Origin of the sequence: Methanobrevibacter sp. (assembly GCF_045646205.1) — an archaeon.
Lineage (GTDB): Archaea > Methanobacteriota > Methanobacteria > Methanobacteriales > Methanobacteriaceae > Methanocatella.
Map to the genome: position 1 here is coordinate 1 of NZ_JAZRKF010000019.1, position 57,671 is coordinate 57,671.

The 57,671-nt window shown below is 36.0% G+C and carries 62 protein-coding genes and 1 pseudogene (1 of these 63 running past the window's edge); 49 read left to right on the forward strand and 14 right to left on the reverse strand.

The genetic code is table 11. From position 1 onward, the window contains the following. Together ACKI44_RS03590 and ACKI44_RS03595 are read right to left on the reverse strand one after the other, a co-directional pair. The coding region (locus tag ACKI44_RS03590) for a hypothetical protein (protein WP_407421611.1) at positions 1-533 on the reverse strand (533 nt) is incomplete at its 3' end. 176 nt (positions 534-709) lie between these two features. Beyond that, positions 710-1,360 (reverse strand): MmcQ/YjbR family DNA-binding protein, encoded by a 651-nt coding sequence (locus tag ACKI44_RS03595; protein ID WP_407421613.1) that lies wholly within the window; start codon positions 1,358-1,360, stop codon positions 710-712. A gap of 53 nt (positions 1,361-1,413) precedes the next feature. On the opposite strand from ACKI44_RS03595, the gene ACKI44_RS03600 reads away from it, so the two are divergent. Genes ACKI44_RS03600 through ACKI44_RS03610 form a run of 3 tightly spaced genes read left to right on the forward strand, consistent with a single transcriptional unit; the run spans position 1,414 to position 3,753 of the window. Continuing rightward, a complete protein-coding gene (locus tag ACKI44_RS03600) occupies positions 1,414-1,929 on the forward strand; it encodes a hypothetical protein (protein ID WP_407421615.1) in 516 nt (171 codons plus the stop codon). Then, positions 1,874-3,070, forward strand: a complete 1,197-nt coding sequence (locus ACKI44_RS03605) for an ABC transporter permease (protein ID WP_407421617.1) — start codon at positions 1,874-1,876, stop codon at positions 3,068-3,070. The genes ACKI44_RS03600 and ACKI44_RS03605 overlap by 56 nt, the downstream gene beginning before the upstream one ends. A gap of 8 nt (positions 3,071-3,078) precedes the next feature. Further along, a complete protein-coding gene (locus ACKI44_RS03610; protein ID WP_407421619.1) occupies positions 3,079-3,753 on the forward strand; it encodes an ABC transporter ATP-binding protein in 675 nt (224 codons plus the stop codon). On the opposite strand, the gene priL is transcribed toward ACKI44_RS03610, so the two are convergent. Continuing rightward, positions 3,754-5,088, reverse strand: coding sequence for a DNA primase large subunit PriL (priL, locus tag ACKI44_RS03615; protein WP_407421621.1), 1,335 nt, complete (start codon positions 5,086-5,088; stop codon positions 3,754-3,756). Positions 5,089-5,289: 201 nt separating this feature from the next. Here priL and ACKI44_RS03620 point away from each other — a divergent pair, with 201 nt between their 5' ends. The 6 genes from ACKI44_RS03620 to ACKI44_RS03645 all read left to right on the forward strand — a co-directional run bounded on the left by ACKI44_RS03620 (position 5,290) and on the right by ACKI44_RS03645 (position 13,427). Then, positions 5,290-6,522, forward strand: a complete 1,233-nt coding sequence (locus ACKI44_RS03620) for an MFS transporter (protein ID WP_407421623.1) — start codon at positions 5,290-5,292, stop codon at positions 6,520-6,522. Between the two features lie 219 nt (positions 6,523-6,741). Next, positions 6,742-8,724, forward strand: a complete 1,983-nt coding sequence (gene metG / locus ACKI44_RS03625; protein ID WP_407421625.1) for a methionine--tRNA ligase — start codon at positions 6,742-6,744, stop codon at positions 8,722-8,724. A gap of 11 nt (positions 8,725-8,735) precedes the next feature. Further along, on the forward strand, positions 8,736-10,313 hold the full coding sequence (locus ACKI44_RS03630) for a DUF530 domain-containing protein (protein WP_407421627.1): 1,578 nt from the start codon (positions 8,736-8,738) through the stop codon (positions 10,311-10,313). An 8-nt stretch (positions 10,314-10,321) separates the two neighbouring features. Beyond that, positions 10,322-10,786: a hypothetical protein gene (locus ACKI44_RS03635; protein ID WP_407421629.1), complete on the forward strand. Its 465-nt coding sequence runs from the start codon at positions 10,322-10,324 to the stop codon at positions 10,784-10,786. Positions 10,787-11,735: 949 nt separating this feature from the next. Further along, positions 11,736-12,749 carry an MraY family glycosyltransferase gene (locus ACKI44_RS03640; RefSeq protein WP_407421631.1) on the forward strand — a complete coding sequence of 338 codons (1,014 nt, stop codon included), beginning with the start codon at positions 11,736-11,738 and terminating at the stop codon, positions 12,747-12,749. A 9-nt stretch (positions 12,750-12,758) separates the two neighbouring features. Continuing rightward, positions 12,759-13,427, forward strand: coding sequence for a 2,5-diamino-6-(ribosylamino)-4(3H)-pyrimidinone 5'-phosphate reductase (locus ACKI44_RS03645; protein WP_407421633.1), 669 nt, complete (start codon positions 12,759-12,761; stop codon positions 13,425-13,427). A 3-nt stretch (positions 13,428-13,430) separates the two neighbouring features. On the opposite strand, the gene ACKI44_RS03650 is transcribed toward ACKI44_RS03645, so the two are convergent. Both ACKI44_RS03650 and ACKI44_RS03655 read right to left on the reverse strand, forming a co-directional pair. Then, positions 13,431-13,895 (reverse strand): DUF2115 family protein, encoded by a 465-nt coding sequence (locus ACKI44_RS03650; RefSeq protein ID WP_407421635.1) that lies wholly within the window; start codon positions 13,893-13,895, stop codon positions 13,431-13,433. Then, positions 13,892-14,557 (reverse strand): histidinol phosphate phosphatase domain-containing protein, encoded by a 666-nt coding sequence (locus ACKI44_RS03655; protein WP_407421637.1) that lies wholly within the window; start codon positions 14,555-14,557, stop codon positions 13,892-13,894. Before ACKI44_RS03655 ends, ACKI44_RS03650 begins: the two co-directional genes overlap by 4 nt. A gap of 104 nt (positions 14,558-14,661) precedes the next feature. On the opposite strand from ACKI44_RS03655, the gene ACKI44_RS03660 reads away from it, so the two are divergent. The 12 genes from ACKI44_RS03660 to ACKI44_RS03715 all read left to right on the forward strand — a co-directional run bounded on the left by ACKI44_RS03660 (position 14,662) and on the right by ACKI44_RS03715 (position 29,546). After that, on the forward strand, positions 14,662-15,153 hold the full coding sequence (locus ACKI44_RS03660) for a hypothetical protein (RefSeq protein ID WP_407421639.1): 492 nt from the start codon (positions 14,662-14,664) through the stop codon (positions 15,151-15,153). A gap of 99 nt (positions 15,154-15,252) precedes the next feature. Further along, on the forward strand, positions 15,253-16,476 hold the full coding sequence (locus ACKI44_RS03665; protein WP_407421641.1) for an FprA family A-type flavoprotein: 1,224 nt from the start codon (positions 15,253-15,255) through the stop codon (positions 16,474-16,476). 106 nt (positions 16,477-16,582) lie between these two features. Then, complete coding sequence (locus ACKI44_RS03670) at positions 16,583-17,092, forward strand: flavodoxin (protein WP_407421643.1); 510 nt, start codon at positions 16,583-16,585, stop codon at positions 17,090-17,092. 1 nt (position 17,093) lies between these two features. Beyond that, positions 17,094-17,498: a cupin domain-containing protein gene (locus tag ACKI44_RS03675; RefSeq protein WP_407421645.1), complete on the forward strand. Its 405-nt coding sequence runs from the start codon at positions 17,094-17,096 to the stop codon at positions 17,496-17,498. Positions 17,499-17,534: 36 nt separating this feature from the next. Further along, positions 17,535-18,374 (forward strand): pantoate kinase, encoded by an 840-nt coding sequence (locus ACKI44_RS03680; protein WP_407421647.1) that lies wholly within the window; start codon positions 17,535-17,537, stop codon positions 18,372-18,374. Then, the gene (locus tag ACKI44_RS03685) at positions 18,371-18,886 is read left to right on the forward strand and encodes an SAM-dependent methyltransferase (RefSeq protein WP_407421649.1); all 516 of its coding nucleotides are present in this window, start codon (positions 18,371-18,373) and stop codon (positions 18,884-18,886) included. The genes ACKI44_RS03680 and ACKI44_RS03685 overlap by 4 nt, the downstream gene beginning before the upstream one ends. A 74-nt stretch (positions 18,887-18,960) precedes the next feature. Further along, on the forward strand, positions 18,961-19,755 hold the full coding sequence (locus ACKI44_RS03690; RefSeq protein ID WP_407421904.1) for a 2-amino-3,7-dideoxy-D-threo-hept-6-ulosonate synthase: 795 nt from the start codon (positions 18,961-18,963) through the stop codon (positions 19,753-19,755). A gap of 9 nt (positions 19,756-19,764) precedes the next feature. Next, positions 19,765-20,895 (forward strand): 3-dehydroquinate synthase II, encoded by a 1,131-nt coding sequence (locus tag ACKI44_RS03695; protein WP_407421651.1) that lies wholly within the window; start codon positions 19,765-19,767, stop codon positions 20,893-20,895. Between the two features lie 8 nt (positions 20,896-20,903). Further along, positions 20,904-21,461 (forward strand): RNA 2',3'-cyclic phosphodiesterase, encoded by a 558-nt coding sequence (thpR, locus tag ACKI44_RS03700; protein WP_407421653.1) that lies wholly within the window; start codon positions 20,904-20,906, stop codon positions 21,459-21,461. A gap of 3 nt (positions 21,462-21,464) precedes the next feature. Then, a complete protein-coding gene (gene cca, locus ACKI44_RS03705) occupies positions 21,465-22,832 on the forward strand; it encodes a CCA tRNA nucleotidyltransferase (RefSeq protein WP_407421655.1) in 1,368 nt (455 codons plus the stop codon). 21 nt (positions 22,833-22,853) lie between these two features. Continuing rightward, entirely contained in the window at positions 22,854-24,260 is a 1,407-nt protein-coding gene (locus ACKI44_RS03710) for a nicotinate phosphoribosyltransferase (RefSeq protein WP_407421657.1), read from the forward strand. Positions 24,261-24,503: 243 nt separating this feature from the next. Beyond that, positions 24,504-29,546, forward strand: coding sequence for an Ig-like domain repeat protein (locus tag ACKI44_RS03715; RefSeq protein WP_407421659.1), 5,043 nt, complete (start codon positions 24,504-24,506; stop codon positions 29,544-29,546). Positions 29,547-29,578: 32 nt separating this feature from the next. Here ACKI44_RS03715 and ACKI44_RS03720 read toward each other — a convergent pair whose 3' ends face one another. The 3 genes from ACKI44_RS03720 to ACKI44_RS03730 form a co-directional block, all read right to left on the reverse strand. Further along, positions 29,579-30,289 carry a thymidylate synthase gene (locus ACKI44_RS03720; RefSeq protein WP_407421661.1) on the reverse strand — a complete coding sequence of 237 codons (711 nt, stop codon included), beginning with the start codon at positions 30,287-30,289 and terminating at the stop codon, positions 29,579-29,581. 97 nt (positions 30,290-30,386) lie between these two features. Further along, the gene (locus ACKI44_RS03725; protein WP_407421663.1) at positions 30,387-30,950 is read right to left on the reverse strand and encodes a hypothetical protein; all 564 of its coding nucleotides are present in this window, start codon (positions 30,948-30,950) and stop codon (positions 30,387-30,389) included. A 173-nt stretch (positions 30,951-31,123) separates the two neighbouring features. Further along, the gene (locus ACKI44_RS03730; protein WP_407421665.1) at positions 31,124-32,044 is read right to left on the reverse strand and encodes a manganese-dependent inorganic pyrophosphatase; all 921 of its coding nucleotides are present in this window, start codon (positions 32,042-32,044) and stop codon (positions 31,124-31,126) included. A gap of 57 nt (positions 32,045-32,101) precedes the next feature. On the opposite strand from ACKI44_RS03730, the gene ACKI44_RS03735 reads away from it, so the two are divergent. The 4 genes from ACKI44_RS03735 to ACKI44_RS03750 all read left to right on the forward strand — a co-directional run bounded on the left by ACKI44_RS03735 (position 32,102) and on the right by ACKI44_RS03750 (position 36,303). Then, complete coding sequence (locus ACKI44_RS03735; RefSeq protein WP_407421667.1) at positions 32,102-32,746, forward strand: stage II sporulation protein M; 645 nt, start codon at positions 32,102-32,104, stop codon at positions 32,744-32,746. Between the two features lie 132 nt (positions 32,747-32,878). Then, a complete protein-coding gene (locus tag ACKI44_RS03740; protein ID WP_407421669.1) occupies positions 32,879-33,829 on the forward strand; it encodes a malate dehydrogenase in 951 nt (316 codons plus the stop codon). 185 nt (positions 33,830-34,014) lie between these two features. Next, entirely contained in the window at positions 34,015-35,514 is a 1,500-nt protein-coding gene (locus ACKI44_RS03745) for a DUF2193 domain-containing protein (RefSeq protein ID WP_407421671.1), read from the forward strand. Positions 35,515-35,526: 12 nt separating this feature from the next. Beyond that, positions 35,527-36,303, forward strand: coding sequence for an MIP/aquaporin family protein (locus ACKI44_RS03750; protein ID WP_407421673.1), 777 nt, complete (start codon positions 35,527-35,529; stop codon positions 36,301-36,303). Between the two features lie 44 nt (positions 36,304-36,347). On the opposite strand, the gene ACKI44_RS03755 is transcribed toward ACKI44_RS03750, so the two are convergent. Next, positions 36,348-36,923: a stage II sporulation protein M gene (locus ACKI44_RS03755; protein ID WP_407421675.1), complete on the reverse strand. Its 576-nt coding sequence runs from the start codon at positions 36,921-36,923 to the stop codon at positions 36,348-36,350. 123 nt (positions 36,924-37,046) lie between these two features. Here ACKI44_RS03755 and ACKI44_RS03760 point away from each other — a divergent pair, with 123 nt between their 5' ends. Together ACKI44_RS03760 and ACKI44_RS03765 are read left to right on the forward strand one after the other, a co-directional pair. Then, entirely contained in the window at positions 37,047-37,544 is a 498-nt protein-coding gene (locus tag ACKI44_RS03760) for a hypothetical protein (protein WP_407421677.1), read from the forward strand. Then, on the forward strand, positions 37,544-38,152 hold the full coding sequence (locus ACKI44_RS03765) for a Pr6Pr family membrane protein (protein ID WP_407421679.1): 609 nt from the start codon (positions 37,544-37,546) through the stop codon (positions 38,150-38,152). Before ACKI44_RS03760 ends, ACKI44_RS03765 begins: the two co-directional genes overlap by 1 nt. 18 nt (positions 38,153-38,170) lie before the next feature. Here ACKI44_RS03765 and ACKI44_RS03770 read toward each other — a convergent pair whose 3' ends face one another. Both ACKI44_RS03770 and ACKI44_RS03775 read right to left on the reverse strand, forming a co-directional pair. Continuing rightward, positions 38,171-38,329 (reverse strand): hypothetical protein, encoded by a 159-nt coding sequence (locus ACKI44_RS03770; protein ID WP_407421681.1) that lies wholly within the window; start codon positions 38,327-38,329, stop codon positions 38,171-38,173. Between the two features lie 58 nt (positions 38,330-38,387). Beyond that, positions 38,388-39,254: a hypothetical protein gene (locus ACKI44_RS03775; RefSeq protein ID WP_407421683.1), complete on the reverse strand. Its 867-nt coding sequence runs from the start codon at positions 39,252-39,254 to the stop codon at positions 38,388-38,390. A 250-nt stretch (positions 39,255-39,504) separates the two neighbouring features. Between ACKI44_RS03775 and ACKI44_RS03780 the strand changes: the two genes are divergently transcribed. Together ACKI44_RS03780 and ACKI44_RS03785 are read left to right on the forward strand one after the other, a co-directional pair. Continuing rightward, positions 39,505-40,377 (forward strand): low temperature requirement protein A, encoded by an 873-nt coding sequence (locus ACKI44_RS03780; protein ID WP_407421685.1) that lies wholly within the window; start codon positions 39,505-39,507, stop codon positions 40,375-40,377. Between the two features lie 35 nt (positions 40,378-40,412). Next, positions 40,413-40,616 (forward strand): hypothetical protein, encoded by a 204-nt coding sequence (locus ACKI44_RS03785; RefSeq protein WP_407421687.1) that lies wholly within the window; start codon positions 40,413-40,415, stop codon positions 40,614-40,616. Here ACKI44_RS03785 and ACKI44_RS03790 read toward each other — a convergent pair. Then, positions 40,605-41,306 (reverse strand): alpha/beta hydrolase, encoded by a 702-nt coding sequence (locus ACKI44_RS03790; protein WP_407421689.1) that lies wholly within the window; start codon positions 41,304-41,306, stop codon positions 40,605-40,607. The genes ACKI44_RS03785 and ACKI44_RS03790 overlap by 12 nt on opposite strands. Positions 41,307-41,308: 2 nt before the next feature. Continuing rightward, a complete protein-coding gene (locus ACKI44_RS03795; RefSeq protein ID WP_407421691.1) occupies positions 41,309-41,989 on the reverse strand; it encodes an archaetidylserine synthase in 681 nt (226 codons plus the stop codon). 64 nt (positions 41,990-42,053) lie between these two features. On the opposite strand from ACKI44_RS03795, the gene ACKI44_RS03800 reads away from it, so the two are divergent. From ACKI44_RS03800 to ACKI44_RS03845, 10 genes and pseudogenes are all read left to right on the forward strand, one after another. Beyond that, positions 42,054-42,587 carry a TIGR00730 family Rossman fold protein gene (locus ACKI44_RS03800; RefSeq protein WP_407421693.1) on the forward strand — a complete coding sequence of 178 codons (534 nt, stop codon included), beginning with the start codon at positions 42,054-42,056 and terminating at the stop codon, positions 42,585-42,587. 36 nt (positions 42,588-42,623) lie between these two features. After that, positions 42,624-42,863 (forward strand): 4Fe-4S dicluster domain-containing protein, encoded by a 240-nt coding sequence (locus tag ACKI44_RS03805; protein ID WP_407421695.1) that lies wholly within the window; start codon positions 42,624-42,626, stop codon positions 42,861-42,863. A gap of 155 nt (positions 42,864-43,018) precedes the next feature. Continuing rightward, the gene (locus ACKI44_RS03810; protein ID WP_407421697.1) at positions 43,019-43,951 is read left to right on the forward strand and encodes a transcription initiation factor IIB; all 933 of its coding nucleotides are present in this window, start codon (positions 43,019-43,021) and stop codon (positions 43,949-43,951) included. 19 nt (positions 43,952-43,970) lie between these two features. Beyond that, positions 43,971-44,276, forward strand: a complete 306-nt coding sequence (locus ACKI44_RS03815) for a hypothetical protein (protein ID WP_407421699.1) — start codon at positions 43,971-43,973, stop codon at positions 44,274-44,276. Between the two features lie 12 nt (positions 44,277-44,288). Then, a complete protein-coding gene (locus tag ACKI44_RS03820; RefSeq protein ID WP_407421701.1) occupies positions 44,289-44,726 on the forward strand; it encodes an NUDIX hydrolase in 438 nt (145 codons plus the stop codon). Next, positions 44,723-44,821: pseudogene (locus tag ACKI44_RS03825) on the forward strand (zinc ribbon domain-containing protein); the annotation flags it as partial. The gene ACKI44_RS03820 and the pseudogene ACKI44_RS03825, both read left to right, overlap by 4 nt. 1,035 nt (positions 44,822-45,856) lie before the next feature. Then, entirely contained in the window at positions 45,857-46,549 is a 693-nt protein-coding gene (locus ACKI44_RS03830) for an iron-sulfur cluster assembly scaffold protein (RefSeq protein WP_407421703.1), read from the forward strand. 14 nt (positions 46,550-46,563) lie between these two features. Next, a complete protein-coding gene (locus ACKI44_RS03835; protein WP_407421705.1) occupies positions 46,564-47,565 on the forward strand; it encodes a GGGtGRT protein in 1,002 nt (333 codons plus the stop codon). Positions 47,566-47,604: 39 nt separating this feature from the next. Further along, the gene (gene dtd / locus ACKI44_RS03840; RefSeq protein WP_407421707.1) at positions 47,605-48,054 is read left to right on the forward strand and encodes a D-aminoacyl-tRNA deacylase; all 450 of its coding nucleotides are present in this window, start codon (positions 47,605-47,607) and stop codon (positions 48,052-48,054) included. Continuing rightward, positions 48,055-48,576, forward strand: coding sequence for a nitroreductase family protein (locus ACKI44_RS03845; protein ID WP_407421709.1), 522 nt, complete (start codon positions 48,055-48,057; stop codon positions 48,574-48,576). 248 nt (positions 48,577-48,824) lie between these two features. On the opposite strand, the gene ACKI44_RS03850 is transcribed toward ACKI44_RS03845, so the two are convergent. Next, positions 48,825-48,962: a hypothetical protein gene (locus tag ACKI44_RS03850; protein ID WP_407421711.1), complete on the reverse strand. Its 138-nt coding sequence runs from the start codon at positions 48,960-48,962 to the stop codon at positions 48,825-48,827. A gap of 10 nt (positions 48,963-48,972) precedes the next feature. Here ACKI44_RS03850 and ACKI44_RS03855 point away from each other — a divergent pair, with 10 nt between their 5' ends. The 10 genes from ACKI44_RS03855 to ACKI44_RS03900 form a co-directional block, all read left to right on the forward strand. Then, positions 48,973-49,662, forward strand: coding sequence for a hypothetical protein (locus tag ACKI44_RS03855; RefSeq protein WP_407421713.1), 690 nt, complete (start codon positions 48,973-48,975; stop codon positions 49,660-49,662). 86 nt (positions 49,663-49,748) lie between these two features. Next, positions 49,749-49,985 carry a hypothetical protein gene (locus tag ACKI44_RS03860; RefSeq protein WP_407421715.1) on the forward strand — a complete coding sequence of 79 codons (237 nt, stop codon included), beginning with the start codon at positions 49,749-49,751 and terminating at the stop codon, positions 49,983-49,985. Positions 49,986-50,059: 74 nt separating this feature from the next. Next, positions 50,060-50,683, forward strand: coding sequence for a hypothetical protein (locus ACKI44_RS03865; protein ID WP_407421717.1), 624 nt, complete (start codon positions 50,060-50,062; stop codon positions 50,681-50,683). A gap of 101 nt (positions 50,684-50,784) precedes the next feature. Next, positions 50,785-51,228, forward strand: a complete 444-nt coding sequence (locus ACKI44_RS03870) for a MarR family winged helix-turn-helix transcriptional regulator (protein ID WP_407421719.1) — start codon at positions 50,785-50,787, stop codon at positions 51,226-51,228. A gap of 11 nt (positions 51,229-51,239) precedes the next feature. Then, positions 51,240-52,625 (forward strand): MFS transporter, encoded by a 1,386-nt coding sequence (locus ACKI44_RS03875; protein ID WP_407421721.1) that lies wholly within the window; start codon positions 51,240-51,242, stop codon positions 52,623-52,625. Positions 52,626-52,655: 30 nt separating this feature from the next. Next, positions 52,656-54,047 (forward strand): MFS transporter, encoded by a 1,392-nt coding sequence (locus ACKI44_RS03880; protein WP_407421723.1) that lies wholly within the window; start codon positions 52,656-52,658, stop codon positions 54,045-54,047. Between the two features lie 111 nt (positions 54,048-54,158). Then, positions 54,159-54,956 (forward strand): amidohydrolase family protein, encoded by a 798-nt coding sequence (locus ACKI44_RS03885; protein WP_407421725.1) that lies wholly within the window; start codon positions 54,159-54,161, stop codon positions 54,954-54,956. 1 nt (position 54,957) lies between these two features. Next, a complete protein-coding gene (gene bsh / locus ACKI44_RS03890; protein WP_407421727.1) occupies positions 54,958-55,932 on the forward strand; it encodes a choloylglycine hydrolase in 975 nt (324 codons plus the stop codon). Between the two features lie 27 nt (positions 55,933-55,959). After that, the gene (locus ACKI44_RS03895; protein WP_407421729.1) at positions 55,960-56,628 is read left to right on the forward strand and encodes a hypothetical protein; all 669 of its coding nucleotides are present in this window, start codon (positions 55,960-55,962) and stop codon (positions 56,626-56,628) included. 76 nt (positions 56,629-56,704) lie between these two features. Continuing rightward, on the forward strand, positions 56,705-57,671 hold the 5' portion of the coding sequence (locus ACKI44_RS03900) for a toxic anion resistance protein (protein WP_407421731.1). The gene runs 176 nt beyond the window's last position; 967 of the gene's 1,143 nt are visible here — the first part of the coding sequence; its start codon is at positions 56,705-56,707; its stop codon lies beyond the right edge, outside the window.

Sequence of the window (57,671 nt, forward strand, 5' to 3'; positions counted from 1 at the left end):
TTAAAGAGACTGATGAGCAATAAACCGAAGATTATTCCAAAGTTAAACATGTCTAAGAAATATGAAAATACATTAATTGCTGTTGTTAATGGATACATATAGCCAAATGGAGGGTATGCTTTAAGTGCAATATTAATAAAACACCAATAACAAATAGAAATGATGAACATTATTGAAATGAATTTTAAAATATTATTTGTTGAATCAAATTTAGGGGTGCTCACTGATTTTCTATTGAATTTAGTATACCATAGTTTATATGCAATAATGGAAATGAAAAATGTAATTAAAAAGTCGGTAATTGCCGTTAATAAATCACTGCCAATACTAAGCTCATAAAAGAACATTGCAAGTGAATGACCTAATGCTCCAAACGGACCAAACATCATAGCAAAAACAGGGCCAAGTCCGATATCAGGAACTATAAACAATCCTGCAATAGTCAAGTATCCATATACATAACAACATATTGCTCTAATAATGAATGTAAATATGAAAATAAATAGTTTATTATTAAAAAGTTTTTTAAGCATATTAATCTGACTCAAATTATTGAATATCATATAAATTTAACATAATTCAATTAAATTGTCCTCCAGTTATAATTTTTATTGTTATAATTTATAAATTTAATCAGTAATTTTTGGTTTTAGTATTAATTTTGGTTTTTTATCGAAGTGATGTGATTCATTAATATATGTGGATTATATTATGATATCAGGTTATAGCTATTTTCAACCAATTCAAAGAGTTTTTCATCACTAATTCTCTCATCCAAAGGCACTGTAATCCAGTGTTTCTTGTTCATGTGATAGCCTTCAAGAATTGACACACCATCAATGACATTTGAGACATTGTCGTGCTTTAAGACAGCTATTTCTATTTCGCCTTCACCATCAAGACCTATTTTTGATTTGTCAAGCGCCACAAGAAGGACAAACCATTTATTGTTATCTTTGTTTCTGTAGATGGCATCCTTTGGAAATTTTTCCCAGAGAAACTCCAAATCAGTGTTATATGTGTTTTCAACCTTATCCATCAATCTTTTTGTTTGTGAAAGCTTGAAAACATTTGATCTTGTGCATTTCTCAATAATGTCTGTGATTATGATTTCATATTCAATTTTCAGTTCTGCTGCAAACTTCCCTATTGGAGTTTTCACATCAACCAAAACATAATCCTCATCCATTTCCAAATCAATCACTTTGGAAAATAATGTATCCTTTTCATAGCTTATCACAGCCTTGAAGTTGGGATTGGAAAGGGTCTTTTCAAAGACATAATCCTGATTAAATCCGTAGTCAATCAGTTTTGATTTAATTATTTTCCTATTTTCAAGCAAATCAGACAAATCTCTCATGGATTAATATCTTGAAATTAAAATATTTATATGCTATTTTTTAAAATATTATTATGGAAGAAATATTTGAGGTAATCGGTGTTGAACACTTAAAGACAATATTGGCCGGATTGTCTCCGGAAGATGTAGTAAAGCCTGCTTATGACAATTGGTTTCCAACCCAAAAGACAGGCCATACCATTCTGGATCTGGAAACGGGTGAAGTCCGTGGACTGTCAATAGAACACAATCAGATGCCATTACAATCAATGATGTATATTGAATTATATACAATAAAATCAAGCGATTACCCGATAGATGCTGAAGAACTATTTTCAAAAACGGAATACGATGAATTCCTGGACTTCATGGAAGATGAACCTTCTGAATTTGCACCGGACATGGTCAGCATTTTCTGCGAGGAAAACGATATTGATGAGGATTCACGAAGTATCGGAATATTGGCCTACAGATTTTCCAAAGATGAGCAGCAGAATTATAACATGTGGGAATCAGCCATATTAAACAAGTATTATGACAAGACTGATGAAAACCACAATCCGTTCAAGTTCAGCCAAAGCAGTTTATGATGGGGGAATAATCATTAAGTTCATTACATTAATATTGAAAAATCCTTTTAGAAACAAGACCCGCAGTGCTCTCTCAATTATAGGAATAGCTATTGGGATTGCTACAATCGTTGCCCTGGGCCTTATCACTGCAGGTATGGAGGATTCCGTTCAGACAACATTCAATGAGGGCGGAGCGGAAATCACGGTTACAAATGCAACCAATGTTGGAGGGTCTTCCGGTCTTCTCAGTTCATCCTTTATTGATGACTTGAAAAATATGACGAATGTATCGGACGCTGTCGGCCAGCTTTCGGTAAGCGAGGCCAACCAGTCATTAATGCAGTCAAGAAGTCCTGTTATGGGCACGACTTTTTATGGAGTAAATGCATCTAAATTAAATCTGGTCGGAATCACCAATATTAACGGCACGGCTTATGGGGAAGACGCATATGAAGTAATCATCGGTGCAAGATATGCTGATTTGAATAATTTAAGTAAGGGTGACAACTTAAGCTTTTTGGGTCATGATTTTGAAATTGTAGGAATTTTTGAAACCGGAAGCATGATGACGGATAACGGTGTATATACCTCACTTTCAAAACTTCAAAACATTTCAGATACCGATAAGGTCTCATCAATTCTCGTTAAAACCTCAGAAGGTGTCAATGACACGATTGTCAGTCAAAACATCAGGGACAAATATGAAAATGTATCCACCCTGACCAGTGAGGAAATGTCTTCAATGCTTGATGATGTAATTGGTATACTGGATGCTGCATCTCTTGCAATTTCCGGTCTGGCAATTATCGTTGGAGGAATAGGTGTCATAAATACGATGGTAATGACAGTATATGAAAGGACAAAAGAAATAGGTGTTTTAAAGTCCATAGGATGGAAAAGCAAAAAGATATTGAAAATGATTTTAGGAGAAACCCTGGTTATAACAACACTGTCCGGAATTATAGGTTCTGCTTTCGGTATTTTAATCGCTGAAGTCGGTGTTAGACTGATTGGAACCGAGGGATTTTCACTTGTCTATACTCCAAAGACTTTTATCATGGCATTCGGAATTACATTAATCGTGGGAATCATCGGCGGACTTTATCCTGCATATAAGGCATCAAAACTTGCTCCGACAGAAGCATTGAGGTATGAATAGGTGATTTGATGGAATTGATTAGATTGACAAATGTCTTAAAACAGTATGATGGCGGAGCAGTTACAGCTTTAAACAACATTAATCTTTCAATCGAAAAGGGAAGCTTTGTTTCCATTATAGGACCATCAGGATCAGGCAAGTCAACATTATTGAATATGCTTGGTGCACTTGACACGCCGGATTCAGGTCATGTCCTTATTAACGGTGTTGATTTGGCCAGAGAAAAGGATTTAAGCGATTTCAGACGTCATGAAATTGGTTTCATATTCCAGCTTCACAATCTGTTGCCTAACTTGAATGTTCAGGAAAACGTTGAAATACCATTAATGGATGCGGATATGTCTGAAAAGGACAAGCACAGAAGGGCATTGCTTTTCATTGAAGCAGTCGGTCTTTTGGATAAGAAAAAACAAAAGCCAAATAAACTGTCTGGCGGTGAACGTCAAAGGGTAGCTATTGCAAGGGCTTTGGTTAATTTCCCGTCAATAATACTTGCAGATGAGCCTACGGGAGCACTTGACACTAAAAACGGCCAGAAGGTACTTGACGTTTTAAGGTTTGTTCATGAGTCAATTGACGCTACATTAATTATAGTAACCCACGATATAGATGTTGCCCGCTTGGCCGATAGGACAATAGAAATAAGGGACGGTCAGGTAATAAATGATTATTATAATCGATAATCATTCTTCTTTTTTTGGCTGCTTATCAAGCTGGAACTTTTTACGTCCATAACATGACAATGGGTTATTTATTCCTTTGCATGAGCCGTCAGGCTTACATAACTGCGGCAAATGGATTTTTATTTTTTCACAGCTCATTGGAGTGTACCAGGTAGTTTCCCCTTCATGGTTGATGTCAATTTCGCTGTGCATTCCGAAACCTAACTTTGAAATGATATTTACCTTTTCCTGTGGCTGGTCTTCAAATAATGGTGGTGTACAGTTGTCGGCCGCATCAAATATCAATGGTAAAATCTCATTTTGAGTAATTGTTAAGTCAGGATCCACATCAGATACCTTAATCGTTTCATCGGATGCAAAAATCCTTGGATACAGTCTTGCATAGGATGCAAATGAGGTTAATAAAAGTACAATAGCGTCGTTACGTCCACCGGAAGACACTCCGTTAACGGTATTTTCAATGCATGGCGGGAATGCTTCAGGAATCAGTTTTCCTGCCTGTACAGTTCCGTAAATTCCACCGCTTCCTGCATAATACTGATTGTATTTGCTGATTTCTTCGGGAATAAACTCTTTGAGCTCTTCGGATAACTTGACGATTTCGGGATGCATTTCAACCCTTTTGGACATTTCTTTAATTCTTGCAATATATTCTTCTGTTTTCTGCATAATCAGACGTGACAGAATCAGCTCCTTGACGCTGTCTCCAACCAGAATATTGTACATTCTGTCAGGGCTTCTGTCTGTAAATTCATCAGCGTAATTGTTTAGAAATTCGTCCTGCTGAAGGATAATGTCTCCGTCCTGAATGAGCAGTTCACTTAACTTAAGCTTTTTGGTAGCTATTACGTCCTTTAGGGAACTCCATTTGATTGAACCGTCAGTTTTTATCTCATCCAGTATTTCATCAATTATCTCTTCCCTTGTGGCCGGTGTTAATTTGGCCAGTCTCTCCTGAATTAATACTCCCTGGGATTCAATGAAAAGTCTTGCTTCTCTAGAACCTGTATTGAACTGTATTGCAATTGCCTGGCAGAGCACGTGAAATATTACAACGTCCTGTTTAAAAATAGCATCATTTAAAAGGAATTCGAATTCATTCTGATTATACTTTTTATTGTTTTTCTTCTCGATTGCCCACTGCATTCTTTTAAATGCCAAATCCTTATAAGATTTTGGTATTAATGAATCATCTGAGATTTTCTGGTTTGTTGTATGGATTACTTCTTCAATCAGGTATTCATCTTCTCTTTCCAACTGATTCAAGTCTCCATAATCTTTTATGATTTCTCTTCCTTCATTTGATAATGGGTTGATATATGAGATTTCTGCCATAATTTTAGTTTTAGTTTCATATATTAAAAAATTAACTCATTTTTAAAAGCAATATTTCCTTCATGTTGTAATTTTTTCATAAGTTTAATCCATATTTGAACAATCAAAAACCTTTTTTTTAAAATAATATTATATATTATGCAAAACTTAAATTAATATGTCGATTAAGTTTTTTTTAAATGGGGTTGTTATGATATGCTGATGAATGAGGAGACTAAACTGAACAAGAATCATTACAGAATTTTTGCCTTAAGCTGGGCAGGCTGGGTCTTTGATTTTTACGATCTTGTTTTATTCACTTTTTTGGTATCCGAAATCCAGGCAAGTTTAAATATAAATGCAGAAATGCTTGCGTTGTGTTTGGGAATATCATTATTTGCAACGGGCTTGGGCGGAATTATTTTTGGAGCATTAGGCGATAGATTTGGTCGTAAACGTGTACTGCAGTGGACCATTATTATCTATTCGCTTGGTACACTATTATGTGCTTTTTCATGGTCCTTTTACTCCCTTGTGATATTTAGATTTATCACAGGCTTGGGTGTTGGAGGAGAATGGGCAACCGGCCAGACATATATCAATGAAACGTTTCCAGACAAGTTCAGAGCTAAATTTGGAGCATTCATGCAATCCGGTGCCCCTGTCGGTGTGATTTTAGCTGCAATTGTTGGAGGATTAATAAGTCCTATTATCGGCTGGAGAATGACATTTCTTGTCTCAATACTTCCTGCACTTGCAGTGGTTTCGGTGAGAAAACGTCTTAATGAATCCGATGTTTGGCTTCAAAATAAAGATAAATATGCTCATAAAAGCATTTATCATGAATTCAAAGGATTATTTGCTAAAGAATACAGGAAATTATTCCTGATATCACTGATATTATGCATATTCGGTATGTCTGCATATTGGTATACATATTCATGGCTGCCTACCTATCTTACACAGGAAAGAGGCCTGACAATGGTCGGATCAACGCTTGGAATCATATTGATTCAAAGTGGAGATTTCATTGGTTATACAACATTCGGTTTTGTTGCTGAAAAGCTTGGAAGACGTCCCGCATTTACAATTTACGCTTTTGCAATGGCTTTCGGCATATCCATGATAACTCTCTGCTGGAATCAAATCACACAAATCCCTGACCTGATATTTGTATTCATGTTCCTGACAGGTTTTGGAACAGGATTCTTTGGAGGATTTGGTGCGCTGTTCTCAGAACTTTTCCCTACAAAGATAAGAAATACTGCTGTTGGAACGGTTTTCAACTTAGCTCGGGGAATACAATTCGTAACTCCTGTAATCATAACAATTGTTGCTACATACTTTGATTTGGGCTTCGGTATAGCTATTGCTGCAATGTTTGCTTTCCTTTGTGGTGTTTGGATTTGGGTGTTCCCTGAAACCAAAGGAACAGTACTTAATGAACTGGATTAATCACTTTGCAGGAAAGCTTTGATGATTAATTCCACTTTGATTATTTAAAAAATATGATGCATCAAAGTTTCTTAATAGTAATTGCAATTAATGTCTTTTTAGGCATTAATCAATTATCCTTTTTTTAATTTCAAATCTAAATAAATCTTAAAAAAATAATACTATATAAACTATGAAAAACATATATATTTATGCTTAAAAAATTTAGGAGAAAAATAAATGACTAAGATTTTTATTTCATGCGCACTTCCTTATGCAAACGGTCCGTGTCATTTGGGCCATATACGTTCCACTTACCTGCCGGCAGACATTTATGCCAGGTATAACCGTATGATTGGCAATGACGTGCTGATGGTTTGTGCTACTGATGAACATGGAACTCCAATTGCAGTTAAGGCAGATAAAGAAAATAAAAAGCCTATTGAGATTTCCAAAAGATATCATGACATGATTGTTCAGGACGTTGAATCAATGAACATTTCACTGGACAATTTCACAAGAACAACCGATGAAATCCATTATGAAATAGCTCAGAATTTCTTTAAGGACTTATATGATAAAGGATTAATCTACAGACTTGACATTCAGCAGCTGTACTGTGAAAACTGTAAGAAATTCCTGCCTGACCGTTACGTTGAAGGATTATGCCCTGCATGCGGAAGCGAAGCCCGTGGAGATCACTGTGAAAAATGCGGAAGAGCACTTGATCCGACTGAACTTGACGAACCGAAATGTATGACCTGCGGTTCCACACCTGTAATTAAAGACACTTATCAATATGCATTTAAACTGTCTGAATTTGAAGACACCTTGAAGGATTATATTGAAAATAATGAGAATTTACCGGCAAACGTTAAAAACTACGCATCAAACTGGCTTAAAGAAGGCCTTAACGATTGGGTTTTAACTAGAGACATGGACTGGGGAATTCCTGTACCATTAGATGAAGCTGAAGGCAAGGTATTATACGTTTGGATTGAAGCGTTTTTAGGCTATATTTCCTCAGCGGCCCAATGGTCCAGAAAAACAGACGTTAAATGGGAGGATTACTGGAATGATTATGTAGTTCATTTCATCGGAAAGGATATCATTTACCACCATTCAATATTCTGGCCGGGATTACTGACCGCTTACGGATGCAAAAAGCCGGATATGATTTATGCAGGGGAATTCCTATCCCTTGAAGGGGAAAAGATGTCCACCAGTAAGAACTGGGTTATCTGGATTGCTGACTTTGTAAAGGATTTCGAGCCTGATTTGCTCAGATACTATCTGACCATCAACGCTCCTTTAAATAAGGATTCAGACTTCTCATGGGATGACTTCCAGAGAAGAAACAACGATGAGCTTGCAGACGTCATAGGAAACCTGCTTCACAGAACTTTCACATTTACCCATAAGTTCTTCGACGGCAAGGTGCCTGAGTATAGAGCTCCATCTGAAGAGGACTTATCCTTTGAAGCTGAAATCAACAGACTGCCTGATACAGTCGGTGAATTAATATCCAATTACGAATTCCGTGAAGCCCTGCTTGAAATATTTAAAGTAGCTAAAATAGGAAATAAGTATTTCAACGATCAGGAACCATGGAAAGCGGTTAAGGAAAACCCTCAAAAAGCCGCCAATACATTATACTTATCTAACCAATTGGCAAAAGCGTTGGCTTATGTATTAAAACCGTTTTTACCAACCAAAGCTGATGAAATAGCTGAAATTTTGAAATTGGATAATCTTGATAACTGGCAGGACGCTAAAGTGTTCCTTCCAAGCGGTTATGAAATCGCAAAGGCAAAACCGCTATTCAAAAAGATTGAAGATGACGTAATTACTCTTCAAAAAGAAAAATTACAAGAAAACTTAAAAGAAAATGAGGATGATAATATGAGTGACATTATAGACATTGATTACTTTGATAAAGTTGACATCAGAATAGGCCAAATTAAAGAAGCCGAAAAAATCGAAAAATCCGATAAACTCCTGAAATTACAGGTCGATATTGGAGAAGAAACCAGACAGATTGTAGCAGGACTTGCAAAATTCTACGCACCTGAAGAATTGATTGACAGAAAAGTTGCTGTTTTAGTCAATTTAAAACCTGCTAAATTATTCGGAACATTATCTGAAGGAATGCTTCTTGCAACCGGAGAAAGCGGAGCATTGCTTTCACCTGATGATTGTGAAATCGGCGAACAAATTCAATAAATTTGATTTATATGGAAGAATCTGTCCTGGTAATTAAGGCCGAGAAATACCTAAAGGAAATTTCAGATGATGATATCAGTATGGAGAATATTGATGAATTTGAAAATTTCAAAACTCTCTACTTTAAACTGGATGACAGATTGGAATCTTTAAAACAGCTCAGACGTGATATGGAAGTACAGGGATACAGTACTCCATTCGCATCTTTGAACAAATATGGAAATAAATCAATAGGCGAAGTCTCTCTTGATGAAGTGAGTGAAAACAGCAGACACAACCAGATGTTTAGAAATAAGGCTAACGCCAAGAAAAATATCCTCGACAGGGTAAAGTCAGCCATTGACTCACATCAGATTGCAATTGGAAATCTTGAGCAGTTCGGATATTTGAAATGCGATTCCTGTTATAAGAAATATTCAATGTCCGAATATAAACAGCTCAAAGGCAAATGCAGCTGCAAAAGCGAATCATTTTCATTTAAGATAAGCAGACAGAAGACCTGCAGGATTGAAATAATTCCATATTTACCATTATCCGGTAACTATCGTGTATTGATGTCAGAATTATCAAAATATGGCAGAAATTCATTTAAAAAAGTCATCAATGCACTTAAACAGGAACGTACCGGACATGTAAAAACCATTTCACCGTTATTTAGATATAAGGATAAAAACAATCGCTGGCTGAGAAAAAGGGCTACTTTTGATTCTGAATTTGTGGACAACTATGAAGAGGAACTTAGAAAAAGATATGGAAAAAACGTCAGAATAGAAAAGCTGGAATTCCACAGAACAAGGCCTGCAATAATTGACGATAAACATTCAAGAACAGCTATTGCACTGGGTTATGTTCGCTATGCTGATAAAATTATCGAAACGATTCGTGATGACATCTTTAAAAGACAGCTGTCTGATTTTAAAAGAATCAACACCTATGATGAAATAATTCATAAGTACAACAATACCACACCTAACTTCATTGATGAATATGACATTTCAGAAATTGAAAATTGGAGAGAAAACAAAATCAATGAGGAATTGAAAAAGCTCAGATATCTCAATCGCTACGGTGAGATAAACAGATCACTTAAAAGGGATTTAAAAACCCGGGATACCATAGTAAAGTCAATATTTGAAAATATAGCTCCTGCATTAATCAGCTGGGATATCTTCAGATATTACCTTACGACCTCTGAAAGCAACCGCCGCCTTAAAATAGGACCATTTCCATACATCCGTGTTGAACTGGACCGCCAGCAGAGAAAAGTCTTTGCACAGACATTTCCAAAGGTCATCGATATCCTAAACCAGTTCAGTGATATCAGAATACTTGACGTGGATGAAAAGGATTTGATTTTATATGAAAAATTCAAATTCGAAAAGGAAATGAAAAACTCAAATATCAAGGTCAACCATCCTGCCTTAGGCGCAGCAATACTAAACTTAAACAGCGAAATTGATTTGGAAAACATAAGCAATTCATTCAACGTAAACGAGTCCAAAATCAAAAAGGAAATTAAAAATATTGAAAACATCAGGAATCCGAAAACGGACAAATCCAAAAAGTTCCTGGATTTGATTAAAAGGTAGTGCTGGCCATGGATGAAGATGTAACCATAATTCACATTACTGAAGCCCTGTCTTCATTTAAGATTGTTAATTTACTTGAAAGCTATCCGAACCTTGAAAAAATAACCTGTTCACCAAGTGTTTACAACAGAACCTCAAATACTTATATTGAAGCTTTAAATCAGCTGGACATTGAAGTTGTAAAGGAATATCATTGGGGAGCCAGTAAAAAGCCCTGCGACTATGAAGATGAATTGTTAAAGCTCGCCGGTGAAGGATATAAGGCATCAGAAATTGCAGAGATGCTGGGTATCACCGTTAACAGGGTTTATTATCTGCTTAGAAGAAATAAAACCAAACTTGAAACCAACACCAAAAAATATGATTATGCCCAAGTCAAGTCTTTAAGAGATGACGGGCTTAAAGCTAAAGAGATTTCCGAGAAATTAAACATCCCCTTAAGGACAGTTTACTATATTCTGAACAATAAATAATTACCTTTTGATTAGAATATTGATTTTTAAAAATTTAATCAAGAATAAAACAATAAAAAGAGTATGAAAAATGAAGAACCTACGGCCACCTAATTGACCATAATAAACTATGGAAAGTCGTCACCCGTGGCGACAAGGACTTGTAGGCTGAACTTATAAAAAGTTTTTACCTCCCAATCTTTCACTTAAAATTTATGAGCATATCAATATTTAAACATTTCTGAATTCTATCAAGTTCAGCTAATGAAGAAAGATTTATTCTTTTTTTTTGTTCTTCGATTTATTGTCTGATTCAATCAAATCTTTAATTTTCTGGTTATTATTCATATTTGAATAATACTTGTAGGAATCATCAAATATTAGAACCATTGTTTAGCGATAATTCTTAATAGGTTATGTTTGGGTTTGTTGGGTCTAATTGACACTCTCTATAGTTTATAAATTAAAAAATAATAAAGTTTATATACAATTTATTTAATAATATTCATTAGAGTTTAAAATCCATTTCTGGGTACTTAAATCTATTTGTATAAGTAAATTAACTCAATGTCTATCTGTTCAGCATGCAATCATGTTATAGACATTGATTTAACTTATTAATTTATTTTTAATTTAAGTATTTTTCCTATTATTTTACATTAATTAATAATTTAAAATAAAAGTAAAAAAAGTATTTGAGAGATTAAAGAACCCCAATGCCGAAATAATGTCGCCTCCCGTGGAGACGAAGCTTAGAGGGGCTGAACTTATAAAAAGTTTTTACCTTCCAATCTTTCACTTAAAGTTTATATGCATATCAGTATTTAAACATTTTTGAATTCTATCAAGTTCAACTAATGAAGAAAAATCTATTCTTTTTCACTTCTTAGATGTATGATAGAATTTTTTTACGCAAAATATCACAAATTATTTTTTTAACTATTAACATATACTATATTAAGTGATTGTTATGATGTTGTTACCTCAACTCCCGTTATATGTTATAGCTATTATCTGTGGATTACTGGCTTTTTCAGTAACCCATTTGTCAATGCCTAGAATTATTAGAAAGTTGGAAAAAGCTGATATTGTAGGAAAAGACCTGCATAAATCATGGAAACCTATTGTTGCCGAGATGGGTGGATTCGGAATCCTTTTCGGTTTTATTATCGGAATGTTTTCAGGTATCTATATGCACGATATCCTGGCATATCCGTTATGTATCGTGTTAATTGTAATACTGCTTGTCGGAATTATCGGAATCGTTGATGATTTACTTGTTTTGTCTTCAAAAGAAAAGCTGTTCCTGCTCTTTTTGGCAGGTCTTCCATTGATTTGGGCTGCACCTGCAAATGTCGGAATAGTGTATTTGATTTCAATTCCAATAGCTGTTTCAATCGGATCCAACTTGACAAACATGCTTGCAGGTTTAAACGGTATTGAATCAGGTTTGGGTATCATCTCACTTGCTTCTCTAACGATTTCATGTATAATTTTGGGAAAATATGACGTAACAATCATCAGTATGAGTATGCTCGGTGCATTAATCGCATTTTTATATTATAACAAATATCCTGCCAAGATTTTCCCAGGGGACACCGGTACGCTAATTATCGGTGCTGCAATCGTTTCAATTGCATTCATCGGTAGGGTTAAGCTTATTGCTTTAATCGTTTTAATGCCGAATATCATTGATGCGGCAATGAAATTTTACAGTGCAGGCGTAATGGAGCGCCAGCAGTTCAAGCCAACTCAGGTTGACGATGAAGGTAAGTTAATAAGGCCTGAAACCGGTTTCAAGTCATTAATCAGATGGGTTATCAGAAGACCTATTACAGAAAAGCAGGCTGTTCGCATAATATGGGGAATCGGTTTAATTTTCGGTATTTTAGGTATATTCGTCGCATTAACTATGCCTGGAGTTATAGGTAATCAGACATTGGCAAACTTCCTTCAAATTAAAGAGATGTTTTATCATATCTGAGGTGATTTAATGAAACCTTACGTTATTTTAAATGCAGCAATGACACTTGACGGCAAGATTGTCACTGCAAAAAACAGTTCAAATATTTCCGGTGAAGAGGACTTGAAAAGGGTTCATGAGCTTAGAAAAAATGTGGATGCAATAATGGTGGGTATCGGAACGGTGCTTGCAGATGATCCAAGACTGACAGTTCATAAAGTTGATGCAAACCCTGATGACAATCCCGTTCGTGTAGTGGTTGACAGCAGATGCAGAACTCCTGTGGCTGCTAGAATAACCAACAAGGATGCAAAAACCATAATTGCTGCGGCTAATGAGTTCAAGTACGATTTTTTGGTAAGTGACAGATGCAATGTGTTCAAGCAGAGGGGAGTGGAATTCTTCTTTTCAGGAGATACCAGAGTCGATTTGCCTGCATTAATGGATTATTTATATGATAATGGTATCAAGACGTTAATGCTTGAAGGCGGAGCTACACTTAACTTTTCCATGATAAAAGAGGGCCTCATTGATGAGATAAGAATATGCATTGCACCTAAGGTTGTGGGTGGTGTTAATGCAAAAACGTTATTTGACGGTGACGGCTTTGATACGATGGATGAAGGGGTTGATTTGGAACTCACAGATTCATTCACGCTGGGAAAAGATTTGATATTGATTTATAAGGTTTTAAAATAGATTTCAAAACATTCCCGCATAACCCAGGTCTTTACAGACACAGTATCTGCATAAGGATCTTTTGTCATTGATGTATCTGATACGGCCTTTGCAGTAATATGCGCCATCAAATTCATATACTTCATCATTTCTATCGTCACTGAAAGGATGGAGGGGTTTTTTAGCTATAAATACCAGATAAAGAGATAAATATTTAGTAAACTCACGGTTTTCAACGTCTCCTCCGGCAAAAGTGTCAAAGTAGTAGTTTATGTCGCCTTTCATCTTGTTTACGGCACTGTCCTTAACGTTAAAGTCATCCTTAATTTCAATGGAATAGATTTCATCATAGGCTTCGGAATTGTATTTGGCCAGTTTTTTAACCAATGGGTCTTTGTACCTCTCATCCGTAACCTTGTTTTTAAGATATTCGATAGGATAATCTTTAAGTTCAGTTCTGATTATTTTTAATAGTTTTGATGCTTTCATAAGATTCCTTTGCTTTTAAGTAATTCACGGGGATTGTCTACAATAGCTTTCATGGCTTCCTCATCACTTAAACCTGCTCCACGTGCTATTTCATATGATTTTTCAAATGTTATCAAATCGGAAGGTGCGTGGGTGTCTGTATCAACGAGCAGTTTGTTTCCAACTTCACGTGCAATGCTTGCAACATGTCCGTTTCCAAGACAGTGTCCTTTACGTGCACTGATTTCCAGATAAATGTCATTTTCAAGTGCAAGTTCAGCTTCTTCTTTTGTAATTAATCCAGGATGGCCTAAAATGTCAACGTATTTTGATTTGACTGCTGCAAGGTTTGTACCTGGCGTTACAGGTTCATTCAATGTTTCACCGTGGACAACAACAATTTTTGCACCTAATTCTTTAGCTCTTTTTGCAATTCCGTCAATGGATTCTATCGGTGCATGAGTAACTTCAGCTCCTAAAACTGCAGTGATGTCCCAATTTTCATTAACGTCATCAATTGCTGACTGTATTTTAGGAATTTCCTCTACATTGGAATAATCAACGTGATCTGTAATGGCTATTACTTCATGATTTAATTTTAAAGCTCTTCTTGCAAGTTCGGATGGCAATAACTCGCCGTCACTGAACAAACTGTGCATATGTAAATCTATTCTTTTATTCATTTAAAAACCTCAATATTAGATATTATTCACTTATAATTTATATATTACTTTTCATAAACAAAAAATATAAAGAATTAAATTCTCATATTTTGGGGGAAATAAAAATGAATCAAAAATTATTACTGGCTTTACTTGCTATTTTTCTTATAGCAGGTAGTATGGTTGCTGTTTTTGCTGAAGATGCAACTTTGGGCGATTTGAAATTTGAAGTTCCTGATGACTATAAAATCTCAGAAACTAATGACACTACTGTTGTTTTAAAAGATGGGGATAAAACCATTATTATTTCAACAGAAATTATTGGTGATGATGCAATCGATGCATTTTTAGCTGCAAAAGGTTATAAATTGAATGAAACTTTATCAGGTAACAGTACACATACCGGTACTGGATTGAACGGACAGTATAGTTACGATGAAAGTACTTTCATTAAAGATAAAGGATTTTCAGTTGCATATCTTTTAATTAAAGATAATAAGCCTATTTCTGTCATTGGAATTGATGATGATTTTGATGATGATTTTGATACTGGCGATTATAGTAAAATTGAAAATGCAGTACGGGATGTTGCAAGTCAAATCATGTTACGTAAATAGATTATCCAATCTATTTTATATTCTTTTTTTTAACTAATTTTATATATTATCATGAATATACTCTTAATTACTAAAACTTTTTTAAAGGAGATTACTGTTATGATAGCTAAAGCTACAAAAATCGCTGATGGAGTTTACTGGGTAGGTGTTCTCCATTGGAATAGTAGAACTTTCCATGGATACGGCATTCCTGGAACTACATATAATGCATACTTAGTATTTGGTGAAGAAAAAACTGTACTGATAGATAATGTCTATGGTGGACTTGACAATCAGTTATATGCAAGAATCGAGGACGCATTTGCTCAGGAAGGTAAAGACATTAAAATCGACGTATTTGTCCAGAACCACTCTGAAATGGACCATTCCACTCACTTAAGAGAAACTATTGAAAAATACAACCCTGAAGCTGAAATCTATGCTTCCCCTAACTGTGCCAAATTCCTGGAACAGCAATATCACAATTTCGGAGATTTGGAAATTAACACAGTTCAGACAGGTGATGAACTTGATATCGGCGGAAGAACTCTCGCATTCGTTTCCGCTCCGATGTTGCACTGGCCTGACAGCATGTTTACATTTTTGGTAGAAGAAGGTATCCTATTTTCCAATGATGCATTCGGTCAGCACGTATGTCACTCCAAAAGGTTTGATGAAGACTATTCATTGGATATCCTAGAAAAAGAAGCCAGAAAATATTACGCTAATCTTGTAACCTTAGGTTCACCTATGCTCAGGATGAAATTGCAGGAATTAACCGACAACGGCATTGTGGATCAAATCAAAATGATTGCTCCATGTCACGGTCAAATCTGGAAAAACCCTGGATTTATCATAGATTTATATTCCAAATGGGGTTCCGGAGTATGTAAAGACAAAATCACGGTTATTTATGATACTATGCATCATTCAACTGAAAAATTGGCATTCCAGATTGCTGAAGGTATTGCCAGTGAAGGCGTTGAGGTTGCAATGTACTTTATGCAGCATGACGGACCTGATGATGTAATTACAGACATTTTGGATTCAAAAGCTATTGCACTTGGTGCTCCTACCATGATGAACAAGCCTTTCCCACGTATAGGTAACATGATGTACTGGCTTGACTGTGTTAACTTTGCAGGAACAACCAGCAATAAAAACGCTTTAATCTTTTCATCTAAAGGTTGGGGTGGAGGAGCTGTTAAAAAACTCCAGGATGAATTGGAATCTTCAGGATTTAACGTAACCGATACTTTAGACGTTACTTTCGTTCCAGATGAAGACATCTTACAGGAAGCTTTCAACAAAGGTGTAGAGCTCGCTAAATCCATTAAAGAATAATTTTTTATTCTTTATTATTTTTTTTCAAATTTTTAATTGTTGTGTTTCGCAACATTTATATATTAATTCCTTCAAATATATCTATAACAATAAGAAGGTGTAAATTATGGCAAATAGTTTAGTTATTTATTTTTCCCGTGCAGGTGAAAACTACTTTGGCGGACAGTTAAAAAACATAGAAAAAGGAAATACTGAAGTTATAGCAGAATATATCCAGGAAGAAACCTCTGCTGATTTATTTAAAGTAGAACCAGCAAATGAATATCCTGCAGATTACATGAAATGTATTGATGTGGCTAAAAAAGAACAGCAAGACAATGCAAGACCTCCAATTAAAGAAACATTAACTGATATCAGCGAATACGATACTATTTTCATCGGTTTTCCAAACTGGTGGGGAACACTTCCTATGCCGATGTGGACTCAATTGGAAGAGTTGGATTTCGCCGGAAAAACAGTTAAACCATTTGTAACTCATGAAGGCTCAGGATTCGGATCTTCTGAAAGGGATTTGAAAAAACTCTGTGAAGGGGCAGAAATCAAAAAAGGCCTATCCATTCCAGGCGCAAACGTATATGGCGCAAAGGATATGGTATCTAATTGGGTAAGTGAATAGGATGGCTGAGGAAATATTATTCGGCAAAGGTGAAGAAAACCCCTTCGGCGAATTTTTCACCGGACAAAGCTATCTGAAACTTCTAGCCCAGGAAGGGGAAGTTATGGTAGCAAATGTCACTTTCGAACCGGGGTGCAGGAACAACTGGCACATACACCATGCTGATGAAAACGGCGGTCAGATATTGCTAGTAACTGAAGGTGAAGGATGGTATCAGGAATTTGGTCGTGATGCCCGTAAATTGAAAGTTGGGGATGTGGTTTGCATTCCTCCAAACGTTAAACACTGGCATGGGGCAGCTAAGGATTCCTGGTTTACTCACATAGCCATTGAAGTGCCTGGGACTAATCCTGAAAATGAATGGTGCGAAGAAGTGAGTGATGAGGAATATCTGAATTTGGAATAAACAGATTTATTATTAATCACCACCATATTTTTTATTATGAATGTTTCATTTTTCATACCGGCACATATCACCGGTTTTTTCAGTATTGAAAACAATGCCGACCCTTTAAAAAACGGATCCTGCGGTGCCGGATTTTTACTTGACCGTGGAGTCAAAACGACATTAGAGGATTCTGATGAATTCAAGATAAATGTCAATCAGGGTTCTGATATTGTAATTAATGAAGTCCTTAAGTACTTTGACATTAAAGATGCTTTAATGATAACTCAGGACATTCAGCTGCCGATAGGTGCGGGATTTGGAACATCAGCCGCTTCCGCATTAAGCTTATCTTTGGCCTTAAACGAATTTTTTGACTATGGATATTCATATGATGAATGCGGCCAGATTGCCCACAGGGCTGAAGTTTCACTTGGCGGAGGTTTAGGTGATGTTATAGCTCAGACAGGTTCAGGAATGGTTTTAAGAACTAAACCCGGAGCTCCTGGAGTAGGTGAAATCAAATCCTTTGATGAGGATTTATTCATTGCCACCAAATTCTTTGGAGAAATTGACACTTCATCCATCATAAGTAATCCTGAGCATAAAAAAAGAATATCTCTAAACGGCCATGAATGTATTGAAAAATTCAAGTCAGATTCTTCTCTTGAAAACTTCCTGAAGCTTTCTTTAAGATTTTCTCAAAATACAAAATTAATGACTGGTGAAGTTGAATCTCTCGTTAATTATTTTAATTTGTCAGATGATATTTTGGGTGCTTCGATGGCAATGCTTGGAAATACTGTATTTGCCTTTGCAGATAATGAAAGCACCTTCAGGGATTTAAAAATTAAAAACCTGAATATAGATAAACTATACACAAAGAGGCAATTATGATTAAATTATGCTATGACGTTACAGATTACAGAAGACAGATTCGTGATGTAATTAACGATGGTGATAAGGTAATTGAGCTTGGATGCCACACCGGAAACACCTCTAAAGTAATTCTTGAAAATGATGTTGATTTAATAGCTATTGATAACTCTCCCGAAGCCGGAAAAGAAATGGAGAAACTTAATTTGACTTTCATTAACGCCGATGTCCGGCTTCATGAAACATTGTCTCAAGTGTTTAAGCTTATTCAAAGATGTGACGTTCTAGCCATTGACTTGGGCGGAGGATACCATCCCGACACTGTTTTTAAGGTATTCTACATATGGTCATCCACTTTCAAGCCAAAACACACCATAATAAGAAATCGTGGACTGGTCGAGTTTTACAATTCCGTAAGTGAAGTAAGTGGGGATTATGAATCTGAGGACGGATTTTTGGATTCATATAAGGACAGCGGCATTCCACCTCAAATAAAGGAATTTGACCTATGGACACCCATGCCAAAAAAATAATTTACCATATTTGAAATTAAACTATATATAACATCAAAAATATAGTATATAATGTTATTTTTTTAGAAGGTAATATAATGATTGGTAAAAAAATTCGTTTAGAAAGAATTTTCAATAGGAATACTGGAAGAACAGTCATTGCTCCAATGGATCATGGTGTTTCCAGCGGACCTATTAAAGGAATTGTAAATATTGATGACACTGTTGAAGAAATCTCCCAAGGCGGAGCAGATGCAATATTAATGCATAAGGGAATTGTTCAAAGAGGTCACAGGGGATACGGTAAAGATATAGGTCTTATCGTACACTTATCAGCAAGTACATCCCTTGCACCTGACCCAAACAATAAGGTAACCGTAACCTCAGTCGAAAAGGCAATCCAGTTAGGTGCAGATGCAGTATCCGTACACGTAAACCTTGGAAGCGCAACAGAAAGTGAAATGTTACAGGAATTAGGTTCAATCGCTGAAACCTGTGATTACTGGGGAATTCCGCTTTTAGCAATGATGTATCCTCGCGGACAGAAAGTGGAAAACGAAATGGATGTTGAATTCGTAAAACACGCTGCACGTGTAGGCTCAGAATTAGGTGTGGATATTGTAAAAACCAATTATACAGGAGACCCTGATTCATTCAAAGAAGTTGTTGAAGGAGCACTTGTACCTGTAGTCATTGCAGGAGGACCTAAAGTGGACACCGATGAAGAACTATTGACCATGGTAAGAGATTCCTTAAGTGTCGGCGGTGCAGGTGTAGCATTCGGACGTAATTTATTCCAAGCTGAAAACCCTGGAAAAATTACAAGAGCAATTTCAGAAGTAGTTCACAATGATTTAGAAGTAGAAGAAGCTTTAAAATTCTTAGATTAAGGTGATTTAATGCAAAATAAATTCGCTTGGATAGTAACTCCAGACCTCCCGTGGGATGACAGAAAGGAAATGATAACAACCGCACTCGAATCAGGAATCAGCTATGTTGTTGATTTGGAGTATAGCGACAAAATCCGCAAATTGGGAAATGTCAAAATTATTTCCAACAATGAAGACGCAGACATTTATCTTGTAGGGTTCAACGGTGAAGGTGACGGAGCAATTGATTTAAGTGAAAACCTGGATGATTCCAAAGATTTAGCAGAAGCAAAAAAAGCTAAAGATGAAGGAAAGACAGTTTGTGCATATGTTAAAATCACAGATAAATTACATGAACAACTAGCAGTAAAATTAGGACCAATCGTAGATTATATTATACTTGTTGGAACTGACTGGACAGTAATTCCACTGGAAAATATCATTGCCGATTTGCAAAAGGTCGACGTTAAGATAATGGCTGCCGTAGCAGATATAGACGGAGCCAAATTGGCCCTTGAAACCCTTGAACATGGAACTGACGGCGTTGTCTTTGAAGCAAATGACTTTGCCTTAATAAAAGAAATCGCATCAGAAGTCGACAATGCATCAAGAGTCAAATATGACTTGAAAATCGCCACAATCACTGATGTCAGACCATTGGGTTCAGGCGACAGGGTATGTGTCGATACAACAGACATGATGCAGCCTGGTGAAGGAATGCTTATCGGATCATACTCAAAATCAATGTTTTTAGTTCACTCAGAATCCCTTGAAAGTGAATATGTTGCTTCAAGACCATTCAGAGTTAACGCAGGACCTGTTCAGGCATATGTAATGGTTCCCGGAAACAAGACAAGATACTTGTCAGAACTCGTTGCAGGTGATGAAGTATTGATTGTTAACACCGAAGGAGAAACCCGTACAGCATATGTCGGAAGAAGCAAAATCGAAAGAAGACCATTAATATTAATAGAAGCCGAATATGAAGGCAAAACAATCAGAACATTACTTCAGAATGCAGAAACAATCAGAATAGTTGATGCTGAAAACAATCCTTTATCCGTTGCAGATGCAAAACCTGGAGACAAGGTTAAAGTCTATATCGAAAAAAGTGCAAGACACTTCGGTATAGCTATTGATGAAACTATAATTGAACAGTGAGGAATAAAATGTCACAAATCAGAGCATTTCTTGCCATTGACCTTGACGATGATTTAAAACCAAAAATCAATAAGATAATGCGTGAATTCAAACAGATTGATGCCAATATCAAATATGTTGATTTGCTCAATCTCCACTTCACATTAAAGTTCTTCGGCGATATCGATGCCGAAGGCATTGATTTGATGGCCGAAAAGATTCAAAATGTAATAAATGACTTTGATCCATTTACAATTAAGATAAAAGGCTGTGGTGCCTTTCCAAATAGGAACCGCATAAAGGTCATTTGGGTAGGTCTTGACGAGGATGAAATCCTAAAGGATCTGCATGATAAGCTGGATAAACAGTTCAATTCATTAGGCTTTGATTTGGACAAAAAATTCTCATCACACTTGACAATAGGCCGTATGAGGTCTGCAAAAGGTAAAGATAAAGTTAAAGAAACAATAGAAAAATATGATAACGTAGATATTGGCGAAATGGAAGTTAATACCATCACATTAAAGAAAAGTACATTAACTCCTGAAGGACCAATATATGAAGATTTAATAGAATTTAGGTTATGATTTATGGATTATAAACTTATTTTGGATGATATTAAACCCACTGAAGAAGAAAATAATAGAGTAAATGAAGTTTCATCCAAACTCATGGAATTCATCAATGATAAATGTCATCTGGAAAACCTTGACGTTGAAGCCGTTCTGGTAGGTTCCGTTGCAAAAGGAACATATCTCAGAGGAAAATCAGACATTGACATTTTCATGGCGTTTCCATTATCAACTGATGAAAAGGATCTGAAAGAAAAAGGCCTAGATTTGGCTCATCAGAGCTGTGACGCCTTTGGCGGCGAACCTTACCACCAGTTCGCATCCCATCCTTACGTGACTACAGAAATCGAAGGTTTTGAAATCGATTTTGTTCCCTGCTACAGGATCGATGACGGAAGCCAGCTTAAATCTGCAGTTGACAGAACAATTCTTCATACCAAATACGTTCAGGCAAACTTGAAGGAAGGCCAGAATGATGAAGTCCTTCTTTTAAAGAGGTTCATGGACATGACAGGAACATACGGTTCCGAGTTTAAGGTAGGCGGATTTGCAGGTTATCTCTGCGAATTGCTGATAATCAAGTATGGAAGTTTTGAAAATACATTGCGTGAGGCTTCAGAGTGGCAATTTGGACATGTCATTGATTTAAAGGATTATGGAACTGCAAAAAACTTTAAAGATCCTTTAATCTGCATTGACCCGACAGATAAAAACAGAAATGTCGGTGCAGCTCTAAGGCTTGATAAATACTCACAGTTTATCCAGTCAGCAAGAAACTACCTGAATTCAGATAAAAAGCAAGATTATTTCTATCCTTTAGATAAAAAATTAGATAAAAATGTAATTCTGGATGAATTAAAATCCCGTGAAAGCTATTTCATGGTCATCAGATTTGACATTCCGCAGATTCCTCTGGATACATTGCATCCTCAGCTTAAAAAGACAACGGAATCCTTAAGGAAAGTCCTGAATAATAATGACTTTCTGGTATTTCAGGCCAATTACTGGACAGATGAGATATCATCAGCGGTAATTCTTATTGAGCTTGCTGTATCCAAACTGAATGACATTAAAGTTCATGAGGGACCTAAGGTCTATTACAGTATCGCATGTGACAATTTCATTAAAAAATTCGGTCTTGAAAACTGTTATCTTTTGGATGATACCATGGTTTTAAATGTTAGAAGGGAATTTACCAATCCTGAAGCATTTATTCGCCACATTTTAACTAAAGACCACATTTCACTTATAAAAATGGGCAAAAACCTAACTAAACCATTATTGGAAAGCTATGAAATCTTGGATATTGAAGATTTGGCCTGTGATGAAGAAGGTTTAGCCTTTTTGGATGATTTTATTTATCCTAACCAGTATATTAGACGTTAATTACACTAAGAGATGATTAATATGATTGAAAATAATATATGTCTTTTGACTGACTCATATAAGATAACTCATCACTACTTCTATCCTGAAGGTACTAAAAAGATTTATTCCTATCTTGAAAGTAGAGTTGGGGCTGAATTTAATAAAACAATATTTTACGGCCTTCAATACATTATCAAAAAGTATCTTGAAGGTAAGGTCGTAACTCAGGAAAAAATAGATGAAGCCGACAGGCTAATGAACGTCCATCTCGGCGAAGGCATCTTCAACCGTGAAGGATGGCAGCATATCCTCGATGAATTCGACGGAAAACTGCCTATTGAGATAAAAGCGGTTGCTGAAGGAACTCCAGTTGACGTTGGAAACGTTTTGATGACTGTAGAAAACACCGATGATGAATGCTACTGGTTACCGAACTATCTGGAATCACTATTGCTTCAGGTATGGTATCCCTCTACCGTTGCCACATTGTCTGCTGAGGTAAGAAAACTTGCCAATTTCTATTTGGGCGTTACAGGCTCTTCAAAGGATAATCTGGATTTTATGCTTCATGACTTCGGATATAGGGGTGCAACTTCAACAGAGTCATCTATGCTTTGCGGATCTGCACATCTTTTGAATTTTTCAGGTACAGATACAATTCCCGCTTTGACAATACCTGAAAACTATTATAATGACTCTGATGTCTACGGTTTTTCAGTTCAGGCAACAGAACACAGCGTAATGACTTCACTTGGCGAGGAGGGTGAAATAGCTCAGGCTTTAAACGTCATCGAAAACGCCAAAGACGGTATTCTTTCCATGGTTATCGACAGCTATGACTACAGGAATTTCCTGATTCAGTCATCAAGCGAAGGCTGTGAACTTAATGATGCTATTTTAAAGTTTTTAAAAACCGAAGGCAACAAGGTGGTTTTCAGACCTGACAGCGGTGAACCGGTATCCACGACAATTGACTGTTTGAATATTCTGGAAAAGGGCTTTGGAAGCCATAAAACCGATAAGGGCTATAAGGTATTTGATGCAAATATCGGTCTTTTATGGGGAGACGGTCTTAATTATCACAAAATCAGGGACATTCTCTTTGCAATGAAATCCAACGGATGGGCAGCTGAAAACATAATCTTTGGAATGGGCGGAGGACTTCATAGCTCAGTTACCCGTGATACTCAAAGAAACGCATTCAAATGTTCTGCACAATTGAGAAACAACGAATGGTTTGACATTTATAAAAATCCGCTAGATTCAAGTAAAAAATCCAAAACCGGTAGATTCAAGCTCATAAAAGAAGGTGACTCATTTAAAACCATTCCTATTGATGCCTGCGGTGATGACTTGATTCAATGCGTATTTAGAAACGGTGAGCTCCTGATTGATGATAAGTTTTGCGATATTAAATCAAGAACACAGAACTATTCTAAATATTGATTTAATTTTTTTATTTTTTTTAATTATTTGTATACTTTTTTTTAAATTTCTTATTAATCTGGATATTATCAATTTATAACTTTGTTATTATGGGTGATGTTTAGATTTTTTAAAGTTTTAAAAGTTTTTATTGGACAAAATCCATTTTTTAATGAAATATTTAAGCAAAATTGTATAGTACTCCTATTTATACTATTAAATATAAAGATATGTTTAATATTATAAAAAATGGGGGACATTCAATTGTTTAACAAAAATATCATGCTGATAATGACTGCAATATTTTTGCTTTTAATATTTGTAGTTCCATCTTCAATAGCTTTTGAACTGGAAGACGGGGATAACATAACTTCCAGAGTCATTGAAGAGGACGAGATTATATTGAGAGCTTCAAATGACATATACTTTGACGCTTCCGCTCCCAGCGGAGGTGACGGCTCTAAAGAAAATCCTTATAATCTATTTAAACAGGAATATATCAGAAATGATGCTGTTATTCACCTGGCCGAAGGAGACTACTTCCTTGACATTATGGTATCTGCCCAGTACAATAATCTTACGGTTTACGGAGCAGGTATGGAAAAGACTGTCATAACAAGTCATCATGCGTTAACGATTAAACATTTTTACTTGTCTGATTTGACATTGTCAGGTGTTAATATCATTAATCACGGAACAATAGACATCCGGAATGTCCTGATAGAAGACGCGCGAGCCACGATAAGCGATCATCACAATAACTCCTACGGTGGGGCAATTTACAATCCAGGAGAACACTATAATCCTTATCTCTACTTAACCAACTGTATTTTTAAAAACAACTCTGCCGAATACGGCGGGGCGCTTTACATGACTCACGGTCATTTGAAAATTATTAACACTACTTTTGATTCAAATAACGCTTATAACTACGGTGGAGCGATTGCTGCCGGTGAAAATTCAACAATCGAAATATATGATTCTCATTTTATCAATGATTCCTCACTTAAAGATTCCGGAGGTGCAATTTACTTTATAAAAGCCAATGTTGTGATTTCCAATTCCCATTTTATTAACTGTTATGGACAGTTCGGAGGAGCAATCTGTGATCTGGATTCAAGAACTGAAATTTCCAAATCAAAGTTTTCAAAAAACACTGCTTCATACAGAGGCGGTGCTGTATATTCCCTATACGGAACATTCCATTTAAACGACTGTGAGTTTAAAGACAATCATGGAAACAACGGGGGAGCTATTTTTATAGATAATTCAACCTCCCACTTTATCACTTCATCTATTTTTATCAACAATTCCGCAAATCTTTATGGAGGTGCAATTCATTCAATATTAAATAAAATACCTGCTGATTCAGCTAATTATTATTCAAACAACAGGGCTTTAAAGGGCAATAACCTATATGTGGCCGATGGAATTGATTTATGGCTTGGAAATGGAAACTACACCCTATTGGTAAACAGCCACATTAACGATGAGATTACTTATATTCCATCAAAATACAATCTGGCGGATTACGGACTGGTAACTCCTGTAAAAGACCAGCAGACAAGTGGTAACTGCTGGGCATTTTCAGCCATTGCCGCATTGGAGTCCTGTATTTTAAAAACAAGCGGTGTCGCTTATGATTTATCAGAAGAAAACATGAAAAACCTGATCAGCCTTTATTCCGATTATGGTCGAAACATCGAAACGAATACCGGCGGATTTGACACGATGGCTTTAGGATATCTTACCAGCTGGCTGGGACCTGTTTATGAATCTGAAGATGAATTCGACGATCACTCAACATTATCTCCTGTTCTTCATTCAAAGTTTCACGTACAGGACGTTCTGGCACTTTCAAGAAATTCATATCTTGACAATGATGATATTAAAAAGGCCATTTTAAAATATGGTGCAGTAGCGACAGGATTACATGATGATGACAATTATTTCAATAAGGATACCGCTTCATTTTATTATTACGGTGAAGGCGCAGTCAATCATGCCGTTACAATAGTCGGATGGGATGATTCATACTCAAGATTCAATTTTAAAATCAGACCTCCTCAAAACGGAGCATGGATTTGTAAAAACAGCTGGGGACCTTCCTGGGGAAAAGACGGATATTTCTATGTCTCATATTATGACTCAAAAATGGCTGAAGTTGGCCAGTGGCATTCAGCTTACACTTTCATTTTAAACAATACCATTGATCTGGATAAGAACTATCAGTATGACGTTATCGGATTAACGACTTTCATGGAAATAGGATCTGATACAATATGGTATAAAAACGTATTCAATGCTACCGATGATGAGCTTCTGGCTGCATTTTCCACTTATTTCGATAAAGACTCTGATTACGAAATAAAGATTTATGTAAACGACGAGGTAAAATCAACACAGAAAGGATTCACGAGCGAAGGCTATTTCACTTTCAAATTGAACAAATACATTCCTTTGCATGTTGGAGACATTTTTGAAATAGTTATAAAAATATCAACAAATTCCACTGCAAGCATTCCTGTATCACAAAGCAAATACACAAACAAGTTCATCTATAAGGAAGGCATGTCCTATTTAAGTCAAAACGGCGAAAGCTGGTTAGACCTCTATGATTTCAATCACAATTCAGCACAAATTGCCTGTATCAAGGCATTTACAACATTAACTACATTGGATACTCTTATTTCAATGGATGACTATGAAATTAAGGAAGGAACAATCCTTTCTCTTGAAGCTGACGTCTTGGATGCCCATAACAATAGACTCAGTATTGGAAATGTAACATTCAGCATTGAAGGCAGGGACTATACAGTTAACGTCACTGACGGAAAGGCAACTCTCGATTATCACTTTTTAAAGCATGGAACATATGATGTAAAGGCAACATTCAGGGGAAGCCATTACAATCCTTCAACTGTAACCTCTAAAGTAACCGTCAATGAGATTTATTCATCATCCAGGATTTCCCTATCCTTTGAATCACCTCGTGTCGGTGAGGATACAAAAATTACGGCAACTGTAGTTGATTCAAATAACAATAGAATCAATGAGGGAAGCGTCACATTCAATAGTGACGGTAAAAGCCAGACTGTTAACGTGAATAACGGTGTAGCAGAGTTTATTACTTCCTATAATGATGAGGGAAGCCACGCCATTAATGCCAGCTTTAAGGCTCCACATTATGAATCTTCATATACTGCTTCTACAATTAATGTCAGACATGCAATTTTGCCAACAGCAATCACGGCAACATCAGTTGTGTCAAATAAAAACGTTAAAATCACTGCTCTTGTAAAAGACACTAATGATAAAGCTGTTTTATCAGGTGCAGTCACTTTCAACATCAACGGTAAAAAGACAACTTTAAGTGTTAAAAACGGTCAGGCTATTTTAAATGATGTTCTTGAACGCAGCGCTACCGTTTACATATCATTTGAAAGTGATGACTACTTGTCCTCATCCAAAAGTTTAAGAATAAACATTAAAGACTTTGAAACGTCTAAAATCTCCCTTGAGCTTATCCAAAACAATGTCGTTGCAACGGTTAAGGACTCTTCGGATAAGCTGATTAACGGAGGTTATGTCACATTCACTCTGGAAGGTAAAGATACCGATGTCAATGTTTTAAACGGTAAGGCTGCTATAAGCACTTCATTTACAAAAGCGGGCACATATGTTGTTGATGCAGCTTATAATAGTGATGATTATCTCTCATCCTATGCCAAAATAACGATTACAGTTAAGGAAGAGGTTTCATCATCTAAAATAATTGTTGGAGATGTTGTGACCAATGTGGATAAAAGCACAACAATTTCTGCCCGTGTAATTGATTCAGACAATAATTTAATTAACACGGGAAGCGTTAACTTTATTATAAATTCAAAATCCAATATTATAAGTGTAAAAAACGGTATTGCCACATTTATTACTTCCTTTGATAAATCAGGTACTTATGATGTGGTATCCACATTTACAGGTACGGGATACTCAACAAGCTCTGCAACCTCGAAAGTCACGGTCAACAGAAATTCAATCAGTGCCGATTTAAAAATAGATGATGTTTCGGTTAATGCAAATCCTCTTGCCCGGATAACATCAGACACTCCATTTAATGGAAGGCTTAATGTAGGAAACAGGATTTATTCAATAGATGTTAAAGGAGGTTTGACGACATTTGCAATTCCTGATAAACTCTCAAGCGGAAGCTATAATGCAGTTTTATCATATGGAGGAAACGATAAATATGCCTCACTTTCCATTAGTGATGAGTTTAAGGTAATTGAAAACTTGCCTTTGCTTATAACTTCAGACATTTCAATGTATTATAAGGACGGCACAAGATATTACGCCCGATTAATGGATGCCAACGGTAATCCTTTAGCCAATGCGCCGGTTACTTTCACATTGCAGGGAATAACTTATTCAAGGACAAGCGATGCAAAAGGTCATGCTTCAATTGCCATTAATCTTGATGCCGGAAAATATAAAATTGTAACCAGATATGATTCCATAAGCAATTCAAATACTTTAGATGTCAAATCAACGATTATAGCTAATGACGTTACCAAATATTTCAGAAATGACACTCAGTTTTATGCTACAATCATGGACAGCCAGGGTAATCCTTTAAAAAACACAAAGGTCTCAATGAACATTCATGGGGTTTTCTATGAGAGAACCACCAATGACAATGGAGTTGTAAAGCTTAACCTTAATCTTGAAGCAGGCAATTATATACTGACGGTAATTCATCCTTTAAATGGTGAAATGCAGTCAGCTAATATCAAAATCCTTTCAAGAATCGTGGAAAATCATGATCTGGTCAAGTATTACAGGAATGCGTCCGGATACTCAGTTAAAGTATTGTCCAAAACAGGCCATGCTGAGGCAGGCAAACAAGTATCATTTAACATTAACGGTGTCTTTTACACACGTACAACCGATTCGGAGGGTATTGCACGTTTAAATATTAATTTGGGTCCTGGAACCTACATCATCACTGCCGAATATGAAGGTTCAAGGGTATCAAATAAAATCACTGTTCTTGATGTACTGATAACCAGGGACCTTGCGAAAAAATACGGAACTTCAACTCCATATACGGTCAGGCTTCTTGATGGAAATGGTAACGCTTATGCAAATCAGGTAATAACTTTCAACATTAACGGTGTCTTTTACACACGTACAACAAACATGGATGGTGTTGCAAGCCTGAACATTAATCTTCATGCGGGAAAATATATAATTACTTCATCTTACAATGCTTTAAATCATGGAAATACGGTGACAGTATATAATTAGGTTAATTTTTAAAAAAAAGAATTATTTAATAGCTATTTGTTGCTAGCTATTAATTTACGGGCCGCTTTTAAATCAGTATTATAAATGTGGCCTGATGTGGAGTGGTAATGTATTCCTCCAAAGTTTATTTTTTCACCGAGCATTTCTTTATTGAGTTCTTCTTTCATTTTCATACCCATATAAGCGATAAAAAACATGTTTGAATAGAATGCTCCGTAAATATCATTGCTTCTAAATAGACAGTGTATTGTCAGTTCATTGTTACGTACAAGGCACTGGAGGAACTGGAGACATGGAATATCTTCAGCTTCGGCATCATCAATGGGATTGATTGTAACAGCAACTGCACGGTTTGATCCTGTAGCGTTTAGGATTCTGTTTTTCATGCTTTCAAACTGGTCAACATCAAAATGAGCAAATATTCTGTTTGGATAGGTATAAACGAATCCCTGAGTGTTGTTGATAATGTCCGGGTCTTCAACTGACTGGACGTATTCATATAATGCATCGCTTTTAATAGGACATCCTTCAATGTCAAATTTTCCTGCTTTGATATCTGCCAGCATCATGTCTGTAGTGTAGTGCTGATATTTTGCTCTGAATTTCAAGTTCAACGGGTCATCAATAATATAGAAATTCCCTAAATTTTCCATTAAATGATGATTGCTGTCCTTATATGTTTCTTTTCCTTGTTTTAATATTTTATTAACGAAATCTAAATAACACTGATTAATACTTAACATCTTAAACAATCCTTTTAAATTATTTTTTAATATGTTGTTGAAATTATAAAAAGTTAGTGTTTTTAAAAAATAGTGAGTAACAGATTATTAAAATCCGTTACTTTTTGACCAAATCAAACATCATGCCGAAGAGTTCAAGGGCCTTGTTTGTGGAATCATTATCTGTAATTGTTTCAGGTATTTCATATACGAATGTAGGATAACCCGCATCGGCTATTGGCTTTGAAACAAGTGTTGCTGAAGTTGCCTTAAACGGCTGTGACTTGTTTGTTGGGAAATAATTGAAATCACTTGAATTAGCTATTTTCTGTGCAATATCGACAGACGCATCATCCATTGCAGGAGTGGCTAAATAAAATCCTTCACCGTAGCCTTCAACATGTGAATGGCTGATAATGACTGCTTTTCCATTGGTGGTATTGACGTCGCCATTCACGTAGTCATGAACAAGGCTTTCACCGTTGTCACGGCTTTGCTGATAGTCCGTTGCATTTTTAGTCACGTTAACGTGATAGACCGTAAACTTGACGTCATGGTCTTTGGCAAATTCCTTTGCAGCCTTTATTTCAGGTTCAATGGATAAGGGTTCTCTTGGATGAATTCCGGCAATCAAAACAAGTTCTGTTGCGGAATTTGCATTTCCGAATACGTATTTATCCACTGTACCAACGTCATTTTCCCAGTGCTTTACTGCAGTATCGCCAGTTGTATTTGATGTAAAATCAAAGGCAAATAAAACACCGATAATGGCCAGGAAAACTACGATTAAAATGATTTTGGTTTTATTTTCGATAATATCACCATTAAAAAAATAATAGTGAGTTTGAACTCACATTAAGCGTTTTCAGTCATTATAGGAACGACTTGTTTCTTACGTGAAACAACGCCTTCTAAAAGTGCGGTATTGTCCTCCAGCTTTACGCCATAGGCCTTTTCAACTAAGGCTGCATCTTTTCCTAGGACAATAACCTGAGAGTTGCTGTTTACAATATCAGTAATTAAAAGCATGAATAAGTCTAAATCTTCTTTTTCGATGATTTTTTCAATTCCTGCTTCAAGTTCATCCTTCATTTCCAAAACGTCAGGAATGCTTGCAGTATTTACCTGATTTACAATTGACTTAACATCATTAAAGTCGATTTGTTTAGCGTCCAAATCAAGGATTTCATCTATGGTAAAACTTGAAAGGTCAGTTCCTGCCTTCAACATTTCCAAACCATATTCCTCATAATCAACATCAGCTATTTTTGCTAACGCTTCAACAGCCTTTTTATCCTCATCTGTTGTAGTTGGAGACTTTAAAAGCAAGGTGTCTGATATGATTGCAGAAAGCATTAGGTGAGCAATTTCAGGTTTGATTTCAACATCATTTTCGTTGTATAACTTGTATAAGATAGTTTCACTGCATCCGACTGGTTCTGCTCTGTAAAATAAAGGATATGAAGTTTCCAAAGCAATTTTGTGGTGGTCCACGACTTTAACGATATTCATGTTTTCCAAATTGTCGATTGATTCGGATGGACTGTTGTGATCAACTAAAATAACATTGCTTCCTTCTTCAAGGGATTCGATTAATTCAGGAGCTTCAATATCCAAATAATTTAAAACAAATTCTGTTTCTTTATTGATATTACCTAATCTGCATGCTACAGCATTTTCATTTCCAAGCTGTTTTTCCAATTCACACATTACTAAACTTGATGTGATTGTATCTGTATCTGGACTTTTATGTCCGAAAATATAAGTCTTATTCATATTATCACTTTTGAAATTATATTCATATATAAATATGTAATTATAAAGTTATAAATAATGTCATTTAAAGAGTCATATTTCAAATATTTGAAAAGTGCCTTTGTTGAACATAAATTCATCTTTATATTTACAGTTTTCTTTGCGGCTTTCTGCTGGATTGGAGGCTATTTTATAGCTGACTGGCTCTTTACTCCAACTGAACTGATGGATTATGAGTATCTCGCACAGGAAACATTTTTCTCATTTGGGGATATGATGCTGATAATCATCAACAACTGTATGATAAATGTAATGAGCTATATCGAATCCATATTTTTCTGCTATGGTCCCTTTTACGATATGATTTTGAATATTGGAATGTCAGGTATCGCTTCAAGGGCTACCGAGCTTGCATGTGGAGATCCCTTTCTCTTTTTAAAGCTGACATGTCTTCACGGATTTTTTGAGGATTTAAGCACTATCCTAAACAGTTTTGCAGGATTTTTATTATTCCATTTTCTTGTAAAGACCATTAAGGATATTTTCAGGCCTTCTGAATACTTGGCAAATGGTGCAATCACCAATTCCCTGGAAATCAATAAAAGGATGCTTTACCAGTCACTGGCAGTATTTATTATGGCATTTCTCGTGATGATAGTTGCCGGGGTGCTGGAGGAGTATGTCAGCGTGCCATTCGGAAATATGATTGCTGGCATTTTCTAGTTTTTTTAAACAAAATTAATGTTTATTTTTATATTTTCTTTTCTGTTTAAAATAATTTCTTATTTTTTATATTTTGTTTAGACTTTTTTTTCATTAGTTAATTATTTTTATTAAAAGGATAAAATTATAATTATGGTAAAGGTAAGTATTTTAGGTGCAACCGGTGTAATAGGAAAAAATGTTGCATTCACCTTGGCAAGAGCAGATACAGTGGATGAAATAGTGTTATTTGCAAGAGAGGAAAGTTTGGATAAGGCAAAAGGTGAAACATTTGATATGTATGATGCATTGGCTGCAGAAGACATTGACTGTAAATTAACTCCATCATGTGATTATTGTGATATAAAGGATTCTCAAATTGTACTTATTTCAGCAGGCATTCCAAGAAAAGAGGGAATGAAAAGATTGGATCTTGCCGTTCCGAATGCCGAAATAGTGAGAAACTATGCAGAGCAGATTGCAATTCATGCTCCGGACTGTATAATATTGATAGCTACAAATCCTGTAGATGTAATGACCACAATCGCTCTTGAAGCATCAGGATTTAATAAAAATAAAGTGATTGGTATTGGAAACCACCTGGATTCACTGAGGCTTAAGGCATATTTCTCCAATCAGCTGAATATCAACGGTTCAGAGGTCCACACAAGGGTTGTCGGTGAACATGGAGATCATATGGTTCCTTTATTGAGCTCAACAACCATCGGTGGTATGCCGCTGAAGTATTTCATGGAATCCGTTGACATAGATGTTGCAAGACTCATCAAAAGACTTAGAAAAGCAGGTAACACCATCATTTCCAAAAAGGGAGCTACAGAATACGGCCCTTCATTTGCAATTTCAAATCTGATTTCAACCATCATAACGGATTCACATAAGGTGCTGACCGTAAGCACATATCTGAACGGTGAAATTGCAGGCGTAAGCGGAGTGTCCCTGGGAGTTCCTGTGGTATTGTCCAAAAAGGGTATTGCAATGATTGTTCCTATTCATATGAATGATTACGAGCAAAACAAGTTTAGGGATGCTGCAGAAGTAGTCAGACAAACTACAGAAGAAGTTAAAAACAATTTTAATTATTAATTAATGTCTTTTGGATTATATCCATCACATTAATCTCTTTTTTTAAAAAATTATTTCAATAGATTTATATACTCATTTTAAATATTATTAATTAAAGGTAATACTTTAATTATCTTTCGGTTAAATTGTTATTGTTAACAATTTTAAAGGCAGTAGAATTTTTCATAGAATTTGGGGTTGATATTATGAAAGAATTATATGAAAAAATGATTAATGAATCTATGGCTGCTCAAAGAGCAGATGTTGAAGTCATATCCGAAAACAGATACAATGACTTCAAGGTCACTGACGCAAAGGCATATGCTGATGCTGTGTCTAACATGAAAGCGCTTGACAATCAGGCAGAAAGCGTAATTAACTTGCACAAAAATTCTGTTGCAAGCCACTACAAAGTATTGACTTCTGTTACTGAAACCATCCGTCCAGAAGACGATCCTTTCATTGAACATTACCAGACACCACCTGTATTGGAAATTCTCTGTGAAGAGGACGGTGAATTTGCAGATAGCGTTGACAAATTCATCCAGGCAATTGCAGACAATGAAGCACTGATTTCAAAAGAATCAATCAGAAGATACGGTGGATTTTACGGTCCGACATGTGTAGTTGACTTTGCTTTAATGCCCGGAAGTACAACAAATGTTGTAAATCAGATTTTAACCGGTTTGGACATTCCGTTAATGCACAAACAGGCAATATTATCTGCAAAATCATGGGGTATGAACACCTCATATGGTGTCGGGGATGCATTTGCAAATGCAATTGAAGACGGCTTGACAGCTGCTGAAGCTACTCAAAAGGAAATTGAAACACTGCAGATGGTTTACCGTGAACCTATTGAAGCTCAGGGAACATTAATGGACGATGCAGACCACTCCTCTTTTGACGTTAGAAAATACATGAACGGATATAAAAAGGAAATGACTGCAACCGTTAAGGCTGCCATCGATGATGGAGTGCATTACGGTAATATTGTAACCGTTCCTGCATACTGTGTTGGAGATATCGGTCACCACATCGGTCAGGCCAGCTATAACATGGTTAAGGATGACGTTACATTAAACATCATCAAGGCAACTACCGAAGTAATTGATGCGACATTAAGAGGAAACATTGACAACTATAAGTCTCCTGCCAACGTATTGAGACTGGCAACAGGGGCATCCGCATGCGCTACCGAATACATTCTTGAACTTGACGGATTCAACGCACCTATGGTGGTTGATTTGTTAAATAAAAGGTTCCACAACTATGTGCAGCAATATCCAAGAAGAGGCGCAGCTGCAGAATTGCACAACTGTGACTTCATGGACATGATTTACAGAGGATTCGGAGCAATAAGCGATGCAAGAAAACTCAGAAGCTCTGAAAAAATCGATCTTGTTCCAAAAATCAGCGGCTTTGCAGTTGACTTAAGTCCGATAGCTGAAAATGAAGTAATCATGAACCCTCAGAGATACACTTATCCTGCATGTGCAATAACCGTAAGATTCTCATCACTCATGAGACTGGCGGATTATCCGTGCCTGCTTACATCAGAGCCAATTACAGCTACAATGATGACAAACATTATTGCGCTTGATAAGGAATCCGCAGGTTCACCTGCAAGAGGATGTAAAAACTGTGCATCCGCAACATTGGTTGATGGAAAACACGAATACTGCCAATGGAGAGAAGCTGTTTAGGTGTGAATCAAAATGGCTTCTTGTAATATTGGGAAAAAGTTTCTCGCTGAACTGCTCGGGACTTTTTTCCTCGTTTTTTTCGGAACAGGTTCAGCTGTCATAACATTACTGATAGCGGAAGATTTAAACCCCGGAAAAGCCGGAATCGGTATTCTGGGAGGTCTTGGTGACTGGATAGCTATTTCATTAGCATTCGGTTTAACCGTAATGGCATGTATCTATCTATTCGGTAAGATATCCGGTGCCCATTTAAATCCTGCCGTTACTGTAGGATTATTGGTAAGCAAAAACATTTCACTCATTGACAGTATCTATTATATCGTAGCTCAGGTAATCGGAGCATGTCTCGGCAGTCTGGCATTATTCCTATGTTTGGGAAGTGCTGCTGTAACCATCGGAGCACTTGGTGCAACCGCTCCGGGATTAGGTGTTGGATACTGGCAGGCAATGTTTGCAGAGTTTATCGGAACATTCTTTTTGGTACTTGTCGTTATGGGTGTTGCAGTTGACAAAAAGGCAGAACCGGGTTTTGCAGGTTTGTCAATCGGTATGACAGTAACTGCAGTAATTGTAGTTTTAGGAGCATTCACCGGCGCTTCAATCAACCCTGCACGTACATTCGGTCCTTATTTTATGGATGTACTGCTTGGCGGAGCCAATCTCTGGGCATTCTATCCGATATATTTAATCGGACCTGTTACCGGAGGTATTCTTGCAGCTTTAGTATATAACTTCATTGCTAAAGGAAACGATGCATGTGCACTGCCGCAACCATTTAATGAAGATTAAGAGTATTTCAAATACTCTTTTATTATTTTTTTAAAGAATTTTTCTTAAAATAAAGCAGGTCCGCCCATCTGCTGGCTTATGATATTGCCTATTTGAGGAGTGATAAATCCTTCAATTAATGCCGCCACCGCAAAGAGTAGAACAGCCATCGCAAATAATATTAAAGCATGCTTTATCGTCTTTCTGTTGTTTTTATAAGCTTCACTGAATGTATTTTTCTGGATCTTATCTTTAAAAACTCTGAATATGAATAGAAATAGCAGTATTCCGCTTGTGCAGCTGCAGAAGAATGCCGGAATTTCAATTATTCCATGAGGCACAATCAGCGCCAAAAACATTATCAGACCGGATGTTGATTTGACAGTATAGCCTGCCATGAAGCCTATTACAAAAGCGTTAAGTGATATTGCAATTAATGCATATACTGCAAAGAATATTGATGCGATAAATGTAATGAACGCTGCGGTTTCGTTGTGTATCATGATGTTTAATGCATCTATTGACGTGACGTTTCCATCAAGCATGGCCTTCTTTAGAGCAGGCATTAATACTGATGATATGTCATCTGCAAAAATAGCTCCTAAAATAAAATTAATTATAAAAAGGACGAGTAAGAGCAAAAATATTTTTCTGTTTTCACTGAAAGCCTCTTTAATTTCTTTTTTAATGTCTATAAGTTAATTTTAGGGCTTTTCTAATATATAAATTAAACTATAAATATATGTTAGACATAATATATTAACATGAATAAGATAATCTTAATAATTCTGTGCTTATTGATATTCATAATTGGCATGTCATTTGTATCTGCAAAGGAAGACACCCATTTTGAAATAGAAAAGGACCATTCAGGTTATTCATCAATAATAACCCTAAAAGACTCCAACAATAATCCAGTTCCAAAAGTAAAATTCTCAATTAAGATAACAAAACCTAACGGCAGTACCAGAACTTTATCAGATAAAAAACTTAACAGTACAGGTCAAAACATTTTCTTTTTAGGTTCCACAAAAGGAAATTACGTAATCACTGTGGAATTTAAGGGAAACAGCAATTATAATCCTACAAAATTAACAAAAACAATAACCGTAACGTCCGGAAAAGGAGGCAATTCCGCTCTTGATTATTTTGAAAATGGTAATTACGGACTAAATCAGAAAAAGGATGATTATATCGACGATAATTATTGGTATGAGGAAATATATGACAATCCTTATAACTTTGACGGAGAAGGTTATTGATGGAAAAATATGATGTAGGCTTAATCTTAAATTTAACTCTGATAATATTGGAAATCATCGGCTTAGTGCTGTGCTATGATGCATTGGGATGCATTGATCTTGCATATTATACCATTGACTCCAATATTTTCCTTTTACTTTCATCAATTTTGTATGTGTTTTCAAGAAAAAATCCTTCAAAAAGCGTTCAATTTTTCAGATATTCAGCTACATTATCCGTGCTTATAACACTTCTTGTAGTGGTTTTCGTATTGTATCCTATGCTTGATTTCAATTTTGAATACCTGTTTTTGGCCGGACCGAATCCCTATATGCATGTCTTGTGTCCGATAATTGCTCTTGTGTCATTTCTTTTCTTTGAGAAAAATGAAGTCGAAAACACTTTGAAAAACAATATTCGATCATTATATTTTACGCTGATTTATGCGGTTATTTTAATCACTTTAAACATTTTAAGAGTCGTTAATGGTCCTTATCCATTTTTGAAAGTCTATGAACAGTCAGTTTTAATGTCTGTAATATGGATTGTAGCTATTTTGGGCTTTGTTTTGATATTATCAAATATATTGCTGACGGTTAAGGAATTGGATATGATATTGAATGTTTAAAAAATGAGTTATGAGGAATTATTTTTCCTCAAATTTGGCTAATTGTTTTTTTAGTTCTTCGTTGTTTTCTTTTAGTTCTATATATTTTTCTTTTAGTTCGTTTAGTTCGTCTAGTGTTCTTTCATATACAGCAGTTGCTCTTAAATCTCTAAATTCTGGGGAATCTATGCTCATCATATCTAATTTCTCCTTTAGGTAGATATTCATGTTGAGTTTAAAGATGGGTTATGAGGAATTATTTTTCCTCAAATTTGGCTAATTGTTTTTTTAGTTCTTCGTTGTTTTCTTTGAGTTCTTTATTTATTTCTTTTTGTTCTTCATATTTTTCTTTGAGTTCGTTTAGTTCCTCTTTATTTTCTTTTAGTTCTGCATATTTTTCTTTTAGTTCGTTTAGTTCATCTACTGTTCTTTCATATATTGCAGTTGCTCTTAAATCTCTAAATTCTGGGGAATCTATGCTCATCATACCTAATCTCTCCTTCAGATAGTTTATTGTTTCATCATTTCTGGATAGTTTATCCACCCATCCAACAGTGGTTTTTTCAATTAAATCATAATATTCATGATTTTTTAGTTCTGATGTAACGTCAATATATTCCTTTAAAAAATTTTTATTTCTTTCGATTTTTCCATATTTGGGCAACCATACGAAATCAAAAATATCAAAAGGTGTGGTTTCATTATTTTTTATTTTATTTTTAATTTTTTTAAATGTTTCTATCCCATTTTGCTCAAAGGTTTGTTTCAAATATTGGAAGTGATGTATCTGATTGTCATATTCATATTTTCTTGGGGCAATTCTAAGTCCTGTGTGGAATATGTGGAGTTGCACTAGCTTTTGATATTTTTCTCGTAAATTAACGTGGTATTTTAGGTTTCTTCTCATTATTTTCTTTGTAATGTTGGACTGATGTTCGATAATTACTAAGCAATTTTGGCTTGGACTTTTGTATAGTGAATCCATAATCATTCTTTCAAAATCATCTTTAATTATTTCTTTGGATTTGCATTTTTTCAAATCATCAATGCCTGTAAGGTATGATCGGAATTCTTTCTTTTCGCTGCATAGCTGAAAGATTTTGTCCTCAAAATCTCTTTTCATTATTCACACCTCCAATAGTTTAATTGATAAAATTGTATTAATTATTTTGATTTGGTCAATATATAAATATTAATAAAAAATAAAAAACATATGTATTTATTTAAAGAAAATAAGTGAAATTAATATTTTTTACTTAATTTAACGAAATTTCAATAAGTTTTAAAAATTGTCTGCAGTGATAAAAATTGTCTTTACTTCAAAAGAGAAAGTTACCGATACCCTTATTTTTGACATAAAATATACTATAATCATGGCAATATATGAAAAGAAAGTGGAACTGATTGAACTATTCTATGACCTGATATTTGTATATGCAATATCAAAGTTAACTGCCCTTATCAGTGAGCCGGTCAGCGGAACAATTCCGTTATCAAGCTTTTTTGTATATCTGATTACTTCCTTTGTGATTTTACAGGCATGGCTCTACTTTACCAATTATGTCAATAGATACGGACAGTGGAAATGGTTTGATTACGCTTTAGCTATTGTAAATATGATTGCCGTAATATATATGGCAAATACAATTACCACTCACTGGGATGGAATGCTGGTTCCATTTAACATTTCAATGCTTGTAATGCTTTTAACTGTTCTAGGGCTTTATCTGATCCAGTATAAGAATCAGGATAATAACAGTGCGGCTTTAAACTCCATTCAGATACTTTCAATTGTCTGTACGATTTATGTAATCGCTTTGGTTGCAATTCTACTAAACCTATCTTCTTACGTTATCTGGATTGATGTTGTTGCTGTAATTACCGGCGCGTTTCTGCCGTTTTTCTTAAAGGGCAATTTTGACAAAAGCATCATTAATTTCCCTCATCTGGTTGAAAGGTTTGAGCTGTTGACTATCATCACTTTCGGGGAAGCCATAGTTGGCATGACCCACTTTTTTGATGTCACATCATTCAATCCAATGCCGATTCTTGTCTTTATAATAGTCTTATCAATGTTTGGGGCTTATGTTATTCAAATTCACAATCTGATGAATCATCACCGTGTAGAGAGAAGTTTAAGGCTTATGTTCAGTCATTACTTTGTAATCATTAGCATTAACCTGATGACCGTTGCATTTGAGCTTCTGCATTCGGGTGAGTTAATCCCATTCTTGAATCATGCCTAATCATAGTTTCATTAGTCATTTTCTATACATCCATAATGGCCAACAGGCCTTATTATAAGGATGAGGTTAAATTCTTAAAAAGTGATGCAATTAAAATGATACTTCTAACATTAATCGGTGCTTTAATCATATTGATTTTCATGGAAAATGTATACTTATTCCTTGCAGGCGTGCACGTCATCACCCTGGCAAACTTTTCCATTCTTGCAGGCATTCAAAAAAAGTATTTAAAAGATTGAATTGATGAATTTAATAATCTCATTTGCGGTTTCGTTTTGCTGCTGTGTTGAATTTATTGTTGCATTGCCGTCACCCTTTTGAAGACCGTAGTTTCCAAACTGGCCGTGATTTCCGCCCTCAATGATGTGTTCTGTGAAATTTTTGTAATATACTTTAGAATCATTATAGGTATTAATATTTAATGACTTGTCATTGGATCCGTAAATTGAAAGCACGGGAATATCAATTTCCTTATTGGAATATCCTGCAAGCAATACAAGAGCGTCAACATTATCATGACTTGTACAATAGCTTGATGCGGCATAACCTCCAAGTGAGTGGCCTGCCAAAACATAATGGGAATAGTTTGAACTTTTAATAATGTCATCTGCACTTTTAGTGCCTAAAAAAGCCAGATTAAATGGCATTTCGACGATATATGAATCAACGCCTTTTGATGCCAGGTCATTCATCAGAGGAAGGTATGATGTATATTCAATTTTCGCTCCAGGATAAAAAATCAGAGCGGTATCGTTACCCGGTCCGTCAAGAAAAACCCCATTTGAAACTTTAGAAACGCTTACGTTTTCACTTCCGTTCATGTATTTGAGAGCTTCACTGTCTGTATGGGAAAAATCATGGACATAATAGATGCCAAACAATGCAATTGCCAGTAAAACTATGATGACTGCCATATATCTTTTTTTCATATTCATCCTCTTATTAAATTAATAAATAAATAAGCCAGTGACGTTAAAAGCGCAATTAATGCCGGAATATTAACGGAATAAACGATTAACGGAAGCTGAAAAACAACCAAAGCAAGACATATTCCATTGATTATCAGGAGGTATTTGTTTCCAAACTTGTCATATGACCTGTTGCATATCATTGCCAGTGAAACAATTACCGCTAAAATCATTGCAATATAAATGTTGAAAAGTCCGCTCAGGTAAAACGTGGCCATTATAATTGCAATTCCCGGAATAGGAAAACCGATAAAACCCTTAACATGATTTGAAATTACATTGTATCTTGTAAGACGCAAAACGCCGCACACTACAATAAAGAGTGATACGATTGCCGCCGGAATTTCAAGGGATGGTGCGTTGATAAGGGTGTATGAGTATAGAAATACCGCCGGAGAGACTCCAAATGATACAATATCGGAAAGTGAATCTATGTTTTTTCCAAATTCAAATTCATCTACCCTATTGGTTTTACGTGCAACCCATCCGTCAATGGAGTCAAAAAGCAGTGAAAATATCATTAAAATACTTGCCAGCAGAAAATCCTGCTTAATGGACATTATAATTGATAAGAATCCTGAGGCCATGTTCATTAATGAGACCAAATCGGATATTGCAACGAAATTTTGTATTTTTGTATTCATTAATCTTAATATTTGGAGCTATTTATTAATAAATATTAATAGGGGGAGTGACATAACTCTTAACATGAAAGTTTGTCTATACGGATCTGGAAGCAAAAGGACTCCAAAGGAACTGACTGATGTGGGATATGAATTGGGTCTGGAGCTTGCCTTGAACAATCATTCACTGGTTTTTGGCGGAGGAAACGACGGGATGATGGGTGCAGTTGCAAAGGGAGTTTTTGATAATGGGGGAAATATTACCGCTATCGCCCCCGAATGGATAAAAGAATTCGACGATCCCTTTAAGGATTATGATGAGTATATCAAAACAGATTCAATGGATGAGCGTAAAAACCTCTTTTTGGAAAAGTCGGATGCCTTTGTAATAGTTCCCGGCGGAATCGGAACAATGGATGAGTTTTTTGAAATTTTAACATTAAAGCATCTTAAAAGGCACTCCAAAAAGATTATTCTATTTAACATTAATCATTTCTATGACAAGATGATTGAAATGCTTCACCAGATGCACGATGAGGGCCTTATTCGTGAAAACGTTTTAGATATTTTTGTTGTTGCAGATTCCATAGATGGAGTTTTAGAATATATCAAAGATTGACAACAGTTATAAAGGGTAATTAATATAAGTATAACTATGGGTTTAGGTTCATTTTTTAAGAGGAATAAGGATAAAAAAGAGGAAATTGTCGAATCACATATTGACATCAATAACGATGACTGCAGAGGTGCAGATTGTGAGAAATGCGTTATAGCATGTCCCAATAATGTTTTAACAAAAGATGGCGATGAAACTGTAGTCAGAAATCCTCTTACCTGTAAAAATTGCAGGGTATGTGAAGCGATATGTCCTAATGACTGTATTGTTGTCAATTAATTTTATTTTTTTTTAAATTATTAAATAAGCTATTTTTGCAATTGATTTTAACTGATTTTGTTAGTTTAACATCTCCGTCTATATGTTGTGGGTAACTTATTATTAAAATATGTAAACTGCTTTTATACAAACTTTTTTTAAAATTCACGATTGTCATGAAAAATAAAAGAGTATATAAAAAGAGACCTGCGAAAAAAGCTGAAGACGAAACACAAAGAATCTGTCCTGAATGCGATTCAACAGATTTAAACTATGATCCGTCAAGAGCGGAACTCATCTGCAGACACTGCGGACTGGTCATAGCTGAAAACATGATGGACCAGGGCCCTGAATGGAGAGCATTCAACTTTGAACAGCAACAGTCCAGAGCTCGTGTAGGTGCACCGTCAACAAGAACAATTCATGATGGAGGTATGGCTACAGAAATGGGATTCAAAAGGGACGGATCACCTGAAGACCATGCCAAATGGTACAGGATGAGAAAATTGAACAAAAGGGCAAGAATAGCAAATTCAAGGGAACGCAACCTTGCCTTTGCACTGTCTGAAATTGACAGAAAATGCTCAAACATGGGACTTAACAGGTCCATAAGGGAATCTGCATCAGCCCTATACAGAAAGGCTCTTGAGGCAAATCTAATTCGTGGAAGAACAATCGAAGGCGTCGTTGCAGCATCAATCTATATTGCATGCAGACAGGCAGGACTTCCAAGAACCCTTGATGAGGTTGCAGCATTCACAACCGCAAATAGAAAGGAACTTGGAAGAATAGAACGCTTCCTCAAAAGGGAATTGGAGATTAAACTGGCACCTCCTTCTGCGGTGGATTACATTCCAAGATTTGCAAGCCAGCTTGAACTTTCAAACAAATCCGAAGTAAAAGCCATTGAAATAGTCAATGAATCAAACGGATTCACCTCAGGCAAAGGTCCTCAGGGAGTAGCGGCCGCTGCACTTTATATCTCATCAATACTTCTCGGTGAGAGGAAAAGCCAGAAGGATGTGGCTCAGGCTGCAGGAGTAACCGAAGTTACTGTAAGAAACAGATACAAGGAAATATCCGAAAACTTAAATCTTGCAGTAGCATAATATTAAATAGGTGATGAAAGTGTTTTCTTCATTAATGTATATTTCAGATCCATTTTCTACATTGCTTGGAGCCTTGATGCTGATGATTATCGTCGGATATTTCTGCTGCAGTCTTGGGGGAGATTCCACTTCCTCAAAAAGCACATATAAACCTCCCAAAAGGAATTATTCCTATAAAAAGCACGATGATGATGAATATAACTATAACTGGGATGATTCCTGGGACGACAAATGGCTGCATCAGGGAAAATATGCAGATAATAATGACACCCATGAGGAATACACGGATTATGACCCATCATGGGATGAAGACTTTAGAAAATAATCAGGTGAAAATATGAGTGATATGTGGGGATTAACGGCAAGAGGAATCTGTGAGTATAATGATAAATTTCTGCTTTTAAAGGTACGTTCCCGCTCCGGTCATGATGCCGGAAAATGGGAGATTCCCGGCGGAAAGGTTAAAAGAAAAGAATTCTTTGACGAAGCACTAAAAAGGGAATTTGCAGAAGAAACAGGTCTTGAAATAAATATTGACTCACTATATAATGTAATTCAAAACGATTACACTGCCTGTAAAACAAATGAAAGCGTCAAGTCAATCCAGCTGATTATGGGGGTAAGCTCTACAAGCGATGAAGTTACAATAAGCGAGGAGCATGATGACTACGGATGGTTTACAAAAGAGGAAATAAAAGAGCTAATTCGCAATGAAATGCTTTCAAAAGCTGCCATGAGAACATTTAATCAGGTGAATTTGGGAGGTGAATTATGATTTGTCCAAGCTGCGGAAGCTGGGTTGATGAAGGAGATCCGGTCTGTTCAAGCTGCGGAGCATACTTTTCAGATGATGATTATGAGGAATATGAATGTCCGCAATGCCATGAACACTTTGAAATCGATGAGTTTGATACAAACTGCAGGTTTTGCGGAGCTCCAATCAAAAGGGAAGATTATTTCTATTAATCTTTCACTATTTTTTTTTACAGGTTGAAACAATTTTACTCTCTAAAAGCAATATTTACTTAATGGGGTAATTTAAAGTCTTTATTTTACTAAAAACATTTATATATTTCTTATTTTAAATTTTAAAATGAAATACTCCTTCGATATTGGGTGTGATGTTGTGGATGATTATGTTAAAATTTAATGTAGGATACGATATCTCTGCTAATATTTATTACCATTGCTTGGGAGGTATTTCTATGGATTTTAAGCTAAATATAACGTTAGCAATTGAAGATCCTTTGTTATTGAGGATTTTGATTATATTTGTCCTTGTAGCTATTAAGTTACTTTGATGAGTAGGTGGTTCATATTTTTATCTCCATGATTGTGCGGTTATTGGATTTAGAAGTTAATGATGAAAGTTTCAGTATGATATTTCCAAGTATTGTGCTCTATTTTTAAGGAGGAGTATTTTTACTTTTTGAAATGGATTTTTCTAATTATCCTCACAATCTAAATAATGTTTATATATGAGTAGTGATACAATTATAATTAAGAATTTTTTTAAAATTCTTATGTGAATTTTTTAATTCACTATCCTTTTAAACAATGGTAAAAAGTCAATGCCTCTTGGGATTTTGTGGGGTTATTTTTTGTAATTCCACATTAGGGCATTGATTTTGGATGCTTTTTCTTGTTTTATTTTGTTTTTATAATATTTTAGTGAGAATCCATAATTTCTTAAAAATTGGTGGAAGTTCAATTATTCATCTACATTATCTCATAAAAATAGTAATTTTTAATTTTAAATCCTTAACTCAATAAACCGACTAATATTTCAATACTTATCACAGTCACATTAACTTTAATTACTCCTTTTTCCATTAATTCATTATAATAAAAATTAATATAATGTTAGAAACAAATATATTAATAATTTCATATAGGAGATTGAAAATGATATATTCAAATGAAGTAGAAAATATGTGTCCTGTTGCAAAGGGAGCAAATCACGGCCCTGCACCAATACCTGAAGAGGGTAAGTGGGTTAAATCAAAAGAAATCTCAGACATTTCAGGATTGACCCATGGTATAGGATGGTGTGCACCTCAGCAGGGATGCTGCAAATTGACTTTAAATGTTAAGGACGGTATTATTGAAGAAGCTTTGGTAGAAACCATAGGCTGTTCAGGAATGACTCACTCAGCGGCAATGTCCGGTGAAATCTTAATTGGAAAAACCATTCTTGAAGCATTAAACACTGATCTGGTTTGTGATGCTATAAACACTGCAATGAGGGAACTCTTCCTCCAGATTGTCTATGGAAGAACCCAGTCAGCATTTTCAGAAGGCGGTCTTCCGATTGGAGCAGGCCTTGAGGACTTGGGTAAAGGCCACAGAAGCCAGGTAGGTACAATTTATTCAACAAGTAAAAAGGGACCAAGATATCTGGAACTTACAGAAGGCTACATTACCGAAATAGCTTTGGATGAGGATGATGAAATTATTGGATACAAATATATCAATTTAGGCATAATGCTTGACAGCATCAAGGACGGCGTTGACCCGGCAGAGGCAATTGAAAACGCAACCGGCCAATATGGAAGGTTTGACGATGCAGTCAAAACAATTGATCCTAGAAAGGAATAGATATGGGTGGAAATATGAGTTTATTTGAAAGTTATGAAAGAAGAATCGACCAGATAATTCCTGTACTTAATGAATATGGCATTAAGGATTTGGAAGAGGCCAGACAAATCTGTCTTGACAAAGGTTTCGACCCATATGAAATCGTGAAAGGCGTCCAGCCGATTTGCTTTGAAAACGCTTGCTGGGCATATACCGTTGGAGCTGCAATTGCAGTTAAGAAAGGCTGCACAAAGGCATCAGATGCGGCAAAGGCAATAGGTGAAGGCCTCCAGTCATTCTGTATTCCCGGAAGTGTGGCTGATGACAGGAAAGTAGGTTTAGGTCACGGAAACCTCGCATCAATGCTTTTAAGTGATGAAAGCAGTTGCTTTGCATTTCTTGCAGGACATGAAAGTTTTGCAGCAGCTGAAGGGGCAATAGGAATTGCAAACTCAGCAAACCAGGTAAGGGGCGAACCTTTAAGGGTTATTCTAAACGGTCTTGGAAAGGACGCAGCATTAATCATTTCAAGAATCAACGGATTTACCTACGTCCAGACAGAATTCGACTATTTCACAGGTGAAGTTAAAGTTGTTCGTGAAAAGGCATATTCATCAGGTGAAAGGGCAAAGGTAAGATGCTATGGTGCAGACGATGTTCGTGAAGGTGTAGCAATCATGCATCTTGAAGGAGTGGACGTATCAATTACCGGAAACTCAACCAATCCGACAAGATTCCAGCATCCGGTAGCTGCAACATACAAGAAGGAATGCATTGAACAGGGCAAGAAATACTTCTCAGTCGCATCAGGGGGAGGAACAGGAAGAACCCTTCACCCGGACAACATGGCAGCAGGTCCCGCATCATATGGTATGACCGATACCATGGGAAGAATGCACTCCGACGCACAGTTTGCAGGATCATCCTCAGTTCCGGCACACGTTGAAATGATGGGACTCATCGGTATGGGTAACAATCCTATGGTCGGTGCAAGCGTAGCCGTAGCAGTAGCCGTAGAAAAAGCTATGAACAAATAAGGGGATTATCCCCATTTTCTTTTTTTGGAGTAATTTTTCATGAAACTGGTCGTTCAAAGAGTTACAAATGCCAGCGTTAAAGTCGATAATGAGACAGTTGGCCGGATTGATGAAGGCTTGATGGTTCTGGTAGGTTTCGGCCTTAACGATACAACTAAAGAAGCCGATTTTCTAGCCCGCAAACTCATAAAGCTTCGGATATTTGCCGATGAGGAGGGAAGAATGAACAGATCCGTTAAAGACATTTCAGGAAAACTCCTGCTTGTTCCTCAGTTTACTTTATACGGCAAGGTCAAAAAGAACAGACCTTCCTTTCACAGGGCATTGAATCCTGAAAAAGCATCTGAACTCTTTGATTACTTTGTCGAAAAGTGCAGTGAGGAAGTTCCTGTCGAAACCGGCGAGTTCGGTGCATTCATGGAAGTTTCACTTTTGAATAACGGTCCGGTTACAATACTGTTGGAAAAGGACTTTTCAGAGGTTGATTGAATGGAATATAAAGATTTGCTTTTAAAAAGAAGAAGCGTCAGAAAGTTTACAGATGAGGATGTTACAAAAGATCAGCTGAACCAGATTCTGCAGGCAGGACTCTTGGCTCCGACATCAAGAAACAGGAAGCCCTGCAATTTTTTGGTGGTTTCTAATAAGAAAACCTTAAAGGAACTTTCTGAAGTTAAGGAACACGGTTCAAAATTTCTAGCCGATGCAAATAAGGCAATAGTTGTAATAGCGAATACTTTGGTGGCGGATACATGGATTGAGGACTCATCAATAGCTCTGTCATTCATGCATCTTATGGCAGCAGACATCGGCGTTGGAAGCTGCTGGATTCAGATTCACATGAGAAAATCATCAGACGGTGAAGACGCAGAAAAGCTTGTCAGAGACATTGTAAAAATTGACGATTACTTCAGAATTGTCGGCATTTTGGCATTGGGAATTCCTGACGGTGATGTCAAGCCTCACACTTTGGAAGATATTGATAAAACAAACATTCATTTTTTAGTTTAACTTTTTTTCATTACAATTTTTTTATCCCATATTACTTTTTTTAACATATTATGATTTTACCTTTTGATTTAAATATTGTTTTTAAGAGGTTATATTCAAAAAGTCGGTAAAATTGTCCTCAAAAGAAACTAAACAATTTATATATGACTTATTATAGATAATTATCTACTTACGTAAGGTTATTTTAATTTCTAGAAATTAGGAGGATGGTATGAAAGATGAGTTGGAAAATTATCGCATAGACAAGCCTATGGATTATCTTCACAAGAGATTGTTTTTGAACAATGGGCCATTAATGCATGGCTGTTCAACTTTCCCGGCGAATATGAGGGACCATGTCCAAATTCAAATCTGGATGGGGACGGTTCAATTTCGGAAGTTGACATATCCTATCTTGTGAGACTTGAGGGAAATCAAAAACTCATAATCAATGTTGAAGATGAAACAAGCAATGTGGGCGAAGAAACACTAAGAAAATCGAATAAATACAAAATAAATCATCAGTATGCATACAAATGTCCTGTATATTCAGTAATAACTACATCACTGCCAAGTCACAGGTGTTTAAAGGAACTTAAAATTTCTCCAACGGATATTTTTAGACCTGAAATAATTTCATATCTGGACTTTGATGGTGAAAAAATTTTAAATACTTTGAAAATCAAAATTAAAAACAAGAATTTTCTCACCAAGTTAGAACTGTTATCATTAATATTAACCATTAGAACATTTCCTGAAAATAATGCTGATATTCTTGAAGAGATCTGCAGTCTTATTAAAAAGGCCAAATCAGAAGATAAGGAATTTAAAATGGAAATGGTCTATTGCACCAGATATATTATTCACAAGTATGCAGAAACTGTTGAGGATATATGTAGACTAGAAGAGGTGGTTGGATTGAAAAAAGCTGTTACATGTGGAAGTATTATAGAAGATATTAAAAATGAGGGTAGGGCTGAAGGTGAAACTAGGGCTAGTTTAAATATTTTGAATGTTTTAGTTACTGATCCTGATTTTAACTTGTCTCTTGATTTGTTGGTTGAAAAATTCGGATTTACTCGTGAGCAGATAATTAATGGGAAATAGATTATTTTTTTACTATTTCCTTTTTCATTGAAAATGCTTTGTTAATTTAAACTGTTGTATATCTTGGACTAGAATGGGTGGTTGGATTGAAAAAAGAGGTTACATGTGGAAGTATTATAGAAGATATTAAAAATGAGGGTAGAGCCGAAGGTAGGGCTGAAGTTATGGATGAAGCTAGGGCTGAAGGTAGGGCTGAAGGTAGGGCTGAAGCAAGATTATATATTTTGAATATTTTAGCTACTGACCCTGATTTTAGCTTGCCTGTTGATTTGCTGGTTAAAAAATTCGGATATACCCGTGAAGAAATTCTTAATGGAAAATAGAATATTTTCTAAAAACCTTGAAATTTTCAACTGTCCCATTCATTTTATAATCAATAAATGATATACTTATAATCATGTCAGATTTATCAGAATTAATCAAGATTAATAAAAACATTGAAGCTCAAAATGAAGAAATTATTCGTCTTTTAAAAAAAATCGCCGGTGAGGATGAACAAACACCAGAAAATGTTGTTGTAAATCAGTTAAAGCCTTTTCCGGAACATCCATTTGACTTTTCCACTTTGGGTTATGATGATTTGGAGGAGGAAGAAGTCGAACTTCCGGATGTTACTGAAGTGGAAAATCCTCATTTTGAGGAATCCTTGGATATCGGTGAAGTCTATTTCATGCAGGATTTCAATCCGTTCAAAATTTCCATTAAAAATAATGAATTAATCATCGATAATTTTGATGCTTCACATGAAGCAAGTGATTATTATTTTGCAGAAATTGTAGTAAATGAATTGGCTAAAAACAATAAAAGTTTTGATGAATCTACAGTTATACTTCCCGAGTCAGTTATGGGCAACTTGCCCTTAACTCTTGAGAAATGTATTGCTGAGGGTGCAAAAAAAGTCTTTGGACCTTGGAAATCAATGATGGAATTGTTGAATGCACCTGAATATCTTCAAACAAAACTGCAGCTTGATTTCTATAAAACAGAAGAACATTTGATTGAAAGAGTCTTTAAAGAATAACTCCATTTATTTTTTTTAAAAATTTTAACAGTTTCATTTTTAACAGTTTCAAAAGAAACATTTATATCATTCAAACTCCAAAATATTATCAAGGTGATATTATGGATAATGAAAGCTTTCAGGCAATTAATGAAAATTCACCGTTAATAGCTTGGATACATAATATTTCGCTGAATCAGCAGAAATATATGAAATCCAGAATCAGAGACTATGATTTTGGACATGATGTTCGCTATATAATGTATATTCATGATAATCCCCAATGTTCTCAGGAGGATTTGGTAAATATGTTCTGCCAAAGCAAGGGAAACATTGCCAAAATCTTGAAGAAATTTGAAGATGAGGGATATATCGAAAGAAAAATCAATCCTCAAAACAGACGCAAATACATGCTCAGCACTACGCAAAAGGCCAATAGATTAATTCCTGAATTCAGGAAAATATCTAAAGATTGGGAAGCTGAAGTGGGCATTGGCGATGAGGATGAGGAGTTTAAGAAAAGATTAAAGGAAATTGCGATTAAAGGCATGGAATTAGTGGATTGAAGGTTGTTATTATGAAATTTGATTCTGAGTCATCAGTGGTACTTGTATCATTTCTGACATCATTTTTTGCAGTATTTTTGTCTGCAGGCATCGTTATTGGAGTGCCGTCCATTGCAACCGAGTTTGGAATGAATAATGTAGTTCAAAACTGGATTATTACAATTGCCCTTTTAGTTGTAGCAGTATTTACACTTCCCGCAGGACAGATTTCCGGCAAGTTCGGTGTAAAGAAATCCTTGGCGGCAGGGGTACTGGTGTTTTTACTTGCTTCAATAGGCGCATGCTTGTCCTTTTCAACAGAAACATTTTTGTTTTTTAGAGTCATTCAGGGTATAGGCGGGGCCTTTTCCAATGTTGCGGCTATGGCAATGGTTGTTCAGGCTATTGAACCTCAAAAAAGAGGACAGGCTTTAGGTTTCACTGTAACTGGAGTTTATCTGGCAGGCTCTCTTTCTCCTGTCATCTGCGGTTTTCTTGTTTATAATTTCGGATGGAGATCAATGTTTTACTTTGTAATTCCATTTTTCGTTCTTTGTATCATACTCATGCTTTATAAGATTCCGGGTGACTGGAAGACCTATGAAAATGATAGGATTGACTCAATAGGTTATCTGATATACGGTGTTGGCATTTTGCTTTTCATTTATGGATTTACCTGCCTGATGAATACTGTGGGCATGCTTTGTGTGGCAGCAGGTTTCATGCTGTTAATTGTATTTGCATATTATGAAACACGGGCGCGCAGTCCTGCATTCAACATGAGATTATTCAAAAATACCAAATTCACTTCATCTAATGTTGCTGCATTGTGCAGTTATCTTGCAGTGGCTGCGATTACAACAATATTGAATTATCATTTCCAATACGTGAGAGGATGGAATGCTCAAATGTCTGGACTAATATTGATTATAACTCCAATTATCATGGCGGTCATGGCTCCGAACTCTGGAAAACTGTCAGATAGGATTCATCCGCAAAAACTGGCGGCTATTGGAATGAGCATTGCTACAGTAACGCTGGTGATATTGATATTTTTGGATGCGAATACTCCCCTATATCTTATTGTAATTGCAATGATTCTTCAGGGTATAGGCATGGGATTGTTCACAAGTCCAAATACGAATGCCATTATGAGTTCAGTTCCGCCAAATGAAACTCCAAATGCATCTGCAGCTCAATCCGCCATGAGGACAATAGGCCAAACTATGAGCTTAGGACTTCTAACTCTAGTGTTTGCATGGATCATGGGCAGTTTGGAGTTATCTTCCAAATATGCCAATATGATAGTTCAAAGTTCCCAGATAGTTTGCATAGTCTGTACAGCAATATGTATAATTGCAATTTTTGCATCATTGGTGGGAATAAAATCAAAAGATGAATTTAATACAAATGATTAATAAAAAATAATTATTTAAGAGGGTGTTAAAATGAAAATAGAGGCTGAAAATTATGTAATATTCATATCATTTCTGACTTCATTTTTTGGAGTCTTTCTTTCAAATGGTATTATCATAGGGGTCCCGGCAATTGCAGGTGACTTTGCAATGAACAATGTTATTCAAAACTGGATTCCTACAATATTTTTCCTGGTAATGGCGGTATTCACGGTGCCGGCAGGCCAGATTTCAGGTAAATTCGGTGTTAAGAAATCTTTGCTTATAGGTGTTATAGTATTTTTAATAGGCTCAGTCGGTGCGGCTTTGTCCTTTTCAACAGAATCATTCATGCTCTTCAGGATAATCCAGGGTGCAAGCGTTGCATTTGTCAATGTATCCGGTATGGCAATGGTTGTATCTGCTGTAAAACCCCAAAACAGGGGAAAAGCTTTGGGTTTTACTGTAACAGGAGTTTATCTTGCAACTTCACTTTCTCCGGTTATCTGCGGATTTCTGGTCTATAACTTAGGCTGGAGATCAATATTTTACGTTGTAATTCCATTTTTGCTTTTATGTATAATCATAATGCTTTTAAAAGTGCCTCAGGAATGGCAGACCTATGCTGATGACAAGATTGATAAAATCGGTTCTGTCGTATATTCAATAGGTATTTTACTGTTCATTTACGGCTTTACAAACCTGATAAACACTACAGGAATAATCTGTACAATTGCAGGTATTGCATTGCTTGTAGTTTTCGCATTGTGGGAGTTAAGACAGACTTCACCGGTATTCAACATGAAGCTCTTTAAAAACACAAAGTTCACTTCTTCAAATATTGCGGCCTTATGCAGCTATCTGGCAATCATGGTTGTTACAACGATTTTAAATTATCATTTCCAGTACGTACGTGGCTGGAATGCACAGATGGCAGGGCTAATACTCATTGTAACTCCAATCATCATGGCACTCCTTGCTCCTAATACCGGAAAGCTGTCCGATAAGATTCATCCGCAGAAACTGGCTGCAGTCGGTATGGCAATAGCTTCTGTTGCTCTGTTTATTTTGGTATTTTTAAACAAGGACATGCCTGTTTATCTTGTTGTAATTGCAATGATTCTTCAGGGTATCGGTATGGGACTCTTTTCATCTCCGAACATGAACGCCATCATGAGTTCCGTTCCTCCAAAGGATGCACCTACAGCTTCCGCTTCACAGGCAACAATGAGGACAATAGGCCAGACCATGAGTTTAGGTCTTCTGACACTGATATTTGCTTTAATAATGGGTAATCTGCCTTTATCAACCCAATATGCTGACATGATAGTTCACTCTTCCCAGATAATTTGTACTATATCAATGTGTGCCTGTATTTTATCTATTTTTGCTTCATTGGTGGGAATCAAGTCAAAAGATGAATTCAATACCAAAAGACCTAGTTAGTTAATGTTCCTTAACTAACTCTTTTTTTATTTTAATTATCACTTTTTGAGAAAATGTTATTTAGTCATAAATCATATATTAAATATTGATTAGTTAAAGGTGGTAAAATTAATGGAGAAAGTAATTAATGCTCATTGTCATATTTATCCGGATAAAATAGCTTCAAAGGCTGTTAAGGGAATAAGGGATTTTTATGATTTGGACATGTCATTAAATGGGAGAACTGATGATTTGATTAGAAACGGCAGTCAGGTAGGTGTCGTTCATTATCTGGTGCATTCTGTTGCAACAACTCCAAAGCAGGTCAAATCAATCAATGAGTTCATCAGTTATGAAGTTAAAGAGCATCCGGATTTGTTCACGGGCTTCGGAACACTTCATCCCGACAGCGATGACATTGAAGGAGATGTTAATTACTTGTTGGATCTGGGTCTTAAGGGAGTCAAGCTCCATCCGGATTTCCAGTTATTCGCATTAAATGAGGAAAGGGCATTCAGACTTGGTGAAGCCATTAATAATGCCGATATTCCCGTACTGATTCACTGCGGGGATTTCAGATATAACTATTCCAATCCCGAACAGTTAAAACCCTTTTTGGAAAGATTTCCCGACATGACTGTTATCGGAGCCCATTTTGCCGGCTGGAGCATGTGGGAAGATGCCACTAAAGAGCTTGCCGGAACTCCAAACCTTTATGTTGACTTAAGCTCCAGTCTCTATGCATTATCTCCTGAAACCGCTTTGGATTTGATTCATGCATACGGTTCAGACAGGGTTTTATGGGGAACTGACTATCCCATGTGGGATGCAGTTTCTGAAATGGATTATTTTAATAAAATTGATTTGACGCAAAAAGAAAGATCACAGATTTTATACGAAAACGCTTCAAAGCTTTTAAAACTTGATTAAAATGTGCACTGCTAGTAATTATATAACAAAAAACCATTATTTTGGTCGTAACTTTGACTATGAAATTTCATACAATGAAAGGGTATGTATCACCCCCCGCAATTTCACTTTTTCCTTTAGGCTTATAGATGACATTAAGACTCATTTTGCCATTATCGGAATTACCGCAGGAATTGATGAATATCCTCTATACTATGATGCATGCAACGAAAAAGGATTATCAATTGCCGGACTTAATTTTGCAGGAAATGCATGTTACCTTGAAGAAAAGGAAGGTATGACAAATATAACTCCTTTTGAATTTATCCCTTATTTGTTGAGCAATTTCTCTACTGTAGGTGAGGTAAAAGAGGCTTTAACCAATATTAATCTTGTCGACATTGATTTTTCAGAAGGTTTGCCGTTATCTCCGCTTCACTGGATGATATCTGATGAAAATGAAGCCATTGTTGTTGAACCTTTAGAGGACGGATTGAAAGTCTATGACAATCCCGTAGGTGTTTTAACCAACAATCCTCCATTCGACAAGCAGCTGTCCACATTAAATAAATACATGGGACTCTCAAATAAAAATCCTGAAAATACATTTTCAGATGACTTTGATTTGGATGAATATTCAAGAGGGATGGGAGCAATAGGTCTTCCGGGAGACCTGTCATCATCTTCAAGGTTTGCAAAAGTCGCATTTACTCGTGCCAATTCACACTCAGGGGAGAGTGAATCTGAAAGCGTATCACAGTTTTTCCATATCCTTCATTCCGTCGAGCAGCAGAAGGGCTGTACGTTTATAGACAAGGATTTGTATGAATATACGATATACACTTCATGCTACAATACAAATGAGGCTGTTTTATATTATACGACATATAACAATAATCAGATAGCTAAAGCGGAACTGGCAAATGAGAATCTGGACAGTGACAGGTTAATATTTTACGATTTGATTGATGAAGAAAAATTCTTAAATGTTAATTAAAACAAATAATTAAGTGGTGTTTATAAAATGGGAATGTTTTCAAAAACTCCTGCTGAAAGGAAACTTGAAGAGTTAACCGGGGGAATAATCTTAAGCGATGAATATAAGGCCATTTTAAGGGCCAAGGGCATTGACTTAAAAACAGGAGAGCACATTAAAAATCAGCTTAAAGAGGAAATCAAATTAAATATCGTAAGTGAGGAAGGTCTTGAAACCAGAATCAGATATCTAATCAATCAGAATGCTAAAAAAACTCCAGAAAAGCCAGTTGAAGAGGAACCTTCTGTCATAATTGCCGAGTCTTCACTCAAAAGATACGAGGAAGAGGTCAAATCACTTAAGGCTCAATATGATGCCAAGGAAAAGGTTGTCGTTAATCTAATTGAAAAATCCTTTGCACCGCCGCAAATCACTTATGACAAGTTTATGGATTCCGTTGACAACTGCAGCAAGGTTTTCAACAATCAATACGATTCCGCATTAAGCATTGTCCGTCTCACCACACGCGAAACCCCAAGAATAGATACGGAACTGGAAAACAAAATCACAAACATGAAAACAATCATTTCCCATGTTGACGATTTGACCAATGAGCTTATAATCAATTTAAGCTCAGACAATAAAAGCAATGCGGACGTTGAGAATCTATTCGATGATATGAAAGATTTAATCGATTCAGTAAAAAAATATGATTAATAACAAGATTAATACATAACTATAAAACAAACATACTAAATATTATTATATAATTACTATTTTAAGAGGTATTGAAATGTCTGAATTTTCACTTGATATTGATAAAATAGAAAATGAAGTAAATGATACGATTAAGGTAGAACAGGAAAAACTGGAAAATTCAAATCTTAAAACTCAGGCTGAAAAAAATGCAGTGGCAATTTTTGAAGCTGATTTAGATAATCCTTCAGAAAGAGAAAACATTATAAAGCCACTGGAAGATTTCGGTTTAAATGACATGACAAGGTCTTCACAAAGAAATAAGCTTTTAAGCACACGTTTTGTTGACTTGAATAAAGGCAGTTCAGAATCAGAAAACATCGGTGACAAACTGGCTGAACTTAATTTTCAGTTGAAGGATTTGGATCCTGGAAAAGTTGATTTCGCCAAAAAAGGAGTTTTGGGAGATATTTTCAATCCTGTAAGAAAATACTTCAACAGATATCAAAAGGCCGAAGTTGCAATTTCACAAATCATCGCTTCACTTGACCACAGCAGCAAAGTCCTCCAGAATGATAACACAACCCTCATTGCAGAGGAAAATTACCTGAGGGAAATTACAAACAAGCTTCTGGCTGATATCGAGCTTGGAAAACAGATGGATGAATCAATTGAAATGCAAATACAAAAGGCGGAAATTGAAGGAGTCGATCAGGATAAAATTGACTATGTAAAAGAAGAGATACTCTTCCCTTTAAGACAAAGAATCATGGACATGCAGCAAATGATTGTAATCAACCAGCAGGGAATAGTCTCCTTAAACGTTATCAGAAGAAACAACAAGGAGCTTATCCGTGGTGTCAACCGTGCTAAAAACGTGACTGTAACCGCTTTAAGAACAGGGGTCATGGTTGCAAGCGCATTATATGATCAAAAAATCGTAATGGACAAAATCAATATCCTCAATGAAACTACAGGAAATATCATCGAGTCCACTTCCCATATGCTCAGGGAGCAGGGCGCTGAAATTCAAAAGTCAAGTGCTGAAGCTATGATTTCACCTG

Excerpts from the sequence above, each read along its gene's own strand:
- ACKI44_RS03595 (WP_407421613.1), bottom strand. The coding sequence starts at position 1,360 with ATGAGAGATTTGTCTGATTTGCTTGAAAATAGGAAAATAATTAAATCA.
- ACKI44_RS03600 (WP_407421615.1), top strand. The coding sequence starts at position 1,414 with ATGGAAGAAATATTTGAGGTAATCGGTGTTGAACACTTAAAGACAATA.
- ACKI44_RS03605 (WP_407421617.1), top strand. The coding sequence starts at position 1,874 with ATGACAAGACTGATGAAAACCACAATCCGTTCAAGTTCAGCCAAAGCA.
- ACKI44_RS03610 (WP_407421619.1), top strand. The coding sequence starts at position 3,079 with ATGGAATTGATTAGATTGACAAATGTCTTAAAACAGTATGATGGCGGA.
- priL (WP_407421621.1), bottom strand. The coding sequence starts at position 5,088 with ATGGCAGAAATCTCATATATCAACCCATTATCAAATGAAGGAAGAGAA.
- ACKI44_RS03620 (WP_407421623.1), top strand. The coding sequence starts at position 5,290 with ATGAATGAGGAGACTAAACTGAACAAGAATCATTACAGAATTTTTGCC.
- metG (WP_407421625.1), top strand. The coding sequence starts at position 6,742 with ATGACTAAGATTTTTATTTCATGCGCACTTCCTTATGCAAACGGTCCG.
- ACKI44_RS03630 (WP_407421627.1), top strand. The coding sequence starts at position 8,736 with ATGGAAGAATCTGTCCTGGTAATTAAGGCCGAGAAATACCTAAAGGAA.
- ACKI44_RS03635 (WP_407421629.1), top strand. The coding sequence starts at position 10,322 with ATGGATGAAGATGTAACCATAATTCACATTACTGAAGCCCTGTCTTCA.
- ACKI44_RS03640 (WP_407421631.1), top strand. The coding sequence starts at position 11,736 with ATGATGTTGTTACCTCAACTCCCGTTATATGTTATAGCTATTATCTGT.
- ACKI44_RS03645 (WP_407421633.1), top strand. The coding sequence starts at position 12,759 with ATGAAACCTTACGTTATTTTAAATGCAGCAATGACACTTGACGGCAAG.
- ACKI44_RS03650 (WP_407421635.1), bottom strand. The coding sequence starts at position 13,895 with ATGAAAGCATCAAAACTATTAAAAATAATCAGAACTGAACTTAAAGAT.
- ACKI44_RS03655 (WP_407421637.1), bottom strand. The coding sequence starts at position 14,557 with ATGAATAAAAGAATAGATTTACATATGCACAGTTTGTTCAGTGACGGC.
- ACKI44_RS03660 (WP_407421639.1), top strand. The coding sequence starts at position 14,662 with ATGAATCAAAAATTATTACTGGCTTTACTTGCTATTTTTCTTATAGCA.
- ACKI44_RS03665 (WP_407421641.1), top strand. The coding sequence starts at position 15,253 with ATGATAGCTAAAGCTACAAAAATCGCTGATGGAGTTTACTGGGTAGGT.
- ACKI44_RS03670 (WP_407421643.1), top strand. The coding sequence starts at position 16,583 with ATGGCAAATAGTTTAGTTATTTATTTTTCCCGTGCAGGTGAAAACTAC.
- ACKI44_RS03675 (WP_407421645.1), top strand. The coding sequence starts at position 17,094 with ATGGCTGAGGAAATATTATTCGGCAAAGGTGAAGAAAACCCCTTCGGC.
- ACKI44_RS03680 (WP_407421647.1), top strand. The coding sequence starts at position 17,535 with ATGAATGTTTCATTTTTCATACCGGCACATATCACCGGTTTTTTCAGT.
- ACKI44_RS03685 (WP_407421649.1), top strand. The coding sequence starts at position 18,371 with ATGATTAAATTATGCTATGACGTTACAGATTACAGAAGACAGATTCGT.
- ACKI44_RS03695 (WP_407421651.1), top strand. The coding sequence starts at position 19,765 with ATGCAAAATAAATTCGCTTGGATAGTAACTCCAGACCTCCCGTGGGAT.
- thpR (WP_407421653.1), top strand. The coding sequence starts at position 20,904 with ATGTCACAAATCAGAGCATTTCTTGCCATTGACCTTGACGATGATTTA.
- cca (WP_407421655.1), top strand. The coding sequence starts at position 21,465 with ATGGATTATAAACTTATTTTGGATGATATTAAACCCACTGAAGAAGAA.
- ACKI44_RS03710 (WP_407421657.1), top strand. The coding sequence starts at position 22,854 with ATGATTGAAAATAATATATGTCTTTTGACTGACTCATATAAGATAACT.
- ACKI44_RS03720 (WP_407421661.1), bottom strand. The coding sequence starts at position 30,289 with ATGTTAAGTATTAATCAGTGTTATTTAGATTTCGTTAATAAAATATTA.
- ACKI44_RS03730 (WP_407421665.1), bottom strand. The coding sequence starts at position 32,044 with ATGAATAAGACTTATATTTTCGGACATAAAAGTCCAGATACAGATACA.
- ACKI44_RS03735 (WP_407421667.1), top strand. The coding sequence starts at position 32,102 with ATGTCATTTAAAGAGTCATATTTCAAATATTTGAAAAGTGCCTTTGTT.
- ACKI44_RS03740 (WP_407421669.1), top strand. The coding sequence starts at position 32,879 with ATGGTAAAGGTAAGTATTTTAGGTGCAACCGGTGTAATAGGAAAAAAT.
- ACKI44_RS03745 (WP_407421671.1), top strand. The coding sequence starts at position 34,015 with ATGAAAGAATTATATGAAAAAATGATTAATGAATCTATGGCTGCTCAA.
- ACKI44_RS03750 (WP_407421673.1), top strand. The coding sequence starts at position 35,527 with ATGGCTTCTTGTAATATTGGGAAAAAGTTTCTCGCTGAACTGCTCGGG.
- ACKI44_RS03760 (WP_407421677.1), top strand. The coding sequence starts at position 37,047 with ATGAATAAGATAATCTTAATAATTCTGTGCTTATTGATATTCATAATT.
- ACKI44_RS03765 (WP_407421679.1), top strand. The coding sequence starts at position 37,544 with ATGGAAAAATATGATGTAGGCTTAATCTTAAATTTAACTCTGATAATA.
- ACKI44_RS03770 (WP_407421681.1), bottom strand. The coding sequence starts at position 38,329 with ATGATGAGCATAGATTCCCCAGAATTTAGAGATTTAAGAGCAACTGCT.
- ACKI44_RS03775 (WP_407421683.1), bottom strand. The coding sequence starts at position 39,254 with ATGAAAAGAGATTTTGAGGACAAAATCTTTCAGCTATGCAGCGAAAAG.
- ACKI44_RS03780 (WP_407421685.1), top strand. The coding sequence starts at position 39,505 with ATGGCAATATATGAAAAGAAAGTGGAACTGATTGAACTATTCTATGAC.
- ACKI44_RS03785 (WP_407421687.1), top strand. The coding sequence starts at position 40,413 with ATGGCCAACAGGCCTTATTATAAGGATGAGGTTAAATTCTTAAAAAGT.
- ACKI44_RS03790 (WP_407421689.1), bottom strand. The coding sequence starts at position 41,306 with ATGAAAAAAAGATATATGGCAGTCATCATAGTTTTACTGGCAATTGCA.
- ACKI44_RS03795 (WP_407421691.1), bottom strand. The coding sequence starts at position 41,989 with ATGAATACAAAAATACAAAATTTCGTTGCAATATCCGATTTGGTCTCA.
- ACKI44_RS03800 (WP_407421693.1), top strand. The coding sequence starts at position 42,054 with ATGAAAGTTTGTCTATACGGATCTGGAAGCAAAAGGACTCCAAAGGAA.
- ACKI44_RS03805 (WP_407421695.1), top strand. The coding sequence starts at position 42,624 with ATGGGTTTAGGTTCATTTTTTAAGAGGAATAAGGATAAAAAAGAGGAA.
- ACKI44_RS03810 (WP_407421697.1), top strand. The coding sequence starts at position 43,019 with ATGAAAAATAAAAGAGTATATAAAAAGAGACCTGCGAAAAAAGCTGAA.
- ACKI44_RS03820 (WP_407421701.1), top strand. The coding sequence starts at position 44,289 with ATGAGTGATATGTGGGGATTAACGGCAAGAGGAATCTGTGAGTATAAT.
- ACKI44_RS03830 (WP_407421703.1), top strand. The coding sequence starts at position 45,857 with ATGATATATTCAAATGAAGTAGAAAATATGTGTCCTGTTGCAAAGGGA.
- ACKI44_RS03835 (WP_407421705.1), top strand. The coding sequence starts at position 46,564 with ATGAGTTTATTTGAAAGTTATGAAAGAAGAATCGACCAGATAATTCCT.
- dtd (WP_407421707.1), top strand. The coding sequence starts at position 47,605 with ATGAAACTGGTCGTTCAAAGAGTTACAAATGCCAGCGTTAAAGTCGAT.
- ACKI44_RS03845 (WP_407421709.1), top strand. The coding sequence starts at position 48,055 with ATGGAATATAAAGATTTGCTTTTAAAAAGAAGAAGCGTCAGAAAGTTT.
- ACKI44_RS03850 (WP_407421711.1), bottom strand. The coding sequence starts at position 48,962 with ATGTCAACTTCCGAAATTGAACCGTCCCCATCCAGATTTGAATTTGGA.
- ACKI44_RS03865 (WP_407421717.1), top strand. The coding sequence starts at position 50,060 with ATGTCAGATTTATCAGAATTAATCAAGATTAATAAAAACATTGAAGCT.
- ACKI44_RS03870 (WP_407421719.1), top strand. The coding sequence starts at position 50,785 with ATGGATAATGAAAGCTTTCAGGCAATTAATGAAAATTCACCGTTAATA.
- ACKI44_RS03875 (WP_407421721.1), top strand. The coding sequence starts at position 51,240 with ATGAAATTTGATTCTGAGTCATCAGTGGTACTTGTATCATTTCTGACA.
- ACKI44_RS03880 (WP_407421723.1), top strand. The coding sequence starts at position 52,656 with ATGAAAATAGAGGCTGAAAATTATGTAATATTCATATCATTTCTGACT.
- ACKI44_RS03885 (WP_407421725.1), top strand. The coding sequence starts at position 54,159 with ATGGAGAAAGTAATTAATGCTCATTGTCATATTTATCCGGATAAAATA.
- bsh (WP_407421727.1), top strand. The coding sequence starts at position 54,958 with ATGTGCACTGCTAGTAATTATATAACAAAAAACCATTATTTTGGTCGT.
- ACKI44_RS03895 (WP_407421729.1), top strand. The coding sequence starts at position 55,960 with ATGGGAATGTTTTCAAAAACTCCTGCTGAAAGGAAACTTGAAGAGTTA.